Raw genomic sequence first — 47101 nt, 5'->3', positions numbered from 1 at the left:
CGGGCGGCCCCGGTACAAAAAAAAACTAACCCCCCCGGGGGGCTTCCCCAATCTTGCCCCCCGCGCCCTTCGTGTCTTTGCGTGGCGGAGTGCCTCAGGCAGCTTCCGTGGTAACTCGCTGCATCACGCGCATCGTGCTGACCACCGCCGCGACCGCCGAGAATCCCGCGGCGACATACAGCGAAACGGTCGGCCCATTTTGCGGCGCAACGCCGAAGATCAGCGCGACCAGCGCCGCACCGAGCGTCTGCCCGGTCAGGCGCGCGGTGCCGAGCATGCCGCTCGCGCCGCCGCTGCGATTGCGCGGCGCGGCGGACAGCATGGTGCGGTTGTTGGGCGACTGGAAGATGCCGAAGCCCACGCCGCACAAGGCCATGCGCCACGCGATCTGCATGGGTTCGGGATGCGCGCCGAGCGTGGCGAGCAGCAGCAGGCCGACCGTCAGCGCGGCGAGTCCGACGCCGCCCAGCCAGCCCGCCGACACCTTGTCCGACAGCACGCCCGAAATCGGCGCCGCGATGATGATGACCGCGGGCCACGGCGTCATCAGCAGGCCGGTTTCGACTTGCGACATGCCGAGGGTTTCCTGCAGCAGAAACGGCAGCGACACGAAGGCGAGCATCTGCGCACAGAACGAGCAGACCGACGTGCCGACCGACAGCGCGAACACCGGAATCCTCAACAAATCGATCGGCAGCAGCGGCGCGGGCTGCGTCAACTGGCGGCGCACGAAGAAGTAGCCGATCACCAGCGCGCCGATCGCTTCGAGGGCGATATAGCCGAAGCGCTCGCCGTGGCCGAGGCCGTCGACCGCGAAAATCAGCAGTCCGAACACGAACGCGTTCATCACCGCGCTCAGGTAGTCGTAGGGCGACTCGTGGCCGGGGTTCATCGGCAGCGCCTTGAAGCCGCCGATGATCGCCGCGATGCCGATCGGCACATTGATCGCGAACAGCCACGGCCACGACGCGACCGCGAGCACGCCGGCGGCCACCGTGGGCCCGACCGCCGACGACACTGCGACCACCATCGCGTTGATCGCGACGCCGCGCCCGAGTTGAGTGGGCGGGTAGATCATGCGCACGAGCGCGGTATTCACGCTCATGATGCCCGCCGCGCCGAAGCCCTGAATCACGCGGGCCAGCGCGAGCGTGGGCAGTGACGTGGACAGCGCGCAGCCGAACGAGGCCACCGTAAACAGAATCAGCCCGCTCAGGTAGATGCGCCGGTAGCCGATGCGGTCGCCGAGCGAGGCGAGCGGCAGCAGCGAAATGGTGACCGCGAGCTGATACGCGTTGACGACCCAAATCGAGCCGGCCGCGCTCGCGCGCAGGTTGCGCGCGATCGTCGGCAAGGCCACGTTGGCGATCGCGCTGTCGAGCACCGCGAGCGTGAGCGCGAGTGCGATGACCAGCATCGCCCAGTAGCGCTGCGGAATCGGCAGGCCTTGTTCGGCTTCGTGCGCGCGCGAGGCGCCGGGGGCGTCGGGAGAAGCTGCTCCGGCTGTTGCGGCCGGCTGGGGGCTGTCGTTGCGCGAGGGTTTTACGTGCATCGCTTGTTTGATTTGTAGTGGGACGGCGCGACGCTCGGGTGATGAGATGGCTCACACGCGCGGCAAGCCGTCGTCGAAAGACCGCGTCGGGCGCCGTCGAACGCGAACCGGCGAAGCTGCCGGCGCCGCGACCGGGCGCCGACAGCGCTGCCGATCGTCTATTTGAGTTCGTACAGTCCCGTGTGGGTGGTCGAGTCGATCTCGTTCAGATGCGTCATGAAGCGGGCGACCGCGTTGGTGGTGTCCGCGTTGATGGGCAAATGCGGCACCTTCAGCGCATGCAGCCGGAAGATGTAGCGATGCGTCCGGTCGCCGCGCGGCGGCGCGGCGCCGCCGAAGCCGACCGTGCCGTAGTCGTTGCGCACCTGCAGCGCGCCTTGCGGCAGCAGCGAGCCGTCCGCCTTGCCGGCGTTGCGCGGCAGCGAGCGGGCGTCGGCCGGAATGTTCACCACGACCCAGTGCCAGAAGCCGCTGCCGGTCGGCGCGTCGGGATCGTGGACGGTGAGCGCGAAGCTTTGGGTGTCGGGCGGCGGCGCGTCCCACTGCAACGCGGGTGAGATGTTCTCGCCGTCCACGCCGAACGCCTTGTCGTTGTACTCGTGGGCTTTCGGCATGAAGCCGTTGGTGGGAAAGTCGTCGGACCAGAGACGGAAATCAGCCATGATGTGCCTCCCTTGTTGATTGGTTCTGGGATCGCCGCAACGTGAGATTTCGCTGCGGACCATGCGGCCTGCGCGGGCATGGCCGCACGCAAAGAGACTCCGGGTTAGCTCGTCGAGTGTATCACCAGCGGCTATCGGATTCGCTCGAGCCCGGCAACGCTACAGGCGTCTTTCAGCCGCGTTCTTCGAAGCTCGGCGCGTCGCTCTTCAACCACTCGACGAGCCGCTGCAACACACCGCCGATGTCGCGATTGGCGCCTCGCAATGCGCATTCCCACACCACCGCCACGCGCCATCCGCCGGCGAGAAGCGCGTCGCGAACCTTGTCGTCATTGCTGCGATTGCGGCCGATCTTCTCGCGCCAGAACTCAGGCCGGGTTTGCGGCCATTTGAAGAGATGGCAGTCATGGCCGTGCCAGAAGCAGCCGTGCACCAGCACCACCGCGCGATAACGCGGCAACACGATGTCCGGGCGTCCCGGCAGATCGCGCGCGTCCAGGCGGAAGCGGAAGCCCTGCCGATGCAGCAGGCTGCGGATCAGGATCTCCGGTTTGGTATTGCGGCCGCGGATGCCGGACATCATCCGGCTGCGCGTCGCGCTATCGACGATATCGACCATGTCTCAGTGCCGGAATGCGCGGTGATCGGGCCGCCGGGCGGCTATCGCGCGGCGTCGCTCACGCGTACAGCGAGAGGGCTTGCTTCGAACCATGGCGGTTGTCCTCGGCGAGCAAAGTTTGCACATGCGGCAGCATGATGCGCGCCACTTCGCGCATCACCGGCATGACGACGCTGTTGCCGAATTGCCGGTAGGCCTGTGTATCGCTGACCGGAATCCTGAAGGTGTCGGGAAAGCCCATCAGCCGCGCGCACTCGCGCGGCGTCAGGCGGCGCGGGCGCAGCGCTTCGCCCTGATAGACCAGAATCTCGGAGCCGTCCTTGTGATAACGCGCCGACAGCGTGCGCGTGACGCTATCTGGATACGCCATGCCGAAGCCGAAGCCGTTGCCCGCCGCCCGGTGTTTCGCCGCGTAGTTTTGCAGATAGGCCCACAGGTTCGGTGTCAGCGTGTACTTCGGCTGCACGCGCTGTGCGGTGTGGTCGAAGAAGCGGTCGTGGTCCCACGGCAGCACCGGTTCGCTGCCGTCCGTGCGATGCAGAATCGAGCCGAGCCGTGGGCCCTGTTCGGGCAGTTGCAGGTCGTCCCACGAGAACGCCGTCTTTCCGCGAAAGCCGACGATGATAATGCGCTCCCGATGCTGCGGCGTGAAATGCTGGCCGTCGACGACGCGGTAATGCACCTCGTAGCCGAGTTCGTCGCGCAAGGTTTGCAGGATCACGTCGAACGTGCGGCCCTTGTCATGCGACAGCAGATTCTTCACATTCTCCAGCAGGAACGCGGCGGGGCGCTTGGCCGCGATGATTCGCGCGACGTCGAAAAAGAGCGTGCCTTGCGTAGTGCATTCGAAACCGTGCGGCCGGCCCAGCGCGTTTTTCTTGCTGACGCCGGCGATCGAAAACGGCTGGCACGGGAAGCCGCCGAGCAGCACGTCGTGACTCGGCACGTCTTCGGCGGGGAAGGAGACGATGTCGCCGATCAGCGTGTGCTCGCCGCCGCCGGGATAGTTTTCGCGATACGTCTTGATGGAGAAATCGTTCCATTCGCTCGTGAACACGCAATCGCCACCGTGCGCTTCGAAGCCCATCCGGATTCCGCCGATGCCGGCGAACAGATCGATGAAACGAAACTGCGCTCCGGCTGCGGCGCCGTTCGTCGCCCGCGCGCCTTGCTGCAGCAGATCGCGCAAGGCCGGCTCCAGCATGGCCGGGCATGGCGTTTCGCCTTTTTCCCAGCGGCGTACCGTCTTGATGTCCTTGCCGACATGCGCGGCGATTTCGCGTTGAGTGAAGCGGGCGCGTGCCTGCCGGAGCAGGTTGAGCGGTGCGGCGAGGGTCACGGGCGTCCTTGCTGGGAATTTTTGCGGACATTATGACCTAAGGCCGTCCCGTTTTTCCTATTTTCACGGCGTATGGGCGGAAAATTTCCGGCCGGACCAAGGGTGTCGGCGGCTAGATCTGTTTGTCACAGTGGAATGTGTAGGCTGTCGGCGTGACGCGAATTCCTCGCGTTGCGACGTGTGTTTGAGGCCGCGATGTGATTCGCGGCTTTTTTTATCGAGGTAAAGGCAGGTCGGGCAGGCCGGCCGCAAGCGCCGGCGATGCGCGGCGAGCGTCAGCCGGCGCGGCTGGCGCAGGAGGGGTAAGGCGGCGGAAACGGGGCGGCAGCGCTCGGCGCCGGCTCGTCCAATGCTGGTTGCGCCGCGGTTTCGAACTGCTGGAGTTGCAGCAGCAGGCTGTCGACCGTGCAGAGCTGCGCGTGAGACAGATGGCCGCTGTCGAGCAACTGGTGCAGACGCTTGCGCCAATAGGCGGGCGGCAAAATCGGGCCGGCAAGGTCGCCGCGTAAAGACATGCCCATCACGCGCGCAATATGCGCGATGTCGCGCTCGTGCAGCGTGGCTTGAGATGATCCGGAAAGCATAGCGGGTGTGCGGTCCATGGCGCCTCCATGGCCCTTTTACGGCACGTTTTCGTCAAACTTTAGGCATTTTATTAATTTTTTTTCGACGGCCTTCGTCGATGCATCGGGCCGCCGACAGCCTCGGGCATACCCGTTGCTGAATACGGATACTGGCGTAATGTCGCGCCGGCATTCCAAAAGTGGAGCCGAACATGAACAAGGACCAGGTGAAGGGTGTGGGCGAACAGGTCAAGGGCAAGGTCAACGAGGCCGTTGGCAAGGCTACCAATAACCCGGCGAGAGAAGCGAAGGGCGACCTGCAGCAAGGCGCGGGCAAGGTGCAGAAGGCCTACGGCGATGCCAAGGAAGACGCCAAGGACAACGCCAAGCGCAACATGCCGTAAGGCCGGTTGCAATTGCTGCTGCCGGCGTGCTTGTTGCCAGGTGGCGGAAGGAGGCGCTTCGGCGCCTCTTTCTCTTTGGTGTTTTCGTTTTCCTGTTTTCTTTCCGCTTCCTGGGGACGCGGGACGGGGGCATTACGAGATTGCTGTCGTTGGTGACGCGTAGCCGTGGATGCCTGGCGATTTTCGCCTGGGAGTAACCCGCGATCGGCGTTGCGAGGCATTCCGTGTGTGGGGTGTCGCCTTTAGACTTGGCGCATCCCACACAGAGGTAGCGCCAATGACACCCGAAAAAATACTTTCGATGTTCGAACGGCAGTACCTGGAAGGCAAAACACCCGCCGACCTCGAGCCCACCTGCGCGAGTTTCGCCACCTGGCTCGCGACCGCGTGGGAATTGCTCGACGGCGAGCAGAAGACGCTGCTGTTGACGGTCGGCGCGGCGTTGTGGCGTGAAGGGTATAACTTGCGCGCGGGCACGGCGACCAAGGATCTGTGGTGAGCGTTTTGGCCGCGTGTGATTTGCGGCCGAGCGAGGCGGGTATTTTCGGCCGTGTTGGCGAGGGCTGAGCTGAGTCGCTGGGGATGTCGCCGGGGTTGAGCGGTTAGTCGCTGACTCGTGCAAGCGCGTCCATGGGTTGCGTTTGTGAGGCGCGTTCATCGGCCTCGATTGAAGGCGGCGGCGAAGCGCAACGTGCTCGCGTTCGCGCCTCGCGCCCGCTGAGGCGGCCGCGCACGCGCTAACGCGAGTCGGTTTATATTGGGCGGTCCCGCGCTCGGGTCTGCGAGTCCGATCGTCCCACGACGCCGTTCGCCTCGCGCCCGTTTCGCGTTCCAACTCGCACGACTCACGCACAAGGGTGACACCGTTCCATGACCGATTTATCCGCTTTTCCGATCACGAAGAAATGGCCCGCCGAGCATCCTGACCGGATCCAGCTCTATTCGCTGCCGACGCCGAACGGCGTGAAAATTTCGATCATGCTTGAAGAGACAGGGCTGCCGTATGAACCGCATCTCGTGCGCTTCGATACCGACGATCAGATGACGACAGAGTTCCGGTCGCTCAATCCGAACAACAAGATCCCGGCGATCCTCGATCCGCACGGCCCGGACGGTAAACCGCTGCCGCTCTTCGAGTCCGGCGCGATCCTGATTTACCTCGCGGACAAGAGCGGCCAGTTCATTCCGCAGGACGCCGCTGGCCGCTATGAAGCGATCCAGTGGGTGATGTTCCAGATGGGCGGGATCGGCCCGATGTTCGGCCAGGTGGGCTTCTTCCATAAGTTCGCCGGCAAGGAATACGAAGACAAGCGTCCGCGCGATCGCTACGTCGCCGAATCGAGGCGGCTGCTCGGTGTGTTGGAACAGCAGCTCGAAGGACGTGCGTGGATTCTCGGTGACAAGTATTCGATTGCGGATATCGCTACTTTTCCGTGGGTGCGCAACCTGGCCGGCTTCTACGAAGCGGGTGAACTGGTCGGCATTCAGGACTTTCCGAATGTGACGCGTGCGCTAGCTGCCTTCATTGCGCGTCCGGCGGTGGAGAGGGGGCTGAATATTCCGAAGCGGCCGTCTTGATGATGTCCTAACGGGGTGGCGTGGCTGGGTGCTGTGATCTGGCAGGGCCGGTCGCGCTGCTTGCAAGCTGCTCAACGAGGCTGAGGCGCGCATGCCTGAACTGCGATGACCTCGTACGGATCTCGCATTCGCGCCGAGCCTTACCAATACGAACCCGAACCGGGTTTTGGTGAGATTTTTGGGTTGCGCCGATCGCGAAGGGGTATGGCGCGAGGCTTCGATGCGGTGATGCGTCAGCGGAAGCTGAGAGTTGGTGGCTGGTCCCCCTGACAGGAATCGAACCTGTATCTAGCGCTTAGGAGGCACTTGTTCTATCCATTGAACTACAGGGAGAGGACCGAACCGGACTATTCGCAGCAACCCTGCCACCGGACGAGGTCCGCGAGGATTGGGCGAGTCCAAATTTCGCCAGCGAGCGCAGAGTATATCAAACACGCCCGGGCGCGAGGAGGGCGGCGAGGCCGTTCTACAAAGCAAACGGCCCAGCGGCATTGCCTGCTGGGCCGTGTGGATCGCGGGGACGCTGGCTGGAAGCCGGCTTGGCCTGGAGGCGTCACAACCGGCAACGCCATCACCAGCCACCCCATTTCAATCAACCCACCTCAAAACTCCACTACCGTAAACTCCGCCTTGCCGACATCGCACAGCGGGCAGCGCCAGTCTTCCGGAATCGCGGCGAAGCGCGTGCCCGGCGCGATGCCTTCTTCGGGCAGGCCTTCTTCCTCGTTGTAGATCCAGCCGCAAATCAGGCAGACCCAGCTCTTGTATTCGATCACTTCAATTACTTCGCTCACGACGCACTCTTCTATAGTTCAATGCAATGGCCCGCTTAGTCTGCCCCTTTTTTTGGCAGCGCGGCAACGCGCAATGTTACCGGAATTTGTCAATCCGACCGTGAATTGCCGTTGCGGCGCCGCCGCAACGCGTCGGGGACCCTCCGGAACCCACTGGACGGACCATGTCACCCACAGCATGTATGCTGTGATCCGCAGCTAACTGAATAGACAGGCGCGCAACGCATCCGGCATGAAATGCGACGATCGGTCTCAGTTGACGGCGACAGGCGCGTCGCGCTCGCCGTCACCGCCAAGATCCCGTGTCTGGCTCCCGTTTCCTAAAGGAGAACTACGATGTTCAAACACAAGTGGCTGGCTGGTGCCGCATTGGCCGGATTGCTCGCCGTCTCGGGTGTGGCGCAGGCCGCGAGCGTGTCCTTCGTGCAGCCGGCGGATGGCGCGAGCGTCAGCAATCCGGTGCACGTCGAATTCGGCGTGCAGGGAATGAAGATCGCGCCGGCTGGCACGATGACGGATGGCACCGGCCATCATCATCTGCTGATCGACGGCAAGCCTCTGCCCAAGGGCGAGGTGATTCCTGTCAGCGACAAGTCGCTGCACTTCGGCAAGGGCCAGACCGAGACCGATCTGACCTTGCCGCCGGGCGACCATACGTTGACGTTGCAATTCGGCGACGGCGCCCATCGGTCGTACGGTCCGGAAATGAGCAAGACCATCACGGTGCACGTGAAGTAAGCCGCCCGCCGCCCTGGATGACCGGAAGGGCGCGCGCGGCGATTGTCCGTCCGTTAGCGCTAGCCGGCGTCTCTGGCGGCTCGCATCGACGCAGCGCCGAGGTTCGTCCTCCTTCTGCCGCCGAGCCCGCCGCCAAGGTTCGCCACCGCCCCGTGCGCGCCCCGCAAGCCGGCCATTCTGCCTATCTCTTCCGGCATACAGGCACCCGGCCGCGCGCCCGGTACAATGGGCAGTTCCGACTCATCGCTGTCTTCTCCAATTCTCCATGTCGCTCTACACCATTACCGGCGCCCAACTGGCGTTCGGTCACGTCGCGTTGCTCGATCACGCGGATTTCTCTCTCGAAGCGGGCGAACGCGTTGGGCTGATCGGACGCAATGGCGCGGGCAAGTCGTCGCTGCTGAAGATCGTCGCCGACCTCACGAAGCCTGACGACGGCCTCATCTCGCGTCAGCAGAATCTGAGCACGGTCTACGTGCCGCAGGAGCCGGAGTTCGACACTGACGACACGGTGTTCGACGCGGTCGCCGCCGGCCTCACGCACGCCCGCGCGCTGCTGGACGAATACGACGCGGTCGCCAACCAGCTCGCCGATGAGCCCGAAGGTGCGCAGCACGACGCGCTGATGGCGCGCATGAACACGCTGCAATCGTCGCTGGACACGTCGGACGCGTGGAACTGGAGCACTCGGGTGGCCACCACGCTGCAGCAAATCGGTCTGAACGGCGAGGCGCGGGTCGGTTCGCTGTCGGGCGGGATGCAAAAGCGCGTCGCGCTGGCGCGCGCGCTGGTCGTGCAGCCGGACGTGCTGCTGCTCGACGAGCCGACCAACCACCTCGACTTCGACGGCATCCGCTGGCTCGAAGAACTGCTCGTGTCGCTGCGCGCGGGCCTGCTGTTCATCACCCACGACCGCGCGTTCCTCGACCGCGTCGCGACGCGTATCGTCGAACTGGATCGCGGGCGTCTGCTGTCGTATCCCGGCAACTTCTCGGCGTACCAGACGCGCAAGGCGCAGCAACTGGAAATCGAACGCGTCGAAAACGACAAGGCCGACAAACTGCTCGCGCAGGAAGAAGTGTGGATCCGCAAGGGCGTCGAAGCGCGCCGCACCCGCAGCGTCGGCCGGATCGCGCGGCTCGTGCAGATGCGCAACGAGCGCGCCGAGCGCCGTAACGTGCAGGGCAACGTCAAGCTCGACGTCGGCCAGGGCGAGAAGTCCGGCAAGATCGTCGCGGAGCTGACCGACGTGACCAAGCGCTACGGTTCGCGCACGGTGGTCGACAACTTCACGGCCACGGTGATGCGCGGTGACAAGATCGGCTTCGTCGGTCCGAACGGCGCCGGCAAGACCACGCTGCTCAAGATGATCCTCGGCGACCTCGCGCCGGACGAGGGCACGGTGCGCGTCGGCACCAATCTGCAGGTCGCGTACTTCGACCAGATGCGCGCGCAACTCGATCTGGAAAAGAGTCTCGCCGATACCATCAGCCCGGGCAGCGAGTGGGTCGAAGTCAACGGCCAGAAGAAGCACGTGATGAGCTACCTCGGCGACTTCCTGTTCGCGCCGGAGCGCGCCCGTTCGCCGGTCAAGTCGCTGTCGGGCGGCGAGCGCAACCGTCTGCTGCTCGCGCGTCTGTTCGCGCGCCCGGCCAACGTGCTGGTGCTCGACGAACCGACCAACGACCTCGACATCCCCACGCTCGAACTGCTCGAAGAACTGCTCACGGAATACGACGGTACGGTGCTGCTGGTCAGCCACGACCGCGCGTTTCTCGACAACGTCGCGACCTCGGTGATCGCGTCGGAGGGCGAGGGCAAGTGGCGCGAGTACGTCGGCGGATTTACGGATTGGCAGATCCAGCGCGACCGCTCGCAGCAGATCGCGCTGGACGCGCAGAAAGCGGCCGGCAAGGAAGCGGCCAAAGACGCGGCGCCGGCCAAAGACAGTTCCGCAGGCCGCAACACGCAGCGCGCGGCAAAGCTGTCGTTCAAGGAGCAGCGGGAACTGGAGGCGCTGCCGAAGACGATTGCCGAGCTCGAAGCCGAGCAGAAAGCCATCGGCGCGCAACTCGAAGACGGTTCCGTGTTCGCGAAAGACGCGCGCGAAGGAACACGTCTAACCGAGCGGTACGCCGAGATCGAAGAAGAGCTGCTGATCGCGCTCGAGCGTTGGGACGAACTGGAAAACCGGCGCAAGTGAAGTGAAGCGCCGCGCGATCTCGGCGCGCCGCGGCAGCAAGCTGCAAGATGCGGTACAAAAGCGACGTGCACCGCGGCGCGGCGGGCTTCGAGTCGTGACGCGCCGCACGCCGCCCGTCTGTGCGTAGCGCCCGCCGCGACTTATCCAGACGGCCAATCCAGAGAATGGTCAATTGCCGCGGCTATCGAAATCAGTAAAATACCCCGCGAACAGGCTTCCCCCGCGTTCGCACCGGCCTGGTCGTGCCAGTGAGCGCCGTCGGGCGCGCCAACGGGAGGCCGCGCGACAAAACAGCTTGCCCGCACTGCGGGCACCCCACCTAACCCTGTTGTTTCGTTTCGCTTTTTTTGAAAACTCAACGCATTGTCCACGGACCTTTCCACAGGACCTGTGGACAACGATGAACCGACGCACCCGAGTCAACCATGTCTACGAAAAAGCCAAACGCCGCGTATAGCGAAGCGTCGATCAAGGTGTTGAAGGGCCTGGAGCCGGTCAAGCAACGGCCCGGGATGTACACCCGCACCGAGAATCCGCTGCACATCATTCAGGAAGTCATCGACAACGCGTCGGACGAAGCCCTCGGCGGCTACGGCCGGCAAATCACGGTCACGCTGCACGCGGACCATTCGGTTTCGGTCGAAGACGACGGCCGCGGCATTCCGTTCGGCCTACATCCGGAAGAAGGCGTGCCGGTCGTCGAGATCGTGTTCACGCGCCTGCACGCGGGCGGCAAGTTCGACAAGGCCGCCGGCGGCGCCTACACGTTCTCGGGCGGCTTGCACGGGGTCGGCGTGTCGGTCACCAACGCGCTGTCCACGCGCCTCGACGTCACCGTGTGGCGCGACGGCAAGGTCGCCGAACTGAGCTTCGCCCACGGCGACGTCGCCAGGCAGCTCGAAGTGCGGACCGCCGCGAAGGGCGACAAAAAATCCGGCACGCGCGTCACCGCGTGGGCCGATCCGAAATACTTCGACTCGCCGAACCTGCCGCTCGGCGAACTGCAACGTCTGCTGCGCTCGAAAGCGGTGCTGCTGCCGGGCGTCGAAGTCACGCTGATCAACGAGAAAACCGGCGAGCAGCAAAGCTGGAAATACGAGGACGGCCTGCGCGGCTATCTGCTCGAAGGCATGAACGGCAGCGACCTGCTGATTCCGCTGTTCGAGGGCGAGCGTTACGCCGAAAACGCGCGTTCGAGCGAAGAGACTTTCGCCGAAGGCGAGGGCGCCGCATGGGTGGTCGCGTGGAGCGAGGAAGGCACGCTGATGCGCGAGTCGTACGTCAACCTCATTCCGACGCCCGCGGGCGGCACGCACGAATCGGGTTTGCGCGACGGTCTGTATCAGGCGGTCAAGAGCTTCGTCGAGTTGCACAACCTGCAGCCGAAGGGCGTGAAGCTGCTCGCGGAAGACGTATTCGCGCGCGTGTCGTTCGTGTTGTCGGCGAAGGTGCTCGATCCGCAATTCCAAGGGCAGATCAAGGAGCGGTTGAATAGCCGCGACGCGGTCAAGCTGGTGTCGTCGTTCGCGCGGCCGGCGCTCGAGCTGTGGCTCAATCAGCACGTCGAGCACGGCAAGAAACTCGCTGACCTGGTGATCAAGCAGGCGCAGGCGCGCACGCGCGCAGGGCAGAAGGTCGAGAAGCGCAAGAGCTCGGGCGTCGCCGTGTTGCCGGGCAAGCTGACCGATTGCGAGTCGACGGAAATCGGCCGCAACGAACTGTTCCTCGTCGAGGGCGACTCGGCGGGCGGCTCCGCGAAGATGGGCCGCGACAAGGAATACCAGGCGATCCTGCCGCTGCGCGGCAAGGTGCTGAACACGTGGGAAACCGAGCGTGACCGCCTGTTCGCGAATAACGAGGTGCACGACATCTCGGTGGCGATCGGCGTCGATCCGCACAGCCCGGACGACAAGATCGACCTGTCGAATCTGCGTTACGGCAAGATCTGCATTCTGTCGGACGCGGACGTCGACGGTTCGCACATCCAGGTGTTGCTGCTCACGCTGTTCTTCAAACATTTCCCGCAACTGATCGAGCGCGGCCATGTGTGCGTCGCGCGTCCGCCGCTCTTTCGCGTCGACGCGCCCGCGCGTGGCAAGAAGCCGGCGCAGAAGCTGTACGCGCTCGACGAAGGCGAACTCGAAGCGATTCTCGACAAGCTGGGCAAGGACGGCGTGCGCGAATCTCAATGGTCGATCAGCCGCTTCAAGGGCCTCGGCGAAATGAGCGCGGAGCAACTGTGGGACACCACGATGAACCCCGATACGCGGCGCCTGCAGCCGGTCGCGCTGGGCGACCTCGACTACGACGCCACGGTCGCCCGCATGACGATGCTGATGGGCAAGGGCGAAGCGGCGTCGCGCCGCAGCTGGCTGGAAGAAAAGGGCAACGAGGTGGAAGCGGACATCTGAGCACGGCGCTCTCGCGCCTTCGTGCTTTGCCACCGCACACCAGCCTCAAGCCAAACACGGATACGGAATCTAGATGGACGACGATAACACTCTCGACCTTTTCACCGAGCCGCCGCCCCCGGAAGGCGACTTTCTGACGCTCGGCAACTACGCGGAACGCGCGTACCTCGAATACGCGGTCAGCGTGGTCAAGGGCCGCGCGCTGCCTGACGTTTGCGACGGCCAGAAGCCGGTGCAGCGCCGCATCCTGTTCGCGATGAACGAGATGGGTCTCGCCGACAACGCGAAGCCGGTCAAGTCGGCGCGCGTGGTCGGCGACGTGCTGGGCAAGTACCACCCGCACGGCGATCAGTCTGCGTACGACGCGCTGGTGCGTCTCGCGCAAGACTTTTCGATGCGCTATCCGCTGATCGACGGCCAGGGCAACTTCGGCTCGCGCGACGGCGACGGCGCGGCGGCCATGCGGTACACGGAAGCGCGTCTCACGCCGATCGCGAAACTGCTGCTCAATGAAATCGATCAGGGCACGGTCGATTTCATGGCGAACTACGACGGCTCGTTCCAGGAGCCGAAGGTGCTGCCGGCGCGCTTGCCGTTCGTGCTGCTGAACGGCGCGTCGGGCATCGCGGTCGGGCTGGCGACGGAAATCCCGTCGCACAATCTGCGCGAAGTTGCGGGCGCGGCGGTTGCGCTGATCCGCAATCCGAAGCTGTCGCACGCCGAGTTGATGCAGCACGTGCCGGGGCCGGACTTCCCGGGCGGCGGCCAGATCATTTCGAGCGAAGCGGAAATCTCCGCGGCGTATGAAACTGGCCGCGGCAGTCTGAAAGTGCGCGCGCGCTGGAAGATCGAAGACCTCGCGCGCGGCCAGTGGCAACTGGTGATCACCGAACTGCCGCCGAACACGGCCGCACAGAAGGTGCTCGAGGAAATCGAGGAGCAGACCAACCCGAAGATCAAGCTCGGCAAGAAGACGCTCACGCCCGAGCAGCTGCAGACCAAGCAGACCATGCTGGGGCTGCTCGACGCAGTGCGCGACGAGTCCGGCAAGGACGCACCGGTGCGTCTCGTGTTCGAGCCGAAGTCGAGCCGCATCGATCAGACCGAGTTCGTCAATTCGCTGCTCGCGCATACGAGTCTCGAGTCGAACGCGTCGCTGAACATGGTAATGGTCGGTGGCGACGGCCGGCCGCGTCAGAAGGGCTTGAGCGAAATCCTGCACGAGTGGATCGCGTTCCGCTTCGCCACGGTCACGCGCCGCACGCGTCATCGTTTGTCGAAGGTCGACGACCGGATTCACATCCTCGAAGGCCGGATGATCGTCTTTTTGAATATCGACGAAGTCATCCGCATCATTCGCGAGTCGGACGAACCGAAGGTCGCGTTGATGGCCGCATTCGGGCTGTCCGACCGTCAGGCCGAGGACATTCTTGAAATTCGTCTGCGTCAGCTGGCGCGGCTCGAAAAGATCAAGATCGAAAAGGAACTGTCCGAACTGCGCGACGAGAAGGCCAAGCTCGAAGAACTGCTCGGCAGCGAACCGGCGATGAAGCGTCTGCTCATCAAGGAAATCGAGGGCGACGCGAAGCAATACGGCGACGAGCGCCGCACGCTGATCCAGCAGGAAAAGCGCGCGACGTTCGAAGCGCGCGTGGTCGACGAACCTGTCACGGTGGTGGTGTCGCAGAAGGGCTGGGTGCGCGCATTGAAGGGCCACGGGCTCGATACGGCGGGCTTCACGTTCAAGGCCGGCGACGGTCTGTACGCGGCGTTCCAGTGCCGCACGCCGGACACGCTGGTCGCGTGGGGCAGCAATGGGCGGGTCTATTCGGTGGCGGTGGCCTTGCTACCGGGCGGGCGTGGCGACGGGGTGCCGGTCACGTCGCTGATCGAACTGGAGTCGGGCAGCCACCTGATGCACTACTACGCCGCTTCCGCCGATCAGGCCTTGCTGCTCGCGTCGAGCAACGGTTTCGGCTTTGTCGCGAAGGTTGGCGACATGGTGAGCCGCGTGAAGGCCGGCAAGTCGTTCATGACGATCGACGCCGGCGCCGCGCCGCTCGCGCCGATGCCGATACTGCCCGACGCCGCGCAGATCGCATGTCTGTCGTCGGGCGGGCGTCTGCTGGTGTTCGGCCTCGACGAGATGAAGACGCTCTCGGGCGGTGGACGCGGCGTGACGCTGATGGCGCTCGACGACAACGAAACGCTGCGGCAGGCGCTGGCGATCAACCAGGCGGGCGTGATATTGATCGGTACGCGCCGCGGCGGCCGCGTGGACGAAGAGAAGCTGAGCGGCGCCGCGCTGGCGCCGCATGTGGGCAAGCGCGCGCGCAAGGGCCGCGCGCCGGAGAGCAAGATGAAGCTCGACGGCATGCGTCCGGTGCTGGCGGCTTAACAAAATTGATCGTGGCACGCGGCGAGCGTCTGATAGCATGCAAGGCGCTCGTCATGCGCGGTAGATAAAGAGCGTGGTGCGTAGTAAAAGAGCGGGGGGCGGCGGCGTCGCGGCATCGGGCGCGCTGCAATAACAACTACAAATCGACGGGAAAGCTGCGGGCGCCCGGAACTGCATGCACAGCGCGCGGTCGAACGCGCTCAATAGCCGCTGCCAATCAATAGCAATCGCCCAGGCGGTGCGGCGTCGTCGGGAGAGGAAAACAACATGATCAAAGCTATCGAACTCGCGCTCTTTCTGCATCTGCTCGCGGTCGCGGTGTGGGTGGGCGGCATGGTGTTCGCGCATTTCTGCTTGCGCCCGGCCATTGCCGATCTTTCGCCCCAATTGCGCCTGCCGTTGTGGGAGTCAGTGTTCGGCCGTTTCTTCAATTGGGTCGCCGCGGCGGTGCTGGTGATTCTGCTCAGCGGCGGCTTTCTGCTCATGCAGTTCGGCGGCGGTCACGCCACGTGGCCGTTGCACGCCATGGCTGGGCTCGGCATCGTGATGATGCTGATCTTCGGGCATATCCGCTTTGCTGTTTTCCCGCGCATTCGCCGCGCAGTGCAGGCGCAGAAATGGCCCGATGGTGCGCGGGCGGTGGGCACGGTTCGGCGTCTGGTGCTGATCAATATCGTGCTCGGCGTCGTGACGATCGGCGTCGCGGTGCTGTCGCGCGGATTCTGAGGCTGGGGTATTGCGGAGGCGTTGCCATTGCCGCTTTGGCTTTGGCTTTGGCTACCGCTCTGTCTCTGTCACTGCTAATGCCGCTTCGATTCAAAGCAGCGCGTCATAGGCCAGCCACAGCCCGCACACCACGGCCACCGTTCCATACACGATGTACACCGGCACCTTGAGCTTGCCGAAGCACATCGCGGAGAACAGCGCGGTCAGCAGATAAACCGGTTTGAACGGCACATGCGCGGCAATGCGCAGTACCGCGACCACAAGGAACGCGGTGGTCATCGCACGCAGAACTCTCATGCCGTGCTCGAAGCGCGCATTCGCCTTCAACTGATGCAGGTGCCGTTGCGCCAGCACGACGAGGCAGCCCGACGGCACGAACAGCGCGAACGTCGCTATCAGCGCGCCGGCCCAACCGTCCACCAGGTAGCCGAAGAACGGCACCACGTTCAACAGCGGTCCGGGCGAGAGCGGCGACAGCGAAAACGCCAGCGTGAAGTCGTTATCCGATACGCCGACCGCCGGCGTGACGAACAGCGTCTTGAGCACCGGCAACGCCGAGAAGCCGCCGCCGAACAAGGTCATGCCGGCACCGGCGAGGCGCAGCCACAATAGCGCGAGTTCATAGCGATGTGGCAACGGCAGCGCGAACAGCATCAGCAACACGCATAGCGAGATCAGCATCAGCCAGTCGGCGCGCCGCAGCGATACCACGAGGCGGCTGTCGCGCACCGGGCTCGTGAACCACCCGGCGCCGAAGGCCGCGCCGAGCATCACGACATAAGCGGCGGCGCTGCGCGCATAAAAGAGCGCCACGCAACCCAGCACCGCTGCGATCCATTCGAGCCTGCCGCGCACCAGCGCGCGTGTCTGCTTGTACCAGGTGATCGCGATCAGCGTGGCTAGCACCACGCTGAAGTGATTGAGCAGCGTTTGCGAAGCGGCGACGCGTACGAGCGGCGAGCGGTAGAAGATCGCGAACAGCGTCATCAGCATGAAGAAGGGCAGCACGCTGGCGATGCCCGAGACCCATGCGCCGGAACGTCCGCGCAGCGCGTGGCCCAGTTGCACGGCGACGTTGCATCCCACCGGACCGGGCACCATCCACGCCAGCGCGATCAGATCCGAGAACGCGACCCGCGAGAGCCGCCCCTCACGTTCGACGTAGTGGTGTTCGAGTTGCGCCATCAGCGCGAGGCCGCCCCATGACAACGCCGACAGGCCGAACACGACCCGAAACAGCGTCCATAGCGGTTCCCGTTCCCCTCGTCTGACAGCACCCTGGCTCGTGATCGTCTGCATGGCGCCACGGGGGCCCGGCACGCGGGCGCCCGCCTTCTGGATCATTGGTGTCTGGAGTGACGCGGCTCGCGACCGGCATCACGCTCTGACGTAGTACAGCGTGAATCTAGCCGGTTTTCCAGTGCGATGGCGAGAGGCGCCGCGCTAGTCGTTGGTGCTGGAGACGCTGCTGGTGCGGTCGGTTTCACGCGCGGCGCGACGGCCTGTCATCCCGCATACGCCGAAGCGTTCGAGCAGCGCGGGGATCGCTTCCACCGGCACCGGGCGCGAGAACAGGAAACCCTGCGCCTCGATATGACCCAGCGCCGAGAGCCATGCGATCTGCTCTTCGGTTTCGGTGCCTTCGACCACCACCGTCAGTCCGAGCGAGCGCGCCAGATTGACGATCGCGGTGACCATCACGCAGACGCTGCGGTCGCCGGGAATTGCCTGGATGAACGAACGGTCCACCTTCAGCGTGTCTACTGAAAAGCGGTTCAGATAGGACAGCGACGAATAGCCGGTGCCGAAGTCGTCGAGCGCGATACGCACGCCGAGGCGCTTCAACGCGAAGATTTTCTCCGACACCAGTTCGGGATATTCCATCATCGCCGTCTCGGTGATTTCGAGTTCGAGGCGGCGCGCGGAGATGCCGGTTTCCTCGATCGCATGCGAGATGGTTTCGTACAGATCGCCGCGCCAGAACTGCACCGCGGAGATGTTCACCGCGAGCGACAACGTGTCGTAGCCCTGTTGTTGCCAGAGCGCCAGTTGGCGGCAGGCGGTCTCGATCACGAAGTCGCCGATCGGCACGATCAGGCCGGTCGACTCGGCCACCGGAATGAATTCGTTTGCCGGAATCAGGCCGTGCTGCGGGTGATTCCAGCGCACCAGTGCCTCGAAGCCGGTGATGCAGCGCGCGGTCAGATCGATCTTAGGCTGATAGGCGAGAAACAGTTGCCCTTCGGCGAGGGCCACGCGCAGCTGCTGCTCCCACTTCATCAAATGATCCGCGCGATGCGACAGGTGCGGCGAATAGAACTGGTAGCAGTTCTTGCCCGCGTCCTTGGCGCTGTACATCGCGAGGTCGGCTTTCTTCAGCAGGTCGATCTCGCTCTCGTTGGCCACCGAATACAGCGCAATGCCGATGCTCGCATGCAGTACGAACGAACTGCCGCGTACTTCGAAGGGTTTCGCGAAGGCTTCGGCGGCGGCCTCGGCCAGCGTGACCGCGCGCTTCTCGACGTCGTCGCCCTTGATCACCACGACGAACTCGTCGCCGCCGATGCGGCTCAACGCGCCGTCGTCCCCGACCGCGGTGGCGAGCCGCGAGGCCGTCATTTGCAGCACGATGTCGCCGGCGTTGTGGCCGAGCGTGTCGTTGACAGTCTTGAAGTTGTCGAGGTCGATGAAGAGGATTGCGAGGTGGCCGAGGTTGGCCGGCTGCGCCACGTCGTGGCGCAGCGTTTGCAGCGTCGCATAGCGATTGCGCAAGCCGGTGAGCAGATCGTATTCGACCAGATGCGTCATCTCGCGCTCGCGTCCGAGCAGTTTGCCGATCAGCCCGGTCGCGACCGCGAAGAAGCTCAGCATCGCGAGCGAGATGAAGCCCGCCATCAGCAGATAGACGTTGCGCGTGTGGTTGTAGTCAGCGAATTCTTCGGCTTGCGAAAGACCGACCAGCACGCCGAGCGGATAGCCATCGATGTGCCGGTACGAGACGATGCGCGTGACGTTGTCGATCGAATCGACATAGGTGCCCGATACATGTTCCGAGGTCGGATACGAGCCGCTCGCCGAGAATGTGCCGTTGGCCTGTTCAGCGCTGCCGGTGCGCCGCGCGAGCACGGTGCCGTTGTCCGAGATCACCGCGATCACGCCTTCGCGGCCGATCGCAGCGTTGTTGTAGAAGTCGGAGGTGAAGTAGCTGGGGTCTTCGGAAACCACCACGACGCCCGCGAACGAGCCGTCCGGATGATTCAGACGCCGCGTCATCTGCAAGGTCCAGTGACCGGACACACGGCCGAGCACCGGCTTGCTGATAAACAGCTGGTCGTCGTTCTCGTGTTCGTGGACCTTGAAGTGTTCGCGGTCGGACAGGTCGATATGTTTGGGATTGAGCTCGGCCGTGTTGGCGATCAGCTTGCCGTGCTCATCGATCAACGAAACCTGCACGAGCGTCTCGCTTTGCACGACGCCCTTTTCGACCGTGCTGGACAGATCGAAATGATCCGGCGTTTTCTCGAACTCGTATTTGACGAAGCGGGTGATCTGATAGACCTGGTGAATCGCCTTGATCGTGTGCTGCTCCAGCGCCGCGGAGAGAATTGCAGCAGAGGCCATCGCTTCACGATAAGTCGCTTCTTTTTCCACCGACAGCCGCGCGAAGATCACAGTCCAAAGCAGGATCAGGACCAGCACGCCGAGCGCGGGAATGACGAGCAAAGCCCGCCGGCGCGACACGACGGGATCGCGGCGAGGTTTGACCTCGCGCTGGTCGGCGAAGCGGGATGGACTCATTGGGCGGCCCGTACCTGAGTGCCGGCAGGCTGCAAACACACGAGCTGCGAATGCGCTGATTTCATGGATGGCTGCATGGTGACCAAGGTGCCGGAAATGCTGCGCAAGGAGCAGGCGTGGTGCCATGCCTGGCCTGACCGTCCACAGGTCATCGGGTACGTTTCGATATTACTTAATGCCACTGGATTAAGGAAGGGTCCGGGCATCGGGTATACGCTGGCGCGGCAAATCGTCCGCTGCGATTGGATTTGCAGCCGGCGCGATCTGCCTTGCAGTCGCGACATGGCACTCGTTTTGAATATTTCATCGGGTTCGGTGTTCAGGTGTGCCAGGTCTCGAAGGTCCGCTGCAATGCCGGTTGCATCAATTGTTAAACCGATGCGGCTTTTTTTGTGGTCAAGCGCGGCGAGATGCGGCGCGCGCTGTTTGAATCCGGATACTGAAGCGGCGGGCGCGTATGCATTCATTGTGCGCGCCGCGCTGATTGCGTGTCATCGCAGCTCTTTGCGCTTCTTCGCACTCACGGCAGCAAAAACGTGCCGTCGATAATCGTCACCGACGAGCCGCCGATCCACGTCTTGCCGCGTGCGTCGTCGTAATGCACCGAAACCTGTCCGGCGCGGCCCAGCACGGTACCCTGACGCGCGGTGTAGCGCTTACCCGGACGCCGCTGTTGCGCGCTCAGAAGGCCGGCGAGCGCGGCATTGGCACTACCGGTGACGGGGTCTTCACCGATGCCGAAACCGCCGCCCGCCATCAGGCAGCGCACCTCGAAGGTCGCGGGGCCATCGGCGTCGTGCGGGCCGTATACCGCGAGCCCGTGCGTGTCGACCGAATGCACGAGGTCGGCGAGCGCCGCGCTGTCGGGTTCGAGCGCGAGGCAATCGCGCGCCGAATTCACACGGACCACGAGCCAGGGCGCACCATTGTCGACCGCGCAGGGTGGGGCGCTGAAGTCGACGGCGTCGCTACGTAAAGCCGTAGACAGCGCGGCATAGCGATCCGTCGCGAGTGGCGTGATCCGCGCGGGCGGCGCGGCGAAGGCCCACGCGGCGTGCGCGTGATCGGCCGGATTGGCCGCTTCGGTCAGCGCCTCGAGTTCGACGAGTCCCACGCCGCATTGCTGGATCAGCTTGCCGGACTGCTTCGGCTGATACCCGCTCTCGAGCAATGCATGCGCTGTGCCGAGCGTCGGATGGCCCGCGAACGGCAATTCGCCATGCGTGGTGAAGATGCGGACGCGATAGTCGGCGGCCGGGTCGGTCGGCTTCAGCAGAAAAGTCGTTTCGGACAGATTGGTCCAGTGCGCGATGGCCTGCATCTGTTGCGTATCGAGCGCGTCGGCGTCGAATACGACGGCAAGCGGATTGCCTTTGAGCGGCACCGACGTGAACACGTCGACTTGTTTGAAACGAACATTGCGGGCAGGCATGGGGCGCGGTCCAGCGAATCAAACGGTTGAACGGGATTCGCGGATTCTATCCGCTGGCGCGGCAACGATCCACCTTTGCACAAATGCAAAACGCGCCGCGAGTGGCTAACACTTCGCGACGCGTTCTGAACGGACTGCCAGGTTAAACCGCCAGCGATGCTGGTTGAATTACCGGCGCGGATTTTTCTATGCGTTTTGCTGTTGCGAGTCCGTTACTCGACTTCAGCGATCATCTCGATCTCGACGCACGCGCCGAGCGGGATCTGCGCGACGCCGAACGCCGAGCGCGCATGCTTGCCGCGTTCGCCGAACACGTCGGCGACCAGTTCGGATGCGCCGTTGGTGACCAGATGCTGTTCGGTGAACTCGGGCGTCGAGTTGACGAGGCTCATCAGCTTGACGATGCGCGTGACGCGGTTCAGATCGCCCACATGCGCGTGCAGAGTGGCGAGCAGGTCGATGGCGATCGAGCGCGCCGCGGCCTTGCCTTCTTCGGTGCCGAGCGTGGCGCCGAGCTTGCCCGTCCACACCTTGCCGTCCTTCTTCGCGATGTGACCGGACAGGTACACCGTGTTGCCGCTTTGCGCGCTCATCACATAGGCGGCCGCGGGCGCGCCGGCGACGGGCAGTTCGATGCCCAGTTCCTTGAGCTTGTCGTACACATTCGTTTGAGCCATGTTGTGTCCTCGATTCAGTAGTGGAATTCGATCACGCGAGCCGCGTGAAGATCGCGCGACGAGCGCTCAGATCTTCGCGCGGATCAGCGCGCCCAGACGCGCGACGCCTTCATCGATCTTCGCCGGCGGCACCGTGACGAACGACAGACGCAGCGTGTTGTGTTGCGCTTCGTCCGCGAAGAACGGACCGCCCGGCACGAATGCGACGTTCTGCGCGACGGCCTCTTCCAGCAGCTTCATGCTGTCGATCTGCGCGGGCAGCTTCACCCAGATAAACATGCCGCCTTCCGGACGGTTCCAGCTTACCCCTTCGGGCATGTAGCGTTCGAGCGAAGCCAGCATCGCCGCGCATTGATCGCGGTACAGTTCGCGAATGGTCGGCACGTGCGTGTCGAGGAAGCCGTCCTTGATCACTTCGTGCACGATGCGCTGCGTGAAGCTCGGCGTGTGCAGGTCAGTGGCCTGCTTGGCCTGCACGAGTTTGAAGATCAGCTCCTCCGGCGCGATGATGAAGCCGACCCGCAGGCCCGGCGCGAGCACCTTCGAAAACGAACCGAGATAGACGATGTGATCCGGCGCCATCGACAGCATGGTGGGCAGCGGTTCGCCCGCGTAGTCGAGCGCGCCGTACGGGTCGTCTTCGATCACCGGGAACGGCGCGGTCTTCGCGAATTCGGCGAGCGCGCGGCGGCGTTCGAGCGGCAGACGGCGGCCGGTCGGATTCTGGAAGTTCGGCTGCGCGTACAGCAGGCGCGCCCCCTTCGTCAGTTCCGGCGTGAGCGCGGCGGGGATCAGTCCCTGGTCGTCGGTCGCCACCTGCACGTAGCGCGGCTCGTACATCGAGAAAGATTGCAGCGCGCCGAGGTAGGTCGGGGTTTCGACCAGCACCGCGCTGTCCGGGCACACCAGCACCTTGCCGAGCAGATCGAGCGCCTGCTGCGAGCCGGTGGTGATCAGCACCTGGCTGGCGCGAATCTGCGCGCCGTTTACCGAATAGCGCTGCGCGATCCATTCACGCAGCGGCACGTAGCCCTCGGTCGCGCTGTATTGCAGCGCCGCGGCGGGGCTGTCGCGCAGAATGCGGTCGGCGGCTTCGCGCATGCGCTCGGCCGGGAAGGTGGCCGGCGAGGGCAGGCCGCCGGCGAACGAAATGACTTCAGGCCGCTCCGTGACCTTCAGAATCTCGCGGATCGCAGAGCTGGTGAGCTTGCGCGCGCGTTCGGACAATTGCCACATAGGGGCTTTCAAGTCGCTTTGGTCCATGGTCTCCTCGGCTGGTATCTGTGGAACTGGGCAAAACTGCAATTATCGCGCGAGTCGGCGACCCGCGCGCGCTGGCTTATTTGAGGGTCCGTAGACCCTCAGGTGTTTCAAACTCGGCGACGAGCGCCGGGGCGCCTTCGGCGGCCTGCAAATCGAGCAGATGCGCCGCGCCGAGCCACTGCAATTGCGCACTGATCCGCCCGGCTTGCGGATGCACGGCCTTCAACGCTTTCAGCGCGATTCCCGTGGCCGGCAGCGCGTCCGACGGATGGCGCGGCGAGTCCCACTGGATCAGCGAGGGCAGTACGCCGTCGCCCGTGCCTTCCCAGCCGGGGAAAGCGCCGTCGTCGGGCACCGACAGGCCCCACGTGAAATCGCCGCGCGTCATCGGCACGATCGGCGCAATGCGTTGCGGGTACTGCGCCTGCCACAGCGACAGCCGCTTCGGCCGCTCGACGCGCGCGACCCAATGCGACAGGTATGGCCCGTTTTCCAGCCGCGCGTGCGTCGCCGGGTCGTCGAGGGCGAACAGGCGAGGGCGCGGTGTGTCCCCGTCGGCGGCGGCATCCGGCATGGCCGCGGCTTGCGGATCGACGGCGATCACTTCCAGATACACGCCGCCCCACAGGTTCAGCAGACGATTGTGGGTGCGCATCAGCGGATGCGCGCCGCCGCCGGCTGGCGCGACGCCGAGTGTGTCGGCGACGTACTGCGTGCCCTCGTCGAGGGTACGCGCGGAAATTACGAGGTGATCGAGACGGAGCGGATGGGCTGTCATGGCGGATCGAGGAAAAACGGTCTTCTACGCGGACCGGTACGCGCGCCGGGGTGCTGGCGGCGCTGCCGGGGCCGTAAGCATAACCGTTTGCCGGATCGGCGGGCCATGCGGACGGGTTGGGGCCGGTGTCGCCGCAAACGCCCGCGAGCGGCTGGACCGTTGTCCGGCTGGCCGCGCCGCACCGCACCGCGTCGCCCCCCTGCTGTTTCTCGAATGTAGCGGCGGCGACCGGCACAGTAACGGTACAATCGACTCGATACTGTTCGGTACAGTTGGAGCCCGCCATGTCCGTCCCGCTTGCCCAGATTCCCGCCCCGCACGACACGTCCGCGCTGACGCTGGTCGAACAGCTCGTCCGGTGGGCGCGCCGCCGTATCGAGGAACGCGTGTTCCGCCCCGGCATGCGCATGCCGTCGATCCGCAAGCTCGCGCTCGACAAGCGGGTGTCGCGTTTCACGGTGGTCGAAGCGTACGAGCGGCTGGTGGCGCAAGGGTATCTGGAGTCGCGGCGCGGCTCCGGGTTCTATGTGCGCGAGCGGCTGGGCGGCGCGACGGTGATGGAGATTCGCCCGCACGCGCAAGGCGCGCCTGCGCCGACCAAGATCGACGTCGTATGGCTGCTGCGCAACATGCTGTACACTGGCGCGCGGCCCGAGCGCAGCCCGGGCCTTGGCTATCTGCCCGCGCGCTGGCTGGACGGCGACCTGATCACCAACGCGCTGCGCACGCTCGGCCGGCAAAGCGGTGCGCAGATGCTCGGCATCGGCACCCCGCAGGGTTTTCTGCCGCTGCGCCAGCAATTGCAGACGCGGCTCGAGGAACTGGAGATCGGTGCGTCGCCGGATCAGATCGTGATGGTGTCCGGCATCACGCAGGCAATCGACCTGATTTCGCGCATCTACGTGAAGCCGGGCGACGCGGTGATCGTCGGCGATCCGGCCTGGTTCCAGATGTTCGGCTGTTTCGCGTCGCAAGGCGCACGGCTGGTCGGCGTGCCGTACACGCCGGACGGCCCCGACCTCGACGCGCTTGAATCGCTCGTCGAGACGTGGCGGCCGAAAATGCTGGTCATCAATTCGGTGCTGCAAAACCCGACCGGCACGTCGCTGACGGGGGCCCAGGCGTTCCGCATCCTGCGCCTCGCGGAAGCGTACGACTTCATCGTCGTCGAAGACGATATTTACGGCGATCTGTGCCCGCCGAGCAATCCGGGCACGCGGCTCGCCAGCCTCGATCAGTTAAAGCGCGTGATCTACCTCGGCAGTTTTTCGAAGACGCTCGCGCCGAATCTGCGCGTGGGTTTCATTGCCTGCGCGCCGGACGTGGCGACCGCGGTCAGCAACCAGAAGATGCTGGTCGGCATGACGAGCCCGGAGCTGAACGAGCGCGTGCTGTACAAGATTCTGACCGAAGGCCACTACCGGCGGCACGTCGAGCGGTTGCGCGCGCGGCTCGACGGGGTGCGCGAAAAGTCCGTGCGGATGCTGGAAAAGACCGGCATGAAGCTGTTTCTGACGCCCACGGCCGGCATGTTTCTGTGGGCCGACACTGGCGTCGACGCCGGCGCGCTGGCGGCCGCCGGTCACGAAGCCGGCTTCCTGCTGACGCCCGGCAGCCTGTTTTCGCCGCAGCAGTCGCCCACCACGTGGATGCGCTTCAATATCGCCAACTGCGGCGATCCGGAACTGGCGACGTTTCTGTGCCGCTATCTCGACGGCGTCGCGCGGCGCGCCTCTTGAAACTGTGCCGGATCGTCCCCAGTTAGGCGGACGATCCGGCGCTGCGCTGGCCGGTGGCCGCTAGCTGGCCGACCGGCAACCCGCCGGTCCCGGCGGCCCGGCGCCGCGGTCCGGCGCGCCGAACGCCGCTGTCGCCTGAGCGCCAGGCCCAGCCTGATCCCCATTCGCAACAGAGAGGAAGTCCGACCATGGCACAAGAAACCATGAGCTTTCAGGCAGAAGTGAAACAGCTTCTGCAACTGATGATCCATTCGCTGTACAGCAACAAGGAAATCTTTCTGCGCGAGCTGATCTCGAACGCATCCGACGCGGCCGACAAGCTGCGCTTCGAGGCGATCGAAAACAGCGCGCTGTACGAGAACGATTCGAACCTGCGGATTCGCGTGTCATACGACAAGGCCGCGCGCACCGTCACGCTCGACGACAACGGCATCGGCATGAGCCGCGACGAAACGATCGCGCACCTCGGCACGATCGCCCGCTCGGGCACCAAGGAGTTCTTCGGCAAGCTCTCTGGCGACCAGCAGAAAGATGCGGCGCTGATCGGCCAGTTCGGCGTGGGCTTCTATTCGGGCTTCATCGTCGCCGACAAGATCACGGTCGAAACGCGCCGCGCCGGTTTGCCGGCCTCGGAAGGCGTGCGCTGGGTCAGCGCGGGCGAGGGCGATTTCGCGGTCGAGCAGATCGAGCGCGCCGCGCGCGGCACCACCATCACGCTGCATCTGCGTGCCGATGAGGACGACCTGCTGTCGTCGCATCGTCTGAAGTCGATCATCCAGAAGTACTCGGACCACGTCGCGCTGCCGATCCTGATGAAGAAGGAAGAGTGGGACGCGGAAAAGAGCGAGATGGTCACGAAGGACGAGGACGAGACCGTCAACCAGGCGAGCGCGCTATGGAGCCGCGCGAAGAACGACATCAGCGAAGAGCAGTACAAGCAGTTCTATCAGCACATCTCGCACGATCATCAGGACCCGCTCACGTGGACCCACAACCGTGTGGAAGGCCGCAGCGAATACACGCAACTGCTGTACGTGCCGAGCCACGCGCCGTTCGACCTGTGGAACCGCGAGCAGCGCGGCGGCCTGAAGCTGTACGTGAAGCGCGTGTTCATCATGGACGACGCCGAGCAACTGCTGCCGGCGTATCTGCGTTTCGTGAAGGGCGTGGTCGATTCGAGCGATTTGCCGCTGAACGTGTCGCGCGAAATCCTGCAGGAAAGCCGCGACGTGAAGGCGATTCGCGAGGGCGTGACCAAGCGCTCGCTGTCGATGCTCGAAGAGTTGGCCAACTCGGAGAACGACGCCGACAAGGAAAAGTACGCCGGCTTCTGGAAGGAATTCGGCCAGGTGCTGAAGGAAGGCATCGGCGAAGATTTCGCCAATCGCGAGCGCGTCGCGAAGCTGGTGCGCTTTGCGTCCACGCATACTGAAACGCCGGAGCAGACCGTGTCGCTGGCCGACTACGTCGCGCGCATGAAGCCCGAGCAAACCAAGATCTACTACGTCACCGCCGACACCTGGCAGGCCGCGACTCACAGCCCGCATCTCGAAGTGTTCCGCAAGAAGGGTGTGGAAGTGCTGCTGCTGACCGATCGCGTCGATGAGTGGATGCTGTCGTTCCTCAACGAATTCGACGGCAAGCCGCTGCAAAGCGTGGCGCGTGGCGACCTTGATCTGGGCGCGCTGAACGACGAGGAAAAGCAGGCGCAGGAAAAGGTCGGCGAAGAGTTCAAGCCGCTCGTCGAGAAGATGAAGGAAGCGCTGAAGGACAAGGCGAAGGACGTGCGTCTGACGTTCCGTCTGACCGACTCGCCGTCGTGCCTCGTCGCCGACGATGGCGAAATGAGCGGCTATCTGCAGCGCATGCTGAAGGCCGCCGGCCAGCAGGCGCCGTCCTTCCACCCGATTCTCGAAGTGAATCCGGAGCATGCGCTGGTCAAGGGCTTGCACGCGGACAGCGCGAACTTCGACGACTGGTGCCATCTGTTGTTCGATCAGGCCTTGCTTGCCGAAGGCGGCGCGCTGGAAGATCCGGCAAGCTTCGTGAAGCGGACCAATGCATTGCTGCTGGCGCGCGCAGGGTGAGCGCGCGGTGAGCATGACGTCGGCATGAGCTGACAGCGTCGCACTGACGTTGGTTGTTGAAAAATGCGCTGCTTCGGCAGCGCATTTTTTTTGCCCGTCGCGGCGGCGCGGATCACGCCGCCGGTTTCGACGTGTCAGGCGAAGGCGCTCAGCCAGAATTCATCAAGCAGCGGAACCCGGCTCCTGCGCGTGACGTACTTGCGCGAGCACGCAGCCAGCCAGTTCTTTCGTCTCGTAACTGGACGTGTGGTCGCCGAGCAGCCTGGCCGCGAGACTGCCGATGGCCCGGCTGGTCTGCTTCTCCGTGTGGTGCTGCGCCAGCGCCGAGCCTGCCAGTTCTTTTTCCTGATACGTGGCGTCGGTGCGTTGCAAGACGAGCGTCGCAAGGCGGGCGATACGATCAGAAGTTTCTTTAAGATTTTCAGTATTCAAGTTGGACTCCGAAGTGTTTTCTGTCGAATGGATCGACTGCCATGGCTTAAGCTTGAGTCGATTTAAATTCATTATGGTTAACTAAATAAAAATAATCAACGACTACACATTGAGATCAAGTTGCAAGATATAAAAGCGCGGTTTCGTCTTATTCGATTGCTTTGAAAATAAGAAACTTGAAGGACTATCCGTGATTTTTGAGTCGATGACGCGTGCGCTCTTATGTTCGCTGACGCGCCTGCTATTAAGTCCCCCTTTGCGTGAGTCTTTATTCCGCACGACGTATTCGCGCATCGCCCTCACGCTCTGAACCCCTCGCTGGAGCCCCATGTCCGATTCCGCCTCGCCCACGCCCGCCGATTCCGTTCATCTGCTGTGGTCGATCCTGCGCGAGCAAGGTTTCGACGCCGCCGCCCGGCGCGCGGTCGAACTCGCCGCGACAGGCGGCACGCGGCAATTGCATGCCGACCTGTGCGCGAGCGCAGGGCATTTCGAAGCGGCGTATCACAGCGCGTCGCAGGCGCAAGCGCAAGCGGAGACGGGCGCAGAGCGCCATGCGCGGCTCGCGCTGTTCGCCGACGCGCTCGGCCGCGCCGAAGCCGCCCGGCGTCATAGCGAACTGACGGCGGCCACGCAGGCGCTCGCGGCGACACGCGCGTGGATCGTGTGGCTGATCGAGCACTGCGGCGCGCACTCGGCGGCGGCGCACATGTTGCGCGCCTACGAGCGCCTTGCGCCACTTGACGCGCGCGCTCCATGGTGGCTGGCGATCGTGCTGGCGGAGCAGTCGGAAGCGGCCGCTCGGGCCGAGCGTCGCGCGGCGCTGTGGCGCGCGTATGCGCTCGACCCGGACGTCGACCCCGCGTTGCCGTTGCAACTCGTGCTGTCATCGCGTGAGATACGCGATTGGCCCACGGTGGAGCGCGTGTGCCGCGAACGGCTCGCGCGCAACCCGGCCGATGCGGAAATGGCATGGCAACTCAGTCACGCGCAATGGCAGTGTAACGACGCCGCCGCGGCCGAGGCGACCATGCGCGCGGTGGACGCCGTCGCACCCGGCAATGCGGATGTGCTGGCCGGCATCGGCATGTATCTCGGCGAGCAGGCGCGTTACGACGAAAGCGAAACGGCGCTGCGCGCGGCGCTCGGGGTCGATCCCGCAGCGGTACAGGCAGCGCTGGATCTGGCCGATCTGGAATTGCGGCGCGGCGCGTGGACGCACGCGTGGCCGCGCGCGCTGGCACGGCTCGCGCGCGAGGACCGCGAGGCGCGCAACATCATCACCGTGATGGCGCGCGTGGCGCCGCGCTGGCAGGGCGAGGCGCTGGCCCGAAAGACGCTCGTCGTGTATAGCGAGCAGGGCAGCGGCGACGACATCCAGATGGTTCGCTGCGTGCCGCAACTGGCCGAACGGGTGCGCGACGAAGGTGGCCGCCTGGTGCTTGCCGTGCGGCGCGCATTGCAGCCGCTGTTCGCGCGCTTTTACGCCGATTGCGTGTCGATTGAGGCCGGGCCGCTCGGCCAGCCGGATTACGTGTTGCCGATGATGAGCGTGCCGCTCGTGCTCGCTCTTGAACCGCACGAGGTACGCGGCACGGCGTATTTGCGGGCCGATACGAAGAAAGTGTCGGCGTGGCGCGAGCGGGTTCGCGCGTGCGCGCTGGATGCGAAGCTGCATGTCGGCCTCGTGTGGTGCGGCAGCCCCACACATCGGCGCGATGCCAAGCGGTCGATTCCGCTGGACGCTCTAACGCCGCTTCTCGCGCTGCGCAACGTCGCGTTTTATCCGCTCACGCCGGGACGCTACGCTGATGTCGCGGCGCTCACCGCGCAGGGCTACCGGCTGCATGATTTGACGGGCAGCTATGAAGCCGGTTTCGACGACGTCGCGGCGCAGCTCGGCGCACTCGATGCGCTGGTGACGATCGACAGCGCGCCGCTACATCTCGGCGGCGCGTTAGGGCATCCGGCGTTCGCGATGCTCGATCACGTGTCGCATTGGTCGTGGGGTAACGAAGAGGCACAGCCCTGGTATGACTCGGTCGAACTCTTCAGGCAGCCGCAGCCGGCGAACTGGGCGCCGGTGGTCGAGCGGGTCGTAGCGCGGCTGGAGAAGATGATCGCATCCGACCGGCAGACGCGGGCGACGCATGCGGCGGAGCGTTGAGCTGGCGTGCGTTGATGCGCACGCGTCGCGCGGCGGCGGATGGCGTGACTCGAAGCGGGCGCGCGCCCGGCACGCCCGGGCTTGCGCCGTGCAGGCGCAAGCCGAAGCCGCCTGAATGCTGCGGAGTGCGCCGATGCCTACTTCTTGCCCATCAGCGTATCGATCGATTCACCGCGCACGATGATCTCCGTGCGCCGGTTCAATGCGCGTCCTTCAGCCGTATCGTTGCTGGCCACCGGGTCGTTGTACGCGTTGCCCTTCGTGCGAATGCGATGCTGCGCCACGCCACGTGCGACCAGCGCATATCCCACCGAGGTCGCGCGCGCTTCAGACAATTCCTGGTTGTATTCGAGGGTGCCGACGTTGTCGGTATAACCCTCGACGACGATCGGCTGCTTGCTGCGCTTGAGCAGAACCGCCGAACGGTCGACCACCGCACCCGAATCGGCGCGCACTTCGGACTTGTTGAAGTCGAACAACGCGTTTTCGGGCAGCTTGACCGCGACGCCGTCCGCGACCGACGCCACGTCGATGCCGACCGCCTTGTTCAGCGCAACTTCCGTAGCGCGATTGAGCGGCGCGGCGCAGCCCGCCACCAGTAATACCGAAAACGCGCACGACATTGCGCCCAGGAATGTTTTCATCTTCTTCTCCCTCGTTGATTGTCCGTTGGGACGGCGCGTCCTTCGAACGCGGACGAACCGCCGGCTTGCCTAAAGCACGAAGGTTTTATCGCGCGTCGCTGAGTGGGGGAATCAGCCGTGTCCGAAAACGGCAAGCAGGTTGGTGCATCGGCATCCGCGTCGATGTGAATGGCATTGGCGCTGTCCTTGTCGCGGGAGCGCCGCGCAGCGAAGCCCTACGCGCGGGCGGAAAACCCCGCCTGGCCGCGCCGTTATAATCCGACACCATGCCTATCCGTTTCGATGCCGCCGACGCCCACTGGCGCGTCGCGCCCTTGCCCGGCTTTAGCGCCGCCCAGAAAGACTGGTTGACCCGTGGTGGTTCGCTGACGGCGCATCTGCGCGCGCTCGGCGCGGTCGCGGTGCGCGTCACGCGAGAACGCGTCGCGCTGCCGTGGCCCGACGAGTGCGCCGCACTCGGTCTCGCGCCGCGCGCGCCGGTGTGGGTGCGCGAAGTGGTGCTGTCGGTGGATGGTGTGCCGTTTGTCGCGGCGCATAGCGTAACGCCTCGCGCGGCGAGCGTCGGCGTGTGGCACGCCACGCGGCGCTTACGCACGCGGCCGCTCGCCGAACTGCTGTATAGCGACAGCAGCGTCGCGCGTTCGGCGCTGGTGAGCCGCAGGGTCGGCGCGCGTCATCCGTTGTACCGGCTGGCTGCGCATGAAGTCGACGGTGTGCCGCCGCATGCACTGGTCGCGCGCCGCTCGGTGTTCGAGCGCCACGGCGCACCGTTGATGGTGACCGAGTGCATGTTGCCGGCACTGTGGGCGCATCTGGCGCCCACATCTGCATCTGCGTCGGGGGCGGGCGATGCGAGCGAGGGCGTCGCAGCTGCGCAAACCCAGGCACCTCACGTCGCGCCGCCGCGCGTGCGTGAACACGGCCGTGCGCTCGAGCACACCGCGTCGCGCGCCCATCCCGCGCCGCGCGCGTCGGGCGAGGGGAGTCGCTGATGCTGCGCGGCTTTCCCCCCATCGTCGCCGCGGATACGCATACGCTGATTCTGGGCAGCTTTCCCGGCGAGGCGTCGCTCGCCGCGACCCAGTACTACGCGCATCCGCGCAACCAGTTCTGGCGCCTGCTCGGCGCGGTGCTCGACGAGCCTGCGCTCCACGAGTTGCCGTACGACGAGCGATTGACGCGCGTGCTCGCTCATCGCATCGGCATTTGGGACGTGCTCGACGCATGCCATCGCCAGGGAAGTCTCGATTCGGCGATTCGCAACGCGCAACCGAACGACTTCGCGTCGTTGCATGCGCATGCGCCGCTACTGCGCAAAATTTGCTTTAACGGCAAGACGGCGGGCCGCTTCGCGCCGGTGATCGGCGCGGCGGGCTACGCCACCCTCGTATTGCCTTCGTCGAGTCCGGCGAATGCTATGCTCTCGTTCGACCAAAAATTGCGTCTCTGGCGCGACATCCTCACATGACGAAATTGATCAAGCGCGCTTCGGCCGAGGCGCGTGTCTTCCGTAACCGGGACGCTGAAAGCACCGGCGGCAAACAGAAAATCGCGCGGAAAACCACTCGCAACAACAAGCGCGCCGAATACGACGACGATCTGCACGACGCGCCGCAAATCGAAGCGCCGCGCAAGCCGCGTTTCGCGCCGGTGACGTTCTCCGAAGAGGGCGGCGTGCGCTTCCTGCATTTCGGCACGGAATGGGTGCAAGGCGCGATGCGTCTGCGCAAGCCGGATCACATCGAACTCGAATACGCGCAGCAGATGATGGCCTGGCTGCTGTTCATCGAGACCCCGAAGCGCATCGTTCAACTCGGGCTGGGCGCGGCGTCGCTGACCAAGTTCGCGCACCGCTTCCTGAAGCGCGCGAAGGTCGAGGCGGTCGAAGTGAACCCGGCGGTCGTGGTGGCCGCGCGCACAATGTTCGAGCTGCCGCACGACGACGCGCGGCTGACCGTGCACGAAACCGACGCGTGGGACTTCGTCAACGACAGCGCCAACCACGGCACGATCGGCGCGTTGCAGATCGACGTGTACGATGCAACCGCGCGCGGTCCGGTGCTCGACAGCGTCGGCTTCTATCGCGCGGCGCGCGCGTGTCTGACCGATGCGGGCATGGTGACGGTGAACCTGTTCGGCGATCATCCGAGCTTCGTGCGCAACATGAAGCGTCTGAACGAAGCATTCGACGGCCGCGTGATCGCGCTGCCGGAAGTGCACGACGGTAACCGCATCGCGATTGCGTTTTCGGGCCCGGCGCTCGACGTGCCGTTCACCGCGCTGCAGACACGCGCGAAGCTGATCGAAGCCGAACTTGGCTTGCCGGCGCGCAAGTGGATCAAGGGGCTGCAGGAATCGACCGGTCAGAAAGGCGCGTCGTTCTCGATCTGAGCGTCGCTGCGGCGCGTGCCGGGCGGCCGGAGTGTCTTGACTGCGTCAAGCACTCCACGCGCGCCAGACTCCACGAGCTGGGGCAACTTCAACTCCGCCGGCCCCGAACGCCCGCCGCCCCGTCAACCAGACCGAACCCCCCAGCGGCGCTTCCGCCGTGGCAGCCGCACCCACCAGCATTCAGCGCTGCAAATCATCTGCTTCCTCTCGCCTGACGCTCGACTCCAATCAATCCGATTACGCATAACACACGTCGCCGTCACACACGCGCACACCCGCGCGTCCCGCTCCAGCACGCTGCGTTCCTGCCTCATCCGCCGTTAAAACGCCGTTGCGCCTCGGGTCGTCCCTGCTTGACCGCGAGTTCGCGGCTCCTATACTCTTTCGGAGCTTTCGGGGTGCCCGTAGCCACCCGCCGCGGGAACCACCTCCCGTCAACCACGGGCCCAACAATTCAAAAATAGGAAAGAGGAGACGTCATGGCTCACGACGCCGACGCGAACAAAGCCAGCAAGCACTGGCTCTGGTTGCTGCTGCTGCCCTGGATCGCGATGATCTGGGTGCCTTCGTACAACAGGATCGAACCGCAACTGTTCGACTTCCCGTTCTTCTACTGGTATCAGCTGCTGTGGGTGCTGATCAGCGCGGTCATTACGGCGCTCGTGTACTTCAAGACCAAATCGCGCTACACGGGCCGTTCGCAAGGGGGCGCGCAACGATGAACGCCACTGCGACTTTCGTCTTCGTTCTGTTTTTCATCGGGGTCACGATTCTCGGCTTCGTCGCGGCTCACTGGCGGCGTGGCGATCTCGCCCATCTGGAAGAGTGGGGCCTCGGCGGCCGGCGCTTCGGCACCATCGTCACGTGGTTCCTGCTGGGCGGCGACCTGTACACCGCGTACACGTTCATCGCCGTGCCGGCGCTGGTGTTCGGTGCGGGCGCAACCGGTTTCTTTGCACTGCCGTACACGATCCTGATCTATCCGTTCGCGTTCGTCGTGTTCCCCAAACTGTGGAGCATCGCCAAGCGCCACGGCTACGTGACGTCGGCGGACTTCGTGTCGGCCCGCTATGGCAGCCGCATGCTCGCGCTGGCGATCGCCGTGACCGGCATCGTCGCGACCATGCCGTACATCGCGCTGCAACTGGTCGGCATCGAAGTGGTGATCGGCGCGCTCGGCTTCGACACCCAGGGCTTCGTCGGCGATCTGCCGCTGATCATCGCGTTCGCGATTCTAGCCGCCTACACATACACGTCGGGCCTGCGCGCGCCAGCAATGATCGCAGTGGTCAAGGACATCCTCATCTACGTGACGATCTTCGCCGCGATCATCGTGATTCCGCCGCAGCTGGGCGGCTTCGGCCATATCTTTGGCGTGGTGCCGCCGGCCAAGCTGCTGCTGAAGTCGCCTGACGTGTCGAGTCTGAACGGCTACAGCGCCTACGCGACGCTAGCGGTCGGCTCGGCGCTCGCGCTGTTCCTGTATCCGCATTCGATCACCGCGGTGCTGTCGTCGAAGTCGGGCAACACGATCCGCCGCAACATGGCGCTCTTGCCGGCCTATTCGCTGGTGCTTGGTCTGCTCGCGCTGCTCGGCTACATGGCGCTCGCGGCCGGCGTGAAGGACATGCCGGAATTCGTGCCGTACTTCAAGGCATTCGGGCCGAACTTCGCGGTGCCGGCGCTGTTCCTGCACTTCTTCCCGTCGTGGTTCGTCGGCGTGGCGTTCGCGGCGATCGGGATCGGCGCGCTGGTGCCGGCGGCGATCATGTCGATCGCGGCAGCGAATCTGTATACGCGCAACGTGCACAAGGAGTTCATCAACCGCAACATGACGCACGAGCAGGAGACCAACGTCGCGAAGCTGGTCTCGCTGATCGTCAAGGTCGGCGCGGTTGCGTTCATTCTCGGCCTGCCGCTCACCTATGCGATCCAGTTGCAGTTGCTCGGCGGCATCTGGATCATCCAGACGCTGCCGGCCATCGTGCTGGGGCTGTACACGCGGGTGCTCGACTACCGCGGACTGCTGGCGGGCTGGGCGGTCGGCATCGCCACCGGCACGTGGATGGCGATCTCGCTGAAGCTGGCCAGCTCGATCTTCACGATCCACCTGTTCGGCATCGCGATTCCGGGCTATGCGGCGGTGTGGTCGCTGATCGTGAACCTGGTGGTGGCGGTAGTGGTGAGCCTGCTGGTGCGCGTGTTCGGCATGCAGCGCGCCGAAGACCGCACCCGTCCGGAAGATTATCTTGATGTGGTCGAAGGCTGATCGCCCGGCTGCGCGCCGTCCGGTTTCATCCGGTGCGGAGCGTTGAACGACGCAGCGCCCGCAGACGAAAGTTTGCGGGCGTTTGTCTTTGGCGGGCAGTCAGGGCAGGATAGCGGAACCGTCCTTCAACGCGACCTTCATGGGGCCTTCATCGGTTCTTCATGGGGCCTTCATGGGTACGTTACGCCGCCATGGCTTCTGCCGATTCCCGTACCGTGATTCCACGCCGCCCGGCGCTCAGCCGGATGGTTCGCGCGGTGACCTCGCCTTACTACCGCTATCGCCACGCGAAGGTGCTGCACAGCCTGCGCGTCGGCCTCGCGATGCTGGTCTCGATTCTCGCGACCACCGGTATCGACATTCCGCACGGCATCTGGTCGTCGGTGACGCTGCTGGTGGTGATCGGCGGCTTGCAGCATCACGGCAACATCCGTAAGAAGGCGGCCGAGCGCGCGGCGGGGACGCTGCTCGGCGCGTCGATCGGGCTGTTGCTGATCCTGCAGCAGAACCTGATCGGCTCGCTGCCGCTCACCTATGTGCTGATGGCGATCGTCGCGTCGATCTGCGCATGGTTCGCGATCGGTTCGTCCGGCTATGTCGGGCTGCTGACGGCGATCACGATGTGCATCGTCGCGGGTCATGGCGACAACCTGATTGATGTCGGACTCTGGCGCACGCTGAACGTGCTGATCGGCATCGTGATCGCGCTGGCGTTTTCGTTCGCGCTGCCGTTGCACGCGACGTATTCGTGGCGTTACGGGCTCGCGGCCAATCTGCGCGAATGCGCGTCGATCTACGCGCGCCTGCTGGATGGCGAGACCGTCAGCGAAGAGGAGCAGGTCAGGCGCTTTCTGGAAATCAACAAGCGGCTGGTGCAATTGCGCTCGCTGATGCCGTCGGTGGCGAAGGAAATCGACGTGCCGCAGGCGAAACTGGAAGAGATCCAGCGGCTGCATCGCTCGGTGCTCAGCGCGCTGGAGTTGCTTGCGACCGGTCCACTGCATGCGGATGCCGGGGCCCGCGCCGCGTATGCGCAGCAATGCGGCGTCGAGGTGCGTTCAGTGCGGGCGATTCTGCTCGCGATCGCGCGTGCGCTGCGCTTCGGGCGCGCGACGCACTTCGGCATTCCGGCCGCGTCGCCGCTCGCGCAGACGCACGGCGGCGCGGCGCTGGGGCTGCCGCCCGATTTGCAAGGGCCGTACTGGCTCGGGCAGCGGCTCGCGGAGCAGGTGGAGCGGTTGCGCGCGCTGTTGCTGGAGACCGAGTCGAACTGGAATATCGAGCGGCATGCGAGGGGACTGCGGAAGGGGTAGGTTGAGGCGCGAGGGGGCGACGTTTCTGCTCTCAGCCTCTGCACCGCAGCGCTTCAGTCCGCCGTCGCCGGCATGCGCCGGCGCGGCGACCTCAGTCTTCGCCATGGTCAGCCGGGCGTTCCCGCTCCGGCTACTTCACGGCCACTTCGCCGAAGCGTTTCAAGCTTCCTGCGGCAACGTCACCATCCACATCAGACCGAAGCGATCCACCACCATCCCGAACCCCTTGCTCCAGAAGGTCGCCTGGAACGGCAGCATCACCTGGCCGCCATCGGCCAGCGCGTTGAAGTATTTCTCGGCGGACGCGCTGTCGTCGGCCGTCAGCGACAGACTGAAGCCGCTCATCGGACTGGCGGCGGGATCGCAATTGCCGTCGGAGGCCATCCAGTCGGTCGAACCCATCCGCACGCTGGCGTGCATGATTTTTTCTTCGAGACCGGGGCGCGGCTGGTTTTCCGCGTCCGGCGGCGCTTCCTTGTAGCGCATCTTGAACGTTACTTCGGCGCCGAGCTTCTCGCTGTAATACGCGAGCGCTTCCTCGCAACGGCCGTTGAAAAACACGTAGGGCTGAACGTACATGATCGTCTCCCGGAATAAAGTCGGCGGCACCGTCATGGCCCCGGCCAACCGTGGCGGGGAAAGTGCGTGAAGTCGATTGTAGTCGCGTGTTGTGGCGTCGATTGTGACGTTATTGCGTAGGAGACTACAGCGGCCCGGGCGACTGCACCTGTGATCGGAACTGGGGCTCCGAAGTGTGCGGCGAAGCGCGGGCCGAAGCGTGGCCCATAAACGCCAAGCGGCCCTGAACCGTGAGGTCCAGGACCGCTTGCCTGACCGGCCGCGTGAATCACACGGCGCGGGAAGCCACGCTTAACGCAGCGCTTCGATCAGCTTTTCCAGCTTGATCGCGTCCGCAGCGAACGCGCGGATGCCTTCGGCGAGCTTTTCGGTCGCCATGGCCTCGTCGTTGACGAGGAAACGGAACGACGCTTCGTCGACCGGCACGCGCTCGATGTTCGCGTTGTCGGACAACTCCGGCGAGAGCTTGCGCTCGACCTTGTCGGTGCTGTCCTGCAGCTTCTGCAGCAGATCCGGGCTAATGGTCAAGAGGTCGCAGCCGGCCAGTTCCAGAATCTGACCTGGCGTGCGGAAACTCGCGCCCATCACTTCAGTCTTGTAGCCGAACTTCTTGTAGTACGTATAAATGCGGCGCACCGATTTGACGCCCGGATCGTTGGCGCCGCCGTCTTTCGCTTCGTCCCACGCGCTGCCGGCATTCTTCTTGTACCAGTCGTAGATGCGGCCGACGAACGGCGAGATCAGTTGCGCGCCCGCTTCGGCGCAGGCCGCGGCCTGCGCGAGCGAGAACAGCAGCGTCATGTTGCAGTGGATACCTTCCTTCTGCAGCACTTCGGCCGCGCGGACGCCTTCCCACGTCGAGGCCAGCTTGATCAGCACGCGTTCGGGGCCAATGCCGTGCTCCTTGTACAGCGAGATCAACTCGCGGCCCTTGGCGATCGAGGCTTCGACGTTGAACGACAGGCGCGCGTCGACTTCGGTCGACACGCGGCCCGGGATGATTTTGAGGATTTCGGTGCCGAAGGCGATCAGCAACTGGTCGATGATCGCGCCGACCGGCTTGGACGCATGCGCTTTCACGGTCTTTTCGAGCAGCGGCCGGTAGTCGTCTTTCTGCACCGCTTTCAGGATCAGCGACGGATTGGTGGTCGCGTCCCGCGGCTTGTACTGGGCAAGCTGCTGGAAGTCGCCGGTATCGGCGACGACGACGGTGTATTGCTTGAGTTGATCGAGTGCGGTTGTCATGTTCGTGCCTTCAGGGCGCGTGCGCGCCGTGGTTCAGGAGAAATGAGGTCGCCGCCGGACTGACGGGACGAAATCAGCGCCGGCGGCCGCGGGTCACGCTGCAGCACCGCCCGCAATGTGGCCGGGCAAAGCTGCCGGATGCTTCTATTCTATGGCGGATCGCCTGATCCGGTATTGACAGTTGGCCCCGGCGATCCGTTCACGCGGATTTCGGGCGCTGACGACGCGCGGTGTGGATTGTCGTGGGGCGGCTCTCGTCGCGCTGGCTGTGCGGGCGAGCGGTTGGCCGTTCAGGCCGTCCGCACGAGGCCGATCGCGTTGCAGCGTCAACCGTCCGCCATCAACTCATCACGCGCGCCGCGCGTTCAGCACCACTTGCGTCAGCACGCCCGCCACCAGCCCCCAGAATGCCGAGCCGATGGACAGCAGCGTCAGGCCGGAGGCCGTCACCATGAATGTCACCAGCGCCGCCTCGCGCTGCTTCACGTCCTGCATCGCGTTGGCGAGGCCGCTCATGATCGAGGCGAACAGCGCCAGCGCCGCGACGGAGACCACCAGCGCCTTCGGCAAGGCCGCGAACAAGGCCGCGATGGTCGCGCCGAAAACGCCCGCAAGCAGATAGAAAATGCCACCCCAGACCGCGGCGGTGTAGCGCTTGTCGCGGTTTTCGTGCGCTTCGGGGCCGGTGCAGATGGCCGCCGTGATCGCCGCAAGATTGATGCCGTGCGAGCCGAACGGCGCGAGCAGCAGCGACGCGATACCGGTCGTCGAAATCAGCGGCGCGGACGGCGTGGTGTAGCCGTCCGCGCGCAGCACGGCGATGCCCGGCACGTTCTGCGACGCCATCGCGACGACGAACAGCGGAATTCCGATGCTCACGCTGGCCGCCACCGAGAACGCCGGCATCGTGAACACAGGGTGCGCGAGCGCGACGCGAAAGTGGCTGAAATCGAGCAGCCCGAGCCATGCAGCGGCGGCCGTGCCGACGATCAGCGTCGTCACGATCGCGTAGCGCGGCGCGAGCCGTTTGACGATCAGATAGGTGAAGAACATCGTCAGCACGAGCGCGGTCTGGAACTGCGCGGCGCGGAAAATCTCGATGCCAATCTCGAACAGGATGCCGGCCAGCAAGGCCGAGGCGATGCCGGCCGGGATCTTCTTCATCAGCGTGTCGAACCAGCCGGTCAGGCCGACTATGGTCAATAGCGCCGCGCAGACGATGAACGCGCCGATCGCCTGGGCATAAGCCACATGCGGCAGCGACGACACCAGCAGCGCCGCGCCGGGCGTCGACCACGCGATCACGATCGGCGCGCGAAAGCGCAGCGACAGACCGATCGAGCACACGGCCATGCCGATCGACAGCGCCCAGATCCACGATGAAATCTGCGCGTTGCTCAGGTGCGCGGCCTGGCCCGCCTGGAACATCAGAACGAGCGAACTGGTGTAGCCCGTCATCATCGCGACGAAGCCGGCGACGATGGTGGAGAGCGAGGTGTCGGCGATCGGATTGAGGCGCCTGGACGGCGTCGCGGCCGGGGACAACTCGGGCGATGAAGAAGGACTCATGCAGATGCTTTCTTATAGTTGAGGGTAGTGCCTGACAGCGATGTAACAGGGTTATTTGCTCAGCATGCGCATCGCGGTCTCCAGCCCGGCGAGCGTGAGCGGATACATGCGGTGTCCGAGCACTTCGCGGATCGCGCTGACCGATTGCCGGTACGCCCACAAACCTTCCGGTTCGGGATTGAGCCATGCGTGATGCGGGAAGTGATCCGCGAGCCGGCGCAGCCACACCGCGCCGGCTTCGGCGTTGTTGTATTCGACCGAGCCGCCCGGTTGCAGCACTTCGTAGGGGCTCATGGTCGCGTCGCCGACGAAGATCAGCTTGTAGTCGGACGCGAACTTGTGCAGCACGTCCCATGTCGGCATGCGCTCGGCGTGACGGCGGCGATTGTTCTTCCACAGGAAGTCGTACACGCAGTTGTGGAAGTAATAAAACTCGAGATGCTTGAACTCGGCCTTCGCGGCGGAGAACAGCTCTTCAGTGCGCTTGATGTGATCGTCCATCGAGCCGCCCACATCGAGCAGCATCAGCACTTTCACCTTGTTATGCCGCTCGGGCACCATCTTCAGGTCGAGCCAGCCGGCATTCGCGGCGGTGCTGCGGATCGTGTCGGGCAGGTCCAGTTCTTCGGCGGCGCCTTCGCGCGCGAAGCGGCGCAGGCGGCGCAGCGCGACCTTGATGTTGCGCGTGCCGATTTCCACCTGGTCGTCGTAGTCGCGATACGCGCGTGCTTCCCAGACCTTCACGGCGGTGCGGTTGCCCGCCGCATCGCCGCCGATGCGCACGCCTTCCGGGTTGTAGCCGCCATTGCCGAACGGTGACGTGCCGCCCGTGCCGATCCATTTGCTGCCGCCTTCGTGGCGCCCCTTCTGTTCGTCGAACAGTTCCTTGAGACGCTCCATCAGCTTGTCGAGGCCGCCCATCGCTTCGATCTGCGCTTTTTCTTCCGGCGACAGGTCGCGCTGCAGCTTCTTCTTCAGCCAGTCGAGCGGTACGTCGAACGCCGGCTCCGAGGCTACCGCGACACCGTTGAAATACGCGCCGAACGCCTGGTCGAACTTGTCGAAATACTGTTCGTCCTTGACCAGCGTGATGCGCGCGAGATAGTAGAAGTCGTCGAGCGACGGCGCGATCACGTTGGCCTTGAGCGCTTCGAGCAGCGTCAGGTATTCCTTCACCGACACCGGCAGTTTGGCGGCGCGCAGCGAATAGAAGAAGTCGATCAGCATGCTGTGTCCCCTTCAGCGGCGAATGGTCGATGCGGCGCGCGGGGCCGCGGGTCGTGAGTCAATCTGCGAGTTAAGCTGTGACTCGAGCCGTCACTCGACCGGCGGCTGCCTCGCGGTCGCTCAACGGTTGTTGCGGTTCATGAAGATCAGCCGCTCGAACAGGCTCACGTCCTGTTCGTTCTTCAGCAGCGCGCCGTGCAGCGGCGGGATGATCTGCTTCTGGTCCGACGAGCGCAGCGCTTCGGGCGGAATGTCTTCGGCGAGCAGCAGCTTGAGCCAGTCGAGCAGCTCCGAGGTGGATGGCTTCTTCTTCAGCCCCGCGACGTTGCGCAGTTCGAAGAAGCTCTGCATTGCCGCGGCGAGCAGTTCCTTCTTGATGCCGGGGTAGTGCACCTCGACGATCTGCTGCATGGTGAGCGGGTCGGGAAACTTGATGTAGTGGAAAAAGCAGCGGCGCAGGAACGCGTCGGGCAGCTCCTTCTCGTTGTTCGACGTGATGATCACGAGCGGGCGCTGTTTGGCGCACACCAGCTCGTGGGTCTCGTACACGTAGAACTCCATGCGGTCGAGTTCGCGCAGCAAGTCGTTCGGGAATTCGATGTCGGCCTTGTCGATCTCGTCGATCAGCAGCACGGTTTGCTGGTCCGACTCGAATGCCTGCCACAGCACGCCCTTGACGATGTAGTTGCGGATTTCCTTGACGCGCTCGTCGCCGAGCTGCGAATCGCGCAGCCGCGAGACGGCGTCGTATTCGTACAGACCCTGCTGGGCCTTGGTGGTGGACTTGATATGCCACTGCAGCAGCGGCATGCCGAGTGCGGCGGCGACCTCTTCGGCGAGCATGGTCTTGCCCGTGCCCGGTTCGCCCTTGATCAGCAAGGGACGCTTCAGCGTCATCGCGGCGTTGACCGCGAGCTTGAGGTCGTCGGTGGCGACGTACTGCGATGAGCCTTCGAAACGCATGGCGAGGTGCTCGTGGTCGGGAAAAAACCCAGTATAAGTCAGAAGGCCTGTTGGCCTGAAACCGGCTCGCGTATGGTGTGAGCCGCGGCGTCGCCCGGGTTGCCGCACGGCGAGCGCGTGTGGCGCAGCGCGTTGCATGTGATGGACACGAGCGGATGGTGTGCCCGTTTGGTGTTCGCACGGTGCGCCAGGCGCTTGCTCGCGCCGGGCTTGCCGCGTCGAGTTGTGTCGGAGTCGGGCTTGGCGGACCGGGCGCCCGCGCATCGGCCAGGCCTCGCGTGGCGGCCGTGCAGCAGTAGAGTGGCGCGGGCCGGGGCTTTGCAGTCGGCGGGTGGGCCGCTGGCCCCGCGCTGTGGACGTTCGGCGCGGCGTCGCGGTACAATTAGCCCGATTTTTTTGGCCTGCGTGGCTACCCTATAAGAAGAACGGCGCGGGCCGTTGCCTTTTTGGGCGCCCGTTCCCCTCAAGCCAGGTTACCTGCTATGAATAAATTCGTCGGCAAACATGTCGTGATCGCAGCGTTGTCGGTGCTCGCGGGCTTTGCGGCCAGCGCGCAGGCAGCGGATGTCGTCGGCAACGCCAAGGCGGGCCAGGACAAGGTCGCGATGTGTATTGGCTGCCACGGCATCCCTGAGTACCGCACGGCTTACCCCGAGGTTTATCGCGTGCCGATGCTTGGCGGCCAGAATCAGACGTACCTGGAAAATGCCCTGCGCGGCTACAAGAAGGGCGACCGCCATTTCGATACGATGCATGCCATCGCCGTCTCGCTGTCGGACCAGGACATCGCCGACATCGCTGCCTACTACGCGGCGCAAAATTCCTCTTCGAAAAACAATCCCGACAAGTGATCGGCGTCGGTCACCCGGCTATCAATATTCGCGGGATAGGAGAATTCATGATTAAGCCCCAACAGACACTCCACACGGTGTTCAAGGCTGCATGCGCGTCGGCGGCAGTGATCGGTCTGGTTGCAGCGGACGTCGCGCACGCCGCCGACGCCGGCAACGGCAAGGTGCTGGCCGACAGCCACAACTGCGCGGCCTGTCACGGCGTGAACCTGAACAAGCCGGTGGTCCCGGAGTATCCGAAGCTCGCCGGTCAGCACGCCGACTACATCTACTGGGCGCTGCGCCAGTACCAGATGGGCGTCGGCAACCCGCACCTCGGCCGCAACAACGCGATCATGCAGGCGCAGGTGCAGAGCCTGTCGCAAAGTGATATGAAAGACATCGCGGCTTATGTCGAATCGCTGAGCGGCGACCTGGTGCAGAAGAAATAAGCGCGCCGCATCCGGATTGAATTGAATGACACCCCGCCTCGGCGGGGTGTTTTGTTTTGGGCGGTCCGTTGTGAGGCGAGCGGCTTCGGGTAATCCGCTATGAGTCGAGGCGCTTTCGGGCGGCCCGTGGCTAAGCGCTCAATCGCGCGTGGCGCGCCGCTCGATCCGCTGCAAATAGGCATCCGTGTCCGGCGGCGTGCCAGTGCGCTGCGCTTCCCAGATGGTTTCGCCGAGGCAGTCCATGATCGCGTGCTGCGCTTCGTGCGTCGAACCGAGGCGGGCGGCGAGCCGCTCGTGCGCTGCGCGAATGCCGGGCGGCTGGTCGATCGACAGCTGTTCGCTGATCGCCAGATGCATCGACAGATGCAGGAACGGATTGGTCTGCCCGCGCTCGGGCGAGTAGTCCTGCGCCTTGGCGGCGTCAGTATCGCTCAGGTCGGCATGATATTCGGGATGCTCGATGATCCAGTCGGCGGCAATCGCCTCGAGCGGCGTCAGAATCTCGCCTTGACGCTGCTTGCGCCAGGCGTCGGTGAAAAAAAGACGAACTTCGTCGCGGCTGGGATTGAACATCGTGGAACCGGTGCGTTGGAGTGGGGCGTGCGAGGCAAGCGCAGGCGAGCATTTTACGCCGGGGCCGCGCGGCCTGCTGGCGGCCCGCGCGCTCAGAGATCCGGCGGCGGCGTCTTCGGCCGGAATTCGCACAGCGGCTCGATCACGCAATGCCAGCACTCGGGCCGGCGCGCTTTGCAGACATAGCGGCCGTGCAGAATCAGCCAGTGGTGCGCATCCTGCCTGAACTCGGCGGGGGTGAATTTCTCCAGCGCGGCTTCGACTGCGCGAACGTCCTTGCCGGGCGCGAGCCCGGTTCGATTGGCAACCCGAAAGATGTGCGTGTCCACCGCGATGGTCGGATGACCGAACGCCGTGTTCAGGATCACGTTGGCCGTTTTGCGGCCTACCCCCGGCAGGCTTTCGAGCGCTTCACGGTCCTCGGGTACTTCGCCGCCGTACTGGTCGAGCAGAATGCGGCAGGTCGCGATGACGTTCTTCGCCTTGGTCCGGTAAAGGCCGATCGTCTTGATGTAGTCGGCGACGCCTTCTTCGCCGAGATCGAACACCTGCTGCGGCGTATTCGCGACCGGGAACATCTTGCGCATTGCCTTGTTGACCGACACGTCCGTGGCCTGCGCGGACAACAGCACGGCGATCAGCAGTTCGAACGGTGTCGTGTACTCGAGCTCGGTCGTCGGATGCGGGTTCAGACTCTGGAGCGTTTCGTAGATGGCGCGGCGTTTGTTCGCGTTCATGCGGAGCGTGTGGGTGCGTGCGGGTGCGTTTAGCGAGGGTTGGACGAACCGTCGTTGTCGTCGGCGGCAAGTCCGAGACGGCGGCGGCGCGCTTCGGCGGCGTCGATCTGCGCCTGCACGTCGGCGCTGACACGCTCAGTGTTCAACGGCCCGTGGCCTTTGGCGGCCAACTCTTCTTTCTTCTTGCGAGCGCGTTCGAGCGCGGCCTGGATGATCGCGCGCTTCTTCGCTTCGGCGTCATCCGTGACGGGCGCGGTATCCGTCTGCACCGTTTGGGCCTCCGGAAGAGCGGCGCTGCCGACGGCGCGGCGGGCCGCGGCACGCGCTTCGGCGGCTTCGCGCTCGCGCGCAAGACGCGCTTCGCGCCGGTCATGGCGCGCGCGCGCCGCGTCGGCCTGGCTCTGGCTCCATGCGTCCCAGCCGGTTGCTTCGCCCGTGACCGGCGGCATCGAAATGCAGTCGACCGGACATGGCGGCACGCACAAATCGCAGCCGGTGCAGAGTTCGGCGATTACCGTGTGCATCTGTTTCGGTGCGCCAACTATTGCATCGACCGGACACGCCTGCATGCACAACGTGCAGCCGATGCAAACCTGTTCGTCGATAACCGCCAAAGGACGCGGCCGTTCGACGCCATTGGCGGAATTCAGCGGAATCACCGGTTTGCCGAGCAGCGCGGCGAGACGTGCGATACCTTCGGCACCACCCGGCGGGCATTGGTTGTAATTGGCTTCGCCGTTCGCGACCGCTTCGGCATAAGGACGGCATGCGGGATAACCGCATTTGGTGCATTGCGTTTGGGGCAGCAGATCTTCGATGCGATCTGCCAGTATTTTGATATCTGTCACGGTCACGACGTGGGGGCCTGCCTTGCGGCCGCACAGCTTGAACTAAATGCCACATTATCGCCGATTTCCCCAATTGCCATCCGCAATCCATGTGCCATAATCGAAGCGCTTTTTCGAAAGACCGCAGAAAAGGGTGTCCCCCAACCATGGCGCGCCCGTTCAACGCTGTCGGTGCAAGGCCCGAGGAGAGGCCGGCGGCGCGATCCGGATAACGCGGCTCACGAAGACGATGCCACCATGAATCAGCCGAAAATCAAAAGAGATCCTGAAGGCACGAGGCGCCGCATTCTGCTTGCGGCGGCAGAAGAGTTTGCGAATGGTGGGCTATTCGGCGCGCGCGTCGATCAGATTGCTCGCCGCGCGGAAACGAATGAACGCATGCTCTATTACTACTTCGGTAGCAAGGAGCAGCTATTCACTGCGGTACTCGAGCACGCATTCAGCGCGCTCAACGAAGCGGAACGCACGCTCGAACTGAATGGCGTCGCGCCGGTCGAGGCCGTTACGCGTCTTGCGCATTTTGTTTGGGATTACTACCGCGATCATCCCGAGCTGCTGCGGCTCATCAACAACGAGAACCTGCATGAAGCACGCTACATGCAGAAGTCGACGCGTATCCGCGAAATGATCTCGCCGATCGTCGCCACGCTCGGCGGTATTCTCGAACGCGGGCAACGGGCGGGGCTGTTTCGCACCAATGTCGATCCGTTGCGCTTTTACGTGACGCTGTCGGGGATGGGCTACTACATCGTGTCGAACCGTTTCACGCTCGAAGCGACGCTCGGCCGCGATTTCAGCAGTGCCGCCGAGCGCAGTGAAGTGATTCAGATGAACACCGAGCTGCTGCTCGCGTATCTGTTGCGCAAGTAGGCGGGTGGCGTGGGCGCGTTGCCAACTGGCGCCGCTCACGAACACGCATCCAGAGCACGCATCAAAAACCAGACGTGATCTACAAACAACAACGGCCTCCAGAGAGGCCGTTGTGGTCGATCAACTGCTGCGCGCGCGGTAATTAGATCAGGCTTCAGCCTTTTCCTTCACCACCTTCGCCGCCTTGTTGTACTCGAGGATGAAGTCGCGCAACTGCGGATAAATGATGGT

Annotated in this window: 43 protein-coding genes and 1 tRNA gene; 20 read left to right on the top strand and 24 right to left on the bottom strand. The window is 64.4% G+C overall.

Annotation, left to right across the window (positions count from 1 at the left end; genetic code table 11):
• Positions 1–94 precede the first annotated feature (94 nt).
• From P0D89_RS32350 to P0D89_RS32330, 5 genes are all read right to left on the bottom strand, one after another.
• Complete coding sequence (locus tag P0D89_RS32350; protein WP_408364339.1) at positions 95–1552, bottom strand: MFS transporter; 1458 nt, start codon at positions 1550–1552, stop codon at positions 95–97.
• A 158-nt stretch (positions 1553–1710) separates the two neighbouring features.
• Positions 1711–2214 (bottom strand): YbhB/YbcL family Raf kinase inhibitor-like protein, encoded by a 504-nt coding sequence (locus P0D89_RS32345; RefSeq protein WP_408364341.1) that lies wholly within the window; start codon positions 2212–2214, stop codon positions 1711–1713.
• A gap of 172 nt (positions 2215–2386) precedes the next feature.
• Positions 2387–2833, bottom strand: a complete 447-nt coding sequence (locus P0D89_RS32340; protein WP_408364343.1) for a very short patch repair endonuclease — start codon at positions 2831–2833, stop codon at positions 2387–2389.
• Positions 2834–2891: 58 nt separating this feature from the next.
• Positions 2892–4172 (bottom strand): DNA (cytosine-5-)-methyltransferase, encoded by a 1281-nt coding sequence (gene dcm, locus P0D89_RS32335; RefSeq protein ID WP_408364345.1) that lies wholly within the window; start codon positions 4170–4172, stop codon positions 2892–2894.
• A 275-nt stretch (positions 4173–4447) separates the two neighbouring features.
• Positions 4448–4774, bottom strand: a complete 327-nt coding sequence (locus P0D89_RS32330; RefSeq protein ID WP_408364347.1) for a hypothetical protein — start codon at positions 4772–4774, stop codon at positions 4448–4450.
• Between the two features lie 173 nt (positions 4775–4947).
• Between P0D89_RS32330 and P0D89_RS32325 the strand changes: the two genes are divergently transcribed.
• The 3 genes from P0D89_RS32325 to P0D89_RS32315 all read left to right on the top strand — a co-directional run bounded on the left by P0D89_RS32325 (position 4948) and on the right by P0D89_RS32315 (position 6717).
• Positions 4948–5139, top strand: a complete 192-nt coding sequence (locus P0D89_RS32325) for a CsbD family protein (protein ID WP_408364349.1) — start codon at positions 4948–4950, stop codon at positions 5137–5139.
• Positions 5140–5416: 277 nt separating this feature from the next.
• Positions 5417–5638: a hypothetical protein gene (locus tag P0D89_RS32320; protein WP_149671461.1), complete on the top strand. Its 222-nt coding sequence runs from the start codon at positions 5417–5419 to the stop codon at positions 5636–5638.
• Between the two features lie 371 nt (positions 5639–6009).
• On the top strand, positions 6010–6717 hold the full coding sequence (locus P0D89_RS32315) for a glutathione binding-like protein (protein ID WP_408364351.1): 708 nt from the start codon (positions 6010–6012) through the stop codon (positions 6715–6717).
• A 258-nt stretch (positions 6718–6975) separates the two neighbouring features.
• On the opposite strand, the gene P0D89_RS32310 is transcribed toward P0D89_RS32315, so the two are convergent.
• Both P0D89_RS32310 and P0D89_RS32305 read right to left on the bottom strand, forming a co-directional pair.
• Positions 6976–7050: transfer RNA gene (locus P0D89_RS32310), tRNA-Arg, on the bottom strand.
• 269 nt (positions 7051–7319) lie between these two features.
• The gene (locus P0D89_RS32305) at positions 7320–7511 is read right to left on the bottom strand and encodes a rubredoxin (RefSeq protein ID WP_408364354.1); all 192 of its coding nucleotides are present in this window, start codon (positions 7509–7511) and stop codon (positions 7320–7322) included.
• 336 nt (positions 7512–7847) lie between these two features.
• On the opposite strand from P0D89_RS32305, the gene P0D89_RS32300 reads away from it, so the two are divergent.
• From P0D89_RS32300 to P0D89_RS32280, 5 genes are all read left to right on the top strand, one after another.
• Entirely contained in the window at positions 7848–8249 is a 402-nt protein-coding gene (locus P0D89_RS32300; RefSeq protein ID WP_408364356.1) for a DUF4399 domain-containing protein, read from the top strand.
• Positions 8250–8514: 265 nt separating this feature from the next.
• Positions 8515–10452, top strand: coding sequence for an ATP-binding cassette domain-containing protein (locus tag P0D89_RS32295; RefSeq protein ID WP_408364358.1), 1938 nt, complete (start codon positions 8515–8517; stop codon positions 10450–10452).
• A 425-nt stretch (positions 10453–10877) separates the two neighbouring features.
• Positions 10878–12863 carry a DNA topoisomerase IV subunit B gene (locus tag P0D89_RS32290; protein ID WP_408364360.1) on the top strand — a complete coding sequence of 662 codons (1986 nt, stop codon included), beginning with the start codon at positions 10878–10880 and terminating at the stop codon, positions 12861–12863.
• Between the two features lie 73 nt (positions 12864–12936).
• Entirely contained in the window at positions 12937–15261 is a 2325-nt protein-coding gene (parC, locus tag P0D89_RS32285) for a DNA topoisomerase IV subunit A (RefSeq protein ID WP_408364362.1), read from the top strand.
• Between the two features lie 267 nt (positions 15262–15528).
• A complete protein-coding gene (locus P0D89_RS32280) occupies positions 15529–15987 on the top strand; it encodes a CopD family protein (protein WP_408232995.1) in 459 nt (152 codons plus the stop codon).
• Positions 15988–16077: 90 nt separating this feature from the next.
• On the opposite strand, the gene P0D89_RS32275 is transcribed toward P0D89_RS32280, so the two are convergent.
• The 7 genes from P0D89_RS32275 to P0D89_RS32245 form a co-directional block, all read right to left on the bottom strand.
• A complete protein-coding gene (locus tag P0D89_RS32275; protein ID WP_408364415.1) occupies positions 16078–17286 on the bottom strand; it encodes a chromate transporter in 1209 nt (402 codons plus the stop codon).
• A 144-nt stretch (positions 17287–17430) separates the two neighbouring features.
• Positions 17431–19785, bottom strand: coding sequence for a bifunctional diguanylate cyclase/phosphodiesterase (locus P0D89_RS32270; RefSeq protein ID WP_408377728.1), 2355 nt, complete (start codon positions 19783–19785; stop codon positions 17431–17433).
• Positions 19782–20252 carry a hypothetical protein gene (locus tag P0D89_RS32265; RefSeq protein WP_408364367.1) on the bottom strand — a complete coding sequence of 157 codons (471 nt, stop codon included), beginning with the start codon at positions 20250–20252 and terminating at the stop codon, positions 19782–19784. The genes P0D89_RS32270 and P0D89_RS32265 overlap by 4 nt, the downstream gene beginning before the upstream one ends.
• A 53-nt stretch (positions 20253–20305) precedes the next feature.
• Complete coding sequence (locus P0D89_RS32260) at positions 20306–21217, bottom strand: PhzF family phenazine biosynthesis protein (protein ID WP_408364369.1); 912 nt, start codon at positions 21215–21217, stop codon at positions 20306–20308.
• 212 nt (positions 21218–21429) lie between these two features.
• A complete protein-coding gene (locus P0D89_RS32255) occupies positions 21430–21894 on the bottom strand; it encodes a RidA family protein (protein ID WP_042327602.1) in 465 nt (154 codons plus the stop codon).
• Between the two features lie 66 nt (positions 21895–21960).
• Positions 21961–23157, bottom strand: coding sequence for an aminotransferase-like domain-containing protein (locus P0D89_RS32250; protein ID WP_408364371.1), 1197 nt, complete (start codon positions 23155–23157; stop codon positions 21961–21963).
• A 76-nt stretch (positions 23158–23233) separates the two neighbouring features.
• Complete coding sequence (locus P0D89_RS32245; protein WP_408364373.1) at positions 23234–23935, bottom strand: VOC family protein; 702 nt, start codon at positions 23933–23935, stop codon at positions 23234–23236.
• A gap of 284 nt (positions 23936–24219) precedes the next feature.
• On the opposite strand from P0D89_RS32245, the gene P0D89_RS32240 reads away from it, so the two are divergent.
• Together P0D89_RS32240 and htpG are read left to right on the top strand one after the other, a co-directional pair.
• Positions 24220–25674: an aminotransferase-like domain-containing protein gene (locus tag P0D89_RS32240; RefSeq protein ID WP_408364375.1), complete on the top strand. Its 1455-nt coding sequence runs from the start codon at positions 24220–24222 to the stop codon at positions 25672–25674.
• Between the two features lie 188 nt (positions 25675–25862).
• Entirely contained in the window at positions 25863–27761 is a 1899-nt protein-coding gene (gene htpG / locus P0D89_RS32235) for a molecular chaperone HtpG (RefSeq protein ID WP_408364377.1), read from the top strand.
• Between the two features lie 162 nt (positions 27762–27923).
• Here htpG and P0D89_RS32230 read toward each other — a convergent pair whose 3' ends face one another.
• Entirely contained in the window at positions 27924–28193 is a 270-nt protein-coding gene (locus P0D89_RS32230; protein WP_408364379.1) for a hypothetical protein, read from the bottom strand.
• 328 nt (positions 28194–28521) lie between these two features.
• Here P0D89_RS32230 and P0D89_RS32225 point away from each other — a divergent pair, with 328 nt between their 5' ends.
• Positions 28522–30360 (top strand): hypothetical protein, encoded by a 1839-nt coding sequence (locus P0D89_RS32225; protein ID WP_408364381.1) that lies wholly within the window; start codon positions 28522–28524, stop codon positions 30358–30360.
• Positions 30361–30497: 137 nt separating this feature from the next.
• On the opposite strand, the gene P0D89_RS32220 is transcribed toward P0D89_RS32225, so the two are convergent.
• Positions 30498–31004 (bottom strand): OmpA family protein, encoded by a 507-nt coding sequence (locus P0D89_RS32220; RefSeq protein WP_408364383.1) that lies wholly within the window; start codon positions 31002–31004, stop codon positions 30498–30500.
• Positions 31005–31270: 266 nt separating this feature from the next.
• Between P0D89_RS32220 and P0D89_RS32215 the strand changes: the two genes are divergently transcribed.
• From P0D89_RS32215 to P0D89_RS32190, 6 genes are all read left to right on the top strand, one after another.
• Positions 31271–31996: a chorismate--pyruvate lyase family protein gene (locus P0D89_RS32215; RefSeq protein ID WP_408364385.1), complete on the top strand. Its 726-nt coding sequence runs from the start codon at positions 31271–31273 to the stop codon at positions 31994–31996.
• Positions 31996–32472, top strand: a complete 477-nt coding sequence (locus P0D89_RS32210; protein WP_408364387.1) for a DNA-deoxyinosine glycosylase — start codon at positions 31996–31998, stop codon at positions 32470–32472. Before P0D89_RS32215 ends, P0D89_RS32210 begins: the two co-directional genes overlap by 1 nt.
• Positions 32469–33395, top strand: coding sequence for a class I SAM-dependent methyltransferase (locus tag P0D89_RS32205; RefSeq protein ID WP_408364389.1), 927 nt, complete (start codon positions 32469–32471; stop codon positions 33393–33395). Before P0D89_RS32210 ends, P0D89_RS32205 begins: the two co-directional genes overlap by 4 nt.
• Before the next feature lie 479 nt (positions 33396–33874).
• On the top strand, positions 33875–34117 hold the full coding sequence (locus P0D89_RS32200; protein ID WP_408364391.1) for a DUF3311 domain-containing protein: 243 nt from the start codon (positions 33875–33877) through the stop codon (positions 34115–34117).
• Entirely contained in the window at positions 34114–35664 is a 1551-nt protein-coding gene (mctP, locus tag P0D89_RS32195) for a monocarboxylate uptake permease MctP (protein WP_408364393.1), read from the top strand. Before P0D89_RS32200 ends, mctP begins: the two co-directional genes overlap by 4 nt.
• A 191-nt stretch (positions 35665–35855) precedes the next feature.
• Positions 35856–36977 (top strand): FUSC family protein, encoded by a 1122-nt coding sequence (locus P0D89_RS32190; RefSeq protein ID WP_408364395.1) that lies wholly within the window; start codon positions 35856–35858, stop codon positions 36975–36977.
• Positions 36978–37136: 159 nt separating this feature from the next.
• Here the strand turns inward: P0D89_RS32190 and P0D89_RS32185 are convergent, their stop codons facing one another.
• The 5 genes from P0D89_RS32185 to P0D89_RS32165 form a co-directional block, all read right to left on the bottom strand.
• Complete coding sequence (locus P0D89_RS32185) at positions 37137–37556, bottom strand: VOC family protein (RefSeq protein WP_408364397.1); 420 nt, start codon at positions 37554–37556, stop codon at positions 37137–37139.
• Between the two features lie 291 nt (positions 37557–37847).
• Entirely contained in the window at positions 37848–38801 is a 954-nt protein-coding gene (tal, locus tag P0D89_RS32180) for a transaldolase (protein WP_408364399.1), read from the bottom strand.
• 348 nt (positions 38802–39149) lie between these two features.
• A complete protein-coding gene (locus P0D89_RS32175) occupies positions 39150–40370 on the bottom strand; it encodes a benzoate/H(+) symporter BenE family transporter (protein ID WP_408364401.1) in 1221 nt (406 codons plus the stop codon).
• Between the two features lie 51 nt (positions 40371–40421).
• Positions 40422–41597 (bottom strand): vWA domain-containing protein, encoded by a 1176-nt coding sequence (locus P0D89_RS32170; protein ID WP_408364403.1) that lies wholly within the window; start codon positions 41595–41597, stop codon positions 40422–40424.
• Between the two features lie 120 nt (positions 41598–41717).
• Complete coding sequence (locus tag P0D89_RS32165; protein ID WP_408364405.1) at positions 41718–42560, bottom strand: AAA family ATPase; 843 nt, start codon at positions 42558–42560, stop codon at positions 41718–41720.
• Positions 42561–43042: 482 nt separating this feature from the next.
• Here P0D89_RS32165 and P0D89_RS32160 point away from each other — a divergent pair, with 482 nt between their 5' ends.
• Positions 43043–43411: a c-type cytochrome gene (locus P0D89_RS32160; RefSeq protein ID WP_408364406.1), complete on the top strand. Its 369-nt coding sequence runs from the start codon at positions 43043–43045 to the stop codon at positions 43409–43411.
• A 47-nt stretch (positions 43412–43458) separates the two neighbouring features.
• The gene (locus P0D89_RS32155; RefSeq protein ID WP_408364408.1) at positions 43459–43842 is read left to right on the top strand and encodes a c-type cytochrome; all 384 of its coding nucleotides are present in this window, start codon (positions 43459–43461) and stop codon (positions 43840–43842) included.
• Between the two features lie 138 nt (positions 43843–43980).
• Here P0D89_RS32155 and P0D89_RS32150 read toward each other — a convergent pair whose 3' ends face one another.
• The 3 genes from P0D89_RS32150 to rsxB all read right to left on the bottom strand — a co-directional run bounded on the left by P0D89_RS32150 (position 43981) and on the right by rsxB (position 46000).
• A complete protein-coding gene (locus tag P0D89_RS32150; RefSeq protein WP_408364410.1) occupies positions 43981–44415 on the bottom strand; it encodes a DUF1841 family protein in 435 nt (144 codons plus the stop codon).
• Positions 44416–44507: 92 nt separating this feature from the next.
• Positions 44508–45152, bottom strand: coding sequence for an endonuclease III (gene nth / locus P0D89_RS32145; RefSeq protein ID WP_408364412.1), 645 nt, complete (start codon positions 45150–45152; stop codon positions 44508–44510).
• Positions 45153–45181: 29 nt separating this feature from the next.
• Complete coding sequence (gene rsxB, locus P0D89_RS32140; protein WP_408364417.1) at positions 45182–46000, bottom strand: electron transport complex subunit RsxB; 819 nt, start codon at positions 45998–46000, stop codon at positions 45182–45184.
• 237 nt (positions 46001–46237) lie between these two features.
• Here rsxB and P0D89_RS32135 point away from each other — a divergent pair, with 237 nt between their 5' ends.
• Positions 46238–46870 carry a TetR/AcrR family transcriptional regulator gene (locus P0D89_RS32135; RefSeq protein WP_042327581.1) on the top strand — a complete coding sequence of 211 codons (633 nt, stop codon included), beginning with the start codon at positions 46238–46240 and terminating at the stop codon, positions 46868–46870.
• Positions 46871–47101 lie beyond the last annotated feature (231 nt).

Source organism: Paraburkholderia sp. RL18-085-BIA-A, assembly GCF_046027075.1.
Classification (GTDB): Bacteria; Pseudomonadota; Gammaproteobacteria; order Burkholderiales; family Burkholderiaceae; genus Paraburkholderia.
The sequence above is the reverse complement of the archived record's forward strand: the minus strand, read 5'-3'. Positions and strand labels throughout refer to the sequence as shown.

What these genes read in the sequence shown, in the direction of transcription:
- P0D89_RS32350 (WP_408364339.1), bottom strand. Translation starts at nt 1,552, where the DNA reads ATGCACGTAAAACCCTCGCGCAACGACAGCCCCCAGCCGGCCGCAACA.
- P0D89_RS32345 (WP_408364341.1), bottom strand. Translation starts at nt 2,214, where the DNA reads ATGGCTGATTTCCGTCTCTGGTCCGACGACTTTCCCACCAACGGCTTC.
- P0D89_RS32340 (WP_408364343.1), bottom strand. Translation starts at nt 2,833, where the DNA reads ATGGTCGATATCGTCGATAGCGCGACGCGCAGCCGGATGATGTCCGGC.
- P0D89_RS32330 (WP_408364347.1), bottom strand. Translation starts at nt 4,774, where the DNA reads ATGGACCGCACACCCGCTATGCTTTCCGGATCATCTCAAGCCACGCTG.
- P0D89_RS32325 (WP_408364349.1), top strand. Translation starts at nt 4,948, where the DNA reads ATGAACAAGGACCAGGTGAAGGGTGTGGGCGAACAGGTCAAGGGCAAG.
- P0D89_RS32320 (WP_149671461.1), top strand. Translation starts at nt 5,417, where the DNA reads ATGACACCCGAAAAAATACTTTCGATGTTCGAACGGCAGTACCTGGAA.
- P0D89_RS32315 (WP_408364351.1), top strand. Translation starts at nt 6,010, where the DNA reads ATGACCGATTTATCCGCTTTTCCGATCACGAAGAAATGGCCCGCCGAG.
- P0D89_RS32300 (WP_408364356.1), top strand. Translation starts at nt 7,848, where the DNA reads ATGTTCAAACACAAGTGGCTGGCTGGTGCCGCATTGGCCGGATTGCTC.
- P0D89_RS32295 (WP_408364358.1), top strand. Translation starts at nt 8,515, where the DNA reads ATGTCGCTCTACACCATTACCGGCGCCCAACTGGCGTTCGGTCACGTC.
- P0D89_RS32290 (WP_408364360.1), top strand. Translation starts at nt 10,878, where the DNA reads ATGTCTACGAAAAAGCCAAACGCCGCGTATAGCGAAGCGTCGATCAAG.
- parC (WP_408364362.1), top strand. Translation starts at nt 12,937, where the DNA reads ATGGACGACGATAACACTCTCGACCTTTTCACCGAGCCGCCGCCCCCG.
- P0D89_RS32280 (WP_408232995.1), top strand. Translation starts at nt 15,529, where the DNA reads ATGATCAAAGCTATCGAACTCGCGCTCTTTCTGCATCTGCTCGCGGTC.
- P0D89_RS32275 (WP_408364415.1), bottom strand. Translation starts at nt 17,286, where the DNA reads ATGCAGACGATCACGAGCCAGGGTGCTGTCAGACGAGGGGAACGGGAA.
- P0D89_RS32270 (WP_408377728.1), bottom strand. Translation starts at nt 19,785, where the DNA reads ATGAGTCCATCCCGCTTCGCCGACCAGCGCGAGGTCAAACCTCGCCGC.
- P0D89_RS32265 (WP_408364367.1), bottom strand. Translation starts at nt 20,252, where the DNA reads ATGAATGCATACGCGCCCGCCGCTTCAGTATCCGGATTCAAACAGCGC.
- P0D89_RS32260 (WP_408364369.1), bottom strand. Translation starts at nt 21,217, where the DNA reads ATGCCTGCCCGCAATGTTCGTTTCAAACAAGTCGACGTGTTCACGTCG.
- P0D89_RS32255 (WP_042327602.1), bottom strand. Translation starts at nt 21,894, where the DNA reads ATGGCTCAAACGAATGTGTACGACAAGCTCAAGGAACTGGGCATCGAA.
- P0D89_RS32250 (WP_408364371.1), bottom strand. Translation starts at nt 23,157, where the DNA reads ATGGACCAAAGCGACTTGAAAGCCCCTATGTGGCAATTGTCCGAACGC.
- P0D89_RS32245 (WP_408364373.1), bottom strand. Translation starts at nt 23,935, where the DNA reads ATGACAGCCCATCCGCTCCGTCTCGATCACCTCGTAATTTCCGCGCGT.
- P0D89_RS32240 (WP_408364375.1), top strand. Translation starts at nt 24,220, where the DNA reads ATGTCCGTCCCGCTTGCCCAGATTCCCGCCCCGCACGACACGTCCGCG.
- htpG (WP_408364377.1), top strand. Translation starts at nt 25,863, where the DNA reads ATGGCACAAGAAACCATGAGCTTTCAGGCAGAAGTGAAACAGCTTCTG.
- P0D89_RS32225 (WP_408364381.1), top strand. Translation starts at nt 28,522, where the DNA reads ATGTCCGATTCCGCCTCGCCCACGCCCGCCGATTCCGTTCATCTGCTG.
- P0D89_RS32220 (WP_408364383.1), bottom strand. Translation starts at nt 31,004, where the DNA reads ATGAAAACATTCCTGGGCGCAATGTCGTGCGCGTTTTCGGTATTACTG.
- P0D89_RS32215 (WP_408364385.1), top strand. Translation starts at nt 31,271, where the DNA reads ATGCCTATCCGTTTCGATGCCGCCGACGCCCACTGGCGCGTCGCGCCC.
- P0D89_RS32210 (WP_408364387.1), top strand. Translation starts at nt 31,996, where the DNA reads ATGCTGCGCGGCTTTCCCCCCATCGTCGCCGCGGATACGCATACGCTG.
- P0D89_RS32205 (WP_408364389.1), top strand. Translation starts at nt 32,469, where the DNA reads ATGACGAAATTGATCAAGCGCGCTTCGGCCGAGGCGCGTGTCTTCCGT.
- P0D89_RS32200 (WP_408364391.1), top strand. Translation starts at nt 33,875, where the DNA reads ATGGCTCACGACGCCGACGCGAACAAAGCCAGCAAGCACTGGCTCTGG.
- mctP (WP_408364393.1), top strand. Translation starts at nt 34,114, where the DNA reads ATGAACGCCACTGCGACTTTCGTCTTCGTTCTGTTTTTCATCGGGGTC.
- P0D89_RS32190 (WP_408364395.1), top strand. Translation starts at nt 35,856, where the DNA reads ATGGCTTCTGCCGATTCCCGTACCGTGATTCCACGCCGCCCGGCGCTC.
- P0D89_RS32185 (WP_408364397.1), bottom strand. Translation starts at nt 37,556, where the DNA reads ATGTACGTTCAGCCCTACGTGTTTTTCAACGGCCGTTGCGAGGAAGCG.
- tal (WP_408364399.1), bottom strand. Translation starts at nt 38,801, where the DNA reads ATGACAACCGCACTCGATCAACTCAAGCAATACACCGTCGTCGTCGCC.
- P0D89_RS32175 (WP_408364401.1), bottom strand. Translation starts at nt 40,370, where the DNA reads ATGAGTCCTTCTTCATCGCCCGAGTTGTCCCCGGCCGCGACGCCGTCC.
- P0D89_RS32170 (WP_408364403.1), bottom strand. Translation starts at nt 41,597, where the DNA reads ATGCTGATCGACTTCTTCTATTCGCTGCGCGCCGCCAAACTGCCGGTG.
- P0D89_RS32165 (WP_408364405.1), bottom strand. Translation starts at nt 42,560, where the DNA reads ATGCGTTTCGAAGGCTCATCGCAGTACGTCGCCACCGACGACCTCAAG.
- P0D89_RS32160 (WP_408364406.1), top strand. Translation starts at nt 43,043, where the DNA reads ATGAATAAATTCGTCGGCAAACATGTCGTGATCGCAGCGTTGTCGGTG.
- P0D89_RS32155 (WP_408364408.1), top strand. Translation starts at nt 43,459, where the DNA reads ATGATTAAGCCCCAACAGACACTCCACACGGTGTTCAAGGCTGCATGC.
- P0D89_RS32150 (WP_408364410.1), bottom strand. Translation starts at nt 44,415, where the DNA reads ATGTTCAATCCCAGCCGCGACGAAGTTCGTCTTTTTTTCACCGACGCC.
- nth (WP_408364412.1), bottom strand. Translation starts at nt 45,152, where the DNA reads ATGAACGCGAACAAACGCCGCGCCATCTACGAAACGCTCCAGAGTCTG.
- P0D89_RS32135 (WP_042327581.1), top strand. Translation starts at nt 46,238, where the DNA reads ATGAATCAGCCGAAAATCAAAAGAGATCCTGAAGGCACGAGGCGCCGC.